This is a genomic window from Syntrophorhabdaceae bacterium, from assembly GCA_036504895.1.
Classification (GTDB): Bacteria; Desulfobacterota; Syntrophorhabdia; order Syntrophorhabdales; family Syntrophorhabdaceae; genus PNOM01.
The window spans coordinates 1-51,982 of sequence record DASXUJ010000126.1; the positions used below are offsets into that span (position 1 = coordinate 1).

Here is a 51,982-nt window from a genome sequence, read left to right on the forward strand (position 1 = left end):
TGGACCCGGAGATCATGAAGTGTGTCCTCAACGACATGATGGAGGAGGCCGGCGTGACCTTGTTTCTCCATTCCTGGGGCACGGAGCCGCTGGTCGAAGGGAACGAAGTTCGCGGCGTGATTTTCGAGAGCAAGTCAGGGAGGCAAGCGATACTCTCCAAGGTCGTGATCGATACCACGGGTGACGGCGATCTCTTTGCATCGGCCGGCGCGCCCTTTGACGGGAATCTCGACCCGAAGGCCAGGATCTCGAGAATGGCCCTGGTTTTTCAGCTTGCAAACGTGGATACAAAGAAATTCAGCAGGTTCATGACCGAGGAGAAAGAGCGCTATGGCGAGCTCATGTACGAACTCGAGGGTCTTGGAGGTTATTCGCTCATATTGCGCAGCCAGCGCAAAGACGTGGTCTGGGTCAATAACTATTTCCCCAAATGGGTACCCAATTACATGAAAAGCTTCGTAAAGGAGGCAGCCGGAGTCTCCTCGGGAAAGGGTATTCTCAGCGCCCTCAGTTTTGAAGACCTCACCTGGGTGGAAGTCAATGCCAGGAAAGGCATGCTTATTACCTACAATTTCCTGAAAAAGCACGTGCCCGGTTACGAAAAGAGCTTCATCATGAACGTCGCTCCCCAGATAGGGACCCGTGGGAGCAGGCGGTTGCTCGGAGAATATATGGTTACCGAAAAGGATGTACACACCGGCGTGGTCCATGACGATACCATTGCATTGTGTCCTTCCATCGACGGAAACGTCTCGCAGGCTCACCCGCATATGTGCATCCCTTACCGCTCGTTAGTGCCGCAGAAGATAGAGAACCTGCTCGTTGCCGGGCGCTCTTTTTCCTCGGATCTGGTCGCAAATGACGTGCTCAACATCATCCCCTTCTGCGTACAGATGGGGCAAGCGGTCGGTACCGCGGCGGCCATGGCGGCAAAAGCGGGCGTAAGCCCCAGGGATATCGACATAAAAACGCTCCAGCGTCGACTGATCGACCAGGATGTGGTGCTTCCCCGGCAGATCGAGGACCGCGCGACAAACAGATGAAGGACCGGGTCGCGCTGGAAGTGAAGACGGAGATGTGCCTGGGGTGCGGGGCGTGCGCCGGCGTTTGTCCCCGCAGAGCCATCTGGTTTATGTGGGGACGGGCCAACATAAACCGGGCCCGCTGCGATCTCTGCTACCGCTGTCTGCCGGAATGCCCGGAAGCGGCGATCCGGGAGAAGATTCCTCCGGCGGCCGGGCAGGTCCCCAGCATGAAAGAAAAGAAGGGGGGCGGAGGAGGGTAGGCATGTGCGACGTCTGAGTCCCCTTGAGCTTTTCGGACAAACAAAATCTACGAAGGAGTCTTTTATGAAAAAAAATATCGGATTATCATGGATCGTTTTCGGCGTTCTCTTTTTGTCCTTTGCGTACCTGACCCCGGCTTACGGACAGGAAAAAGTGGTAAAGCTCAGGTATTCCAATTTCTTTCCGCCCATGCACCCCATCAGCAAGCTCGCGGAAGACTGGTGCAAAGAGGTGGAAAAGAGAACCAACGGGCGCGTGAAGGTCTCCTATTTTGCAGGAGCCACCCTGACCCCGCCCATGCAGACTTATGACAGCACGGTGAAAGGAATAGCCGACATCGGGCAGGCCCTTCTGGCATATGTGCCCGGCAGGCTGCCGCTTAGCGAAGTGCTGCAGCTTCCGCTGGGCGAAAAGAATGGGTATCAGGCAACAATGATGGCGAATGCGTATTATAAGAAGTTCCACCCGAAGGAGTTCGATGATGTAAAGGTGATGTACCTCCACGGTGCCGCCCCCGCCCTTTTCTATACAAAAAAGGTCATTTCGTCGATTGACGGGATAAAGGGCTTGAGAATAAAGGCGAGCGCGGACAGTGCACACATAGTATCCGCGGTGGGAGGGGCCCCAGTGACCCAGCCCATCACCGAGACCTACGACTCCCTGCAGAAGGGTCTCGTCGACGGCGTGGTGGGCCCCATAGAGACGCTCAAGGGCTGGAGGTTCGCGGAGGTCACAAAGGGGTCTCTCGAGAACTATGCTATTTCCTACATGACTTCCATGTTTGTGGTCATGAACAAAGGCAGGTGGAACTCGCTTTCAAAAGCCGACCAGGCGGCCATAGAAAAGATCAACGAAGAATGGATTGAAAAACAGGCAAAACTTTGGGTTGTCCTTGACGAGGAGGCGAAGGAGTATTCAATAAAGAAAGGTATGACATGGGTCAAAGTGACAAAGGAAGAAGAAGCGAGGACGGCCGAGAAGATGCAGTCCGTAAGGGATAGATACGTCCGGGAGATGAAGGCGAAAGGACTGCCGGGCGACGAAGCGGTGAAGTTCTGTTTGGACTATATAAAGACGCACCCGTAAGCGTCAACGGACAGAAGGGCCGGGCGCCGATGAGGAGGCCGGCCCTTCCTCCTCTCCTCTTTCTGCATAATTGTCGACGGGACCACCCTCAGATATTCCATCACGATAATCTTGCTACGGGAGACAGGTATGGATAGACCGCATATAAGAAAACGTCAGAAATAAGGAGAAAATATGTCGAGCGATAGAGCGGTACGATCCATATGCGGATTTTGCCATTCAAATTGCGGGATCAAGGTCTATGTGAGAGACGGAAAAGTTCTTCGCGTGGAGGGCGATCCGGACCATCCCGTCAACAAAGGCTATCTCTGTCCCAAGGCTCGGGCGATAAAGCCGATGCTGGAATCGGAGCAGCGGCTGAAATTTCCCCTTAGAAGAACAAAGGGAGGATTCGCCAGAATATCCTGGGATGAGGCGCTCGATTTCGCAGCGGAAAAGCTTTCGACGGTTAAGGGAAAATATGGCCCCCAAGCCCTCGTCCATATGGGAGGAGCGCCTGTCAGCTACGGAGGAAGGGATGGTTTTGTGCAGTTCATGGGCGTCTACGGCTCTCCCAACCTCTCGGGAGCCGCCAATCTCTGCGCCATTCCCAGACAGGTGGCTTTCGTTCAGGCTTTCGGCGGAAGACCTGAACCGGACTATGAACATACGCGATTGGCTGTGTTCTGGGCTTCAAACCCGGTCAATACCACTCGTTTCAGCAACTATGCGGCCTACGATGGTTTGCACGAAATCGTGCCCCGATTGAAGAAGAGAGGGGTAAAGATTATTGTCGTGGATCCGGTCCGGTCTGAAACCGCCTCTTTGGCGGACGAATGGATCCGTCCCAATATAGGAACCGATCCCGCTTTGGGGCTCTCCATGGTTCATGCCATAATCGAAGAAGACATCTGGGATGAAGAATTCGTGAAAAAATGGGTCTCCGGCTTTGATGCGATCAGAAAACATGTAGAGACCATGTCGCCGGAATGGGCGGAAGGAATTACATCCGTCCCCGCGGAGCGCATCCGCGAATTCGCCCGTCTTTATGCGAAGACCGATGGGGCGCTCATTTGTGAGGGAAACGGGCTGGACATGCACACGAACGGCGTGGATGCGGTGAGGGTCATTTGCATGCTGATAGCCCTCACCGGTAATTTCGACGCGCCCGGTGGCAATGTCCTCTACTCGATTGTCCCCCAAAGCGTCCTGCCTACCGTGAAATCGGGCAAAGAGATGTTGGGCCGGCAGGAGTTCCCCCTCTTCCCCGTGAGTACATTCCCTGCCGTCAAGGAGGCGCTACTCGGTGAAGGGACCGACCGTCCAAGGGCCATGATCGTCCACCACGCCAACCCGGTGTTGGTGCAGGCCAATCAAAACCGTACAGTGGATGCCTTCAGGAAATTGGATTTCCTGATGGTCCTGGATATATTTCCCACGGCCACCACCGAAATGGCCGACCTTATTCTGCCGGCAGCGGCAGACTTGGAGGCGGTCGATTACAGGGCCTATTCCAGCAGTAAAGGAGGGTTCGTCGCCCTTCGGGAGAAGGTTTCCGAACCTCTCGGGGAATCGCGGTCCATCTTCGAGATCGAGTACGATCTGGCAAAAAAAATGGGTATCGAGGCCGACTATCCCTTTCATAACGCAGAGGAATGGATAGATTTTGAGCTCAAGCCCGCGAATGTGACACTCCGTGATCTGAGGGCAAATCAAATCATCTACGTCTCGCCACCTGTAGTGTATAGGAAGTACGAAAAGGGAGGCTTCAAGACGCCCTCGGGCCTCGTTGAATGCTGCTCCTCCAGGTTCGAAGATGGGCACTATGGCGCCCTTCCGGGTTACGAATACCCGAAGGAGTCTCACATTACGAACCCTGAATTATGGGCCAAATACCCCCTTTCGGGGACGACCAGGAGGCCCGCCGAGTTCGTTCACACAAAGCTGGTGAACCTCCTTGCCCCGAAGAAAGGCTACGCCGAGCCCGTTCTCATGCTCCATCCTTCGGATGCGGAGGCCAGGGGAATAGGGGACGGAGAACGAACAGAGGTCGAATCTCCCCGGGGAAAGATTAACGCAAGGGCCCTTCTCACTGAAAACCTGGGGCCCGGTCTCATTTCCATCGACTTCGGGTGGGGAAATCCGACAGACAAGGGCGCCGGCGTGAATCAGCTTACCCGTGACGACGTGTGGGACCCTGTCTCCGGCGGATACCCCAATAGGCTTTTCCTCTGTGAAATAAGGAAGGTTCCGCTGTAGAGTTTTGGATCGGCCCGGCCTTGCCCGAAGACTTCCCGCACTGCTTCTTTGGCCGCGGAGGTTACCGAATATAAAGGTGCCTTCTATAATAGAAAGAAACAGCCGTGATGTATATCCCCTGCGCATACGGAAAAAAGTGTGCCCGTGAGATTGGGGCGTGATATATTGGTAACTATTAGGCCATCAGGGGTCAGCCTCGAACCGATGGCCTGTCCGCGATGCAGGAGTCGTTGTGAGTTGTAAAAGAAGCATCGCGGAAAAAGGAGAGCAAATGAAGAAGGGCAGTGAGGCCGAGTGCGCCAGTTGTGCGGTAATTGAAGGGGAGCGGGCCTGCATGGTCCCCGGGGGCAAGGCGGGAAAAGGATGTCCTACCGTGGGCAGGAAGAAGCTTCTTAAAAAGGCGCTCGAAGAGTACAAAACCGATGATCTGAAGGAGTTTGCCCGCCTGGCATCGGTGCAGGAGGGAGAGTGTTACTCCGGGCGGGACAGGCAGCCCTTTGTGATGCATCCGGTTAAACCGAGAATTGTGGAAACCATGGAATTCGCGAAAAAGATGGGATACGTGAGACTGGGCCTCGTATTTTGCGGCGGACTGGCGAATGAAGCGGCGGCGGTGGCCCGGATCTTTGAAAACCATGGCTTCACGGTAGTATCGGTGGTGTGCAAGGCAGGCGCAGTCCCGAAGGAAGAAATAGGGTTGAAGGACAAGGAGAAGGTGCACTGGGGCGAGCACGAGTCCATGTGCAATCCCATATTCCAGGCAATGGTTCTCAACGAGGGGAAAACGGATTTTAATGTGCTCTTAGGGCTTTGCGTGGGACACGACTCCATGTATTTCAAGTTTGCCGAGGCGCCAACGACGGTACTTGCCGTGAAGGACCGCGTTACCGGCCACAATCCCTTATCGGCCATTTACCTTTCGGACAAATATTACTCATGGGTAATGGAGCCATAAACCGGTTCAAGGTCGAATCGGATCAACATCTGCCCTGAGCCATGGCCACTTCGATCACGGGGGTCCAATGGTTACCCTTTGCCTTCTCCGCTGCCATTATGGCAAAAAATTGTTGTCTATTTGACATCAACGTGCTAACTTCTAGTAATGGAGTGAGCGCGCGACCGAATGGAGAATACACAGACATTTGACTTACGGAGCCTCCTTTCCTTTAATCCCGAAGGAGGTATTATCAAGTTCATGGGGCATCGTGTGCTTCTCTTCGACGCCGTTGCCATGGGCCTTTTGCGCCGCGAGCTTTTCGACAGACTCGGCGTATCGGCCGCACGGAACGTCCTCACCCGCCTGGGATACGCCCACGGCTGGCTGGCCGCCGACCATCTGAGCGCGGAGTGGCCGGACCTGTTGGGAGACCCGCGGTTCGGACCGGCCCTTCACATGCTGCAGGGATTGGTCAGTATTAGTGAATTCAATTTTAACGTGGGCAATGAGCTCCATCACACGACGTGTACATGGCATGACTCCTATGAGGCGGAGCAGCACGTGCTTCAATTCGGTATATCGACTGAGCCCGTGTGCTGGACACTGACCGGGTTCATAAGTGGCTACACCAGCCGGGCGCTGGGCCGGGAGTTGTATTGCATCGAGCACAAGTGCGTCGGAAAAGGCGATGCCTATTGTTCCGTTGAAGCCAGACTTATTGAAGACTGGGGTCCGGAGATTCACGATCATCTGCCTTTTTTCCGGGAAAAAACTATTGATGGCATCCTCGAGGATGTGACGGCAAAGCTTCGCAAGGCCGAGCGACGCCTGATTCAGTTGAAGAAGACTCTCGACACCGACATCTATTCATCGGGCATAATCGCAAACAGCTCGGTGATGCGGGATACCCTGAGCCTTGCGAAGCGTGCGGCAAAGGTGGACTCGTTTGTGATGCTGACCGGGGAAACCGGAAGCGGGAAGGAATTGATCGCCCGTCTCATCCACGACGAATCTGCCCGATCGTCACGACCTTTCGTCTCGGCGAGCTGCAGTGCGGTCTCGCCTTCTCTTTTAGAGAGCGAGTTTTTCGGGCATGCCAGGGGGGCCTTCCCCGGTGCGGATCGCGACCGGGCAGGCCTGTTCGAAGGCCCAAGGGGAGGAACGGTCTTCATCGAAAAAATTGAGGAGATGCCCTTCGAGATGCAGGCGAAACTCCTCAGGGTGATTCAGGAGGGGAGCGTGTGCCGGGTCGGGGAAGCCATTTCGCGGCCGGTCGATTTCAGGATCATTGCCGCGTCAAACCGCGATCTGGAGGAGGACGTCAAGTCCGGGCGTTTCCGTTCGGACCTGTATTACCGGCTTTGCGTGATCGGGCTGACGATGCCGCCGCTACGTCAGCGTGTGGAAGACATATTGCCCCTCGCGCGTTTTTTTCTTGCCATGATGAATAAGGGATCGGGGCGCGGGGTCAAAGGGTTTTCGCCTGCCGCGGTGGAGTGTCTGCTCCGCCATGACTGGCCGGGCAACGTGCGGGAGCTTCAGAATGTCGTCGAAAGGGCGGTTGCCCTCTGCGCCGGCACGCGTGTCGAACTGGAGGACCTTCCCCATGGTCTAAGAAAGCCTTCTTTCAGACCCGTGGTGCACGATGACATCAGGCCGCTCCGTGAGATTGAGCGCAAGTATGTCCTGGCAGTCTTCGAACTGGCCAAGGGCGACAAGAAGTTGGCGGCGACTAAGCTGGACATAGGGTTGAGAACCCTTTATCGCAAGCTCGAGGAATACGGAGTGCGATAAACGCGTACCAGCCTGGATTTGGTTGGATCTAAATATCTGGAGGGATTTCATGAAGAATGAGGAGAAGAAAGGACGTCGGGATTTTCTGAAAGGTTCATTGGCTGCAGGGGCCGCGGGGCTGCTGGCGGGTATCGGCGCGGTTGCCCCGGGGATCGGGGAGGCTGCCGCTCCAAAAGGGGGGAAAGGGACAGCACCGGGTGCGTCCGCGGGACGATGCAAGACCTATTCTTTCGAGACCCCGCCGAAGCCCATCCGTGCGAGTGAGATCAAGACGAAGAAAACGGCCGACGTGGTGGTCCTCGGCCTTGGCCTCTCGGGATTTTGCGCGGCCCTGGCGGCTGCCGAGAAGGGCGCGAAGGTCATAGTTCTGGAAAAGAGGAATACCTTCACCACTCACGGAGGATGGAACGCATCGATAGGCGACCGCCAGCATAAGGCCCAGAAGATAGAGGTCCCGAAAGACCAGGTCATGGCGGACATCATGCGTTTTGGTGGCTATCATGCCAACGCGAGGCTCATCAAGCTCTGGATCGACGAGAGCGGGCGGGTCATGGATAAACTCCTCGACATGGCGGATAAGGACGGCGTCAAATACCGGGTCGATACGGACGGAAAAGAATACTGGCCCTACAAGGATTTTCCTCTTCCCGTCAATTTTCTGCCCGGTATGCAGCGTTCCCTCGGCCGTGTGCTCGAAAAGAACGTCAAGGCGGCAGGCGTAGAGGTCCTCTATGAAACTCCGGCAGTACAGCTGATCCGGAAGGACGGCAAAAGCAAGGTGACCGGTGTAATCGCGAAGGGAAAAGACGGATATGTCCAGGTGGACGCGGCCAAAGGTGTTGTCATCTGCACGGGAGGCTACACCAACAATAAAGAGATGCAGGAGAAGTACTCGCCCCGGGCCTTGAAGACGATCAACACTTCCTACGAGGAAGGCAGCGACACGGGCGACGGCATCATTATGGGTATGTGGGTCGGCGGCGTGAAACAGGAGACCGACTGCCCCATGCTATGGGACGGACATACTCCCGGAGATCCCATGCACATGACGCTTGCGCGCCAGCCCTTCCTCTACGTCAACACCCTGGGCGAGCGCTACGCCAACGAAGACGCGCCTTTCGGCTATACGGCAAACCAGGACATCGAGCAGCCCGGCAGCATCAAATGGACCATCTGGGATGCGAACTGGAACACGGACAAAGAGAAGATGCACGGCGTAATCTGCGAGAACATGCATATCCCCGTCTTCTGGAACGACAAGAGCTACGAGAAGTGGAAGAGGAAAGGCGTCATCGTGGAAGCGAACTCGATTGAAGAGCTGGCAGCCAAGATGAATGTCCCCAGGGACGCCTTCGCGGCCACGGTGAAGCGCTACAATGAGCTGGTCAAGAAGGGCGTTGACGAGGACTTCGGCAAGGACCCGAAAAAACTGACCTATATCGTGAAGCCTCCTTTCGGTGCGGCCAAAGTCGGCACGGGTCTGCTCGTAACCCTGGACGGCCTGCGCATCAATACGGACCTCCAGGTTCTGGATAGGGAAGGTAAGCCCATCCCCGGTCTCTATGCCGCGGGCAATGCATCGGGTGACTTTTTCTGCAATGACTATCCCATCACCGCGTCCGGCGTGAGCCACGGGAGGGCATATGCCTTCGGGTGGCTGGCCGGGGAGAAGGCGGCCGCATCGAAAGGCTGAGAGCGAAGGACGGCCCGCCCGTTCACACGTAAGGAGCGGGCGGCAGTAAATTAAAGTAAGCGAGGAGGAAGAAGAATGGCCGTAAGGAGCTCGTCCCGAAAACGCATATGGACAGGGGTATTCTGTTCGATAGGCGCCCTCTTCTTTCTCCTCGCCGTCTCGAACGGAGCATGGTCGCAGAAGGCCGGAAAAGACCCGCTTCTCGGCGAAAAGCACACGTCGGCCGGGATAAAATGCGCCCAGTGCCACAAGGAAAAGCCCTCATCCCCGGTCACCACCGGAACCTGCACGGGCTGTCATGCAGACGTGGCCAAGCCCTCGGCCGTGCAATCGAAAAAACGGAACCCCCATGACGCCCACATGCCCTTTCCGGACTGCGCGAGCTGTCACCACGCACACAAAACTTCGGAGAACCAGTGTGACGTCTGCCACGATTTCGGCGTGAGGACTCCCTGAGCTCGCGGTTCTGTGTCTTGCCTTCTCATCCCGAGGCGTGCCTGTCTGGTCCCCGGGGAGAGCTTGCTCGATATCTCTTCGTGCCGTCCTTGGGGCGGTCTTATTTTGTGCCCCTCCACAGGTTCTCAAATCATTCGATCCAAAGTCAAGATAGGGGTTTGGGACGCAGGTAAGGCCCCTGCGTAATTTACTTGACTCGATATAATTAGATATATTATGGTTAACGGCAATGTGTTTGTATGATAGAGAGGGCTGCTTTTTTCCGGAAAAGTGTGCCTGTTGAATATTGATTTAAACAGGAGAAGTTCCTTTTTTTTGATAGAATGCTGAATGCGAATCCTTCTAGTTAATCCTCCGAATTGTGGGCGCAGTATCCCTGAGGAGCAATATGGTATCGACTCCTTAAAGCTTATTCTGCGCGGAGAACCGCTGTGCCTTGAAGTTCTTGCCGGCAACCTCGATGACCATGAGGTGAAGATAGTCGATCTCAAGGCGGAGCCCGCTGTTTACACGGAAACCCTTGTAAATTTTAAGCCTCATGTTGTCGGGATTACCGGTGTGACATGCGAGGCGAACACTATGGTGAGCCTGGCTTTTGAGGCAAAGGAGACGGTAAAGGCGACGGTGGTCGTCGGAGGTGTTCATGCGAGCAACGATCCGCAATTTTTTAACAAGCCGCATATAGATTATATCGTAGTGGGACTCGGGAAGCTGAGCTTCGGAGAATTGATCGCCGCCCTGGAAGCCGGGGGACCGACAGATGAGATCCCGGGCGTTGCAAAGACCGATCCTCGCAATGTTCTTTCCTATCTTCCGCGGACCTATTCCCCTTCCGATCTGGTAGAGGAAAAACCTCCCCGATATGATCTGGTAAGCAGCTACCGGGAGCATTACATATTGCCCTCTCTCGGTTTCAGGCTGGGGGCTGTATCTGCCGCTTCCGGCTGCCCTCATCGCTGCTCGTTCTGTTCCATCGAGAAGATGACGGGTGGCCGCTATCTGACCCATAGCCCGGAGGCGGTTCTCAGGGATATAGGGTTACTTGGGGACATTCCGGTCATACGTCTCGTAGACGCCAATACCTTCGGGAACGTAGACCAGTCGCGCGAATTGTGTCGAAAAATAGAGGGGGCCGGAATACGAAAGAATTACGTGGCCGATGTGCGATCCGACACGGTGGTGCGTCATCCGGACCTTTTTGTTGAATGGAAGAAGGCAGGGCTTCGTTCCGTTATCGTCGGTTTCGAGGAGATAGACGACGGGAGACTCAAGGAGATGGAGAAGGCAAATACGTCCTCCATGAACACCGAGGCGATAGGGATACTCCACGATACAGGCATCACTATCGTGGGGGATTTCATAATCTCTCCCGATTGGGATGAGGTGCGGTTTCAGGAGATGAGAGCATATTTGGAGAAAAATCCGGTGGATCTGCCTATGTTCTCGGTCCTTACGCCGCTGCCGGGGACCCCTCTTTATGAATCGTTGAAATCCAAAATCACTCTCCATGACCTCGATTTCTACACCCTCACAAATGCCGTAATCCCTACCAAAATGAATGAAAAAGCGTTTTATGAAAATTATGCCGATCTCATGAAGTCGGGGCATATTGGGGCAAAGCTATGAGGGGGTGCGCGCTCTGATGGATGTATATATCACCGACATCTCGGCCTTCCTTCCCAATGCGCCCGTCTCGAACGAGGAGATCGACCGGGTATTGGGCGCGGTCAATCGTATGCCGCCCCGGATCAAGAATATCATCCTGAAAAGCAACAATATCCGGACAAGATATTACGCAATTGACCCCCTCACGGGCGAACCCACCCATACGAACGTTCAGCTTACCGCCGAAGCGATACGGCGCCTCATGCCTTATGAAGGATTCCATCTCGACGATATAGAGTGTCTCTGCTGCGGGACGTCGACTCCGGACCAGTTGATGCCGGGCCACGGGTTGATGGTTCATGGCGAGCTGAAAAGCGCACCCTGCGAAGTAGTCAGCACCTCAGGCATTTGCCTGTCAGGGATGACTGCCCTGAAATTCGGCTACATGAATGTGGCCCTCGGCCTCACCAAGAATGCCGTGGCATCAGGGTCGGATCGTGCGTCATCGTTCACGAGGGCCTCCTTCTTCGAGGGCGTAAAACAGAAAAAAGAGGCTTTTCTCAGGAAGGATAAGCTTGTGCCCTTTGACACAGCTTTCCTCAGATGGATGCTCTCTGACGGCGCCGGCGCGGTATTTGTGACAAGTGACCCTGTTCCCGGCAAGCCCGCCTTGAGAATAGACTGGATCGAGCAGATCTCTTATGCCGGGGACTTTGAAACCTGCATGTACGCCGGAGCAAAGAAAAACGCCAACGGCGCGATGACCGGCTGGCGTGATTTTCCCTCTCTGCAAAATGCCCTCGAGGAAGGGGCCTTTCTCATAAAACAGGATGTGAAGCTCTTAAACCGTGAAGTGCTGCAGGTCGCAGTGGAAAAGACCCTGCCCCGGGTCGTAAAAAAACATGACGTTTCGGCCTCCCGGGTCGATTGGTTCCTGCCCCATTATTCCTCTGAATATTTTAAAATGAAGTTCTATGAAGATATGAAAAATGCGAACTTCGAAATCCCCCTCGACAGGTGGTTTTCGAACCTCACCTATAAAGGAAATACAGGGGCAGCCTCAATTTATATCATTATGGAAGAACTGTTCCATTCAGGCAAGATACAGAGAGGGGAGAAGATCCTCTGCTTTATTCCCGAAAGCGGCAGGTTCTCCATGTGTTATATGATGCTCACGGCCGTGTAATTCCATTTCTAATTCAAAGCGCTCTCTTCGTTGCCTTCGTCATCCGCTCCTCGATGTACTGAAAGTACACCTCCGTCGCGTCTTCCTCGTCGCCTCGATATCATCTTTGACTTAGAGATGGAATAAGGGCTGTCTGTTTTCTCACATAGTTTGCCAGTGTTTTCAGAGATCTGAATATCTTGCGCGTAGTCTCCTGTGAGCCGATGCGAATATTGTATTTCTTCTCCACCGCTACCACGATCTCCACCGCGTCAAGGGAATCGAGTCCGAAAGCCGATTCGGGACCAATGAGCGGATCACCTGGAGACAGATCCTCCGGTATGGGGTCGGTTATGTTGCACACCTGAATAATCATTTCAAGCAACTCTCTTTCAAGACCGTCTTTTTCAACCGATTTCATGCGATTTCACCTTGCCGTTAATGAATGTGGAGTCTTCCTCGCTTGAACATATAAAACCATGCGACGAGAATTGTGAGCACAAAAAAGAGAAACATCGACATAAGCTCGGGGAGTATCGACCCTATGCCTCCACCGCGGACAAAAACAGTCAAAAATGCAGTGAGGCCCCAGGAAAGAGGGGAAAAGAGGCCAATGGTTTGCATTATTTTCGGCATCACATAGACCGGCACCATGACACCCCCAAGGGCTGCGGCGATTACCACGGAGACGGCGCCGAAGGTCGAGGCCTGCTCGTATGTCCTTGCCACCGTGCCCAGGAGGATGCCATATCCGGACGCGGCCAGCGAAGCGCACAGGGCAATGAGGATGAGCGCGGCATAGGAGGATCCCACCTCCAGGGCAGGGGCCCCAAGAATTGGGAGCAACACCTTTCCGACTCCCATGATGAAGAAAAACTGCACCATACAGATAATGACGTATGCGAAGACCTTGCCGGATATAATAGTCAGGTACGATATGGGCATGGTGAGAAGGCGGGCCAGCATCCCGTCCTGCCGCTCCCTTATTAAGGCAGCCCCGAGGGGGACCACTATAAAGAACATGCCGAAAAGTGTCCATGCCGGTACGTTTTGTTGCACGGTAGTAGGGATCTTCGCGGTGCCGCCATAACCTGCAATCTCCTCTTTAATCGCGACAATCGGCCTGTTGTCCCAATTGAAATGGACCTGAGGGATCGCGTTCCTGTACTCTTCCGACCACATGGCGCCCATGGCTTTTCGGGTCGCCGTCTCCATCTCTTTCGGGAGGAGCTCGGATAAAACCTTCAGTTTTTCGCCGGCTTCCATACCCAGGATTACCTTCTCCAGGGTACTCTTGACCCCCATCCTGAAAGTCTCCTTTAGAGTCGGATCGAAATAAACGAAGAGGAGAGGGGTCTCCCCCGGCGCCCCGGCTACCGATTTAGTTTTGTCATCCCCCACAGAGAAGGAATCTTTTCCGCTCTCTCTTATCCTTTTCCTGAAAGCGGCGGTCGTCCCTTCGGGGATCACGATGCAAAGCGGGAAATCTCCCTTCCCAACCGCTTTTTTTGCGGTCTCCACGCTCAATGCTTTACCCTGGATCTCCGATACAATTTTCACCGCCCCGGACCGGAGTAACGCTTCTTCTATGCCCCGGCCCACAAATTGCCCGTCCATGTTTATGAAAAGAACCTCCGTCTTTGTCACCATGGATTTAAGCACGTTCTCCTGGACAAGGGTCACCACGATGACGAGCACGACGGGCATGACAAAGAGCACGAGAAGCCCGGCAAAATCGCGCCCCAGGAGGGTAAGCTCCTTTGCTACGGAAGAGAGTAGTTTCAACATTGAAGTAATCAATCCCTCAGTTGTTTTCCCGTGAGGCTTATGAACAGGGTCTCCAGGTTCGAGCACCCGGCAACCCGGCGAACAAGCTCTCCCGGAGGTCCTTCCGCAATGATAGAGCCTGCATCCATTATCGCCACATAAGTGCAGAGCTGCTCCGCTTCCTCCATGTAGTGCGTGGTATAGACCATTGTGATTTTGTCTTTCAGAAAGGTAAGCCTCTCGAGAATCAAATTGCGCGATTGAGGGTCGATCCCGACGGTCGGTTCGTCAAGAAAAAGAAGCTTCGGTTTTTGGAGAACGCCCGCCGCGAGGTTGGCCCGGCGCTTCATTCCGCCCGAATAAGTGAAGACGCGCTGATCGGCGGTCTCTTCGAGACCGACCAGCTCCAGAGCATCGCATACCCTCGTTTCAAGGTCCTTGCCCCGTAATCCGTACATGCGGCCAAAAAACCGGAGATTTTCGCGGGCGGTGAGGTTCTGATAAAGGGCAACCTCCTGGGGAACGTAACCGATGAGCTTTCTCACCTGTGTGGGATACCTGACTATGTCTATTCCGCAGACGGTGACAGTCCCGCCGGTCGGTTGGAGCAAGGTGGTCATAATGGAGATGGCGGTTGTTTTACCTGCCCCGTTCGGACCGAGGAGGCCGAAGACCGTGCCTTCCCTGATCGAGATATCGACCCCGTTCAAAGCCGGCCGGGACGCGCCCCGGTAAGTCTTGGCAAGGGAGCGCGCTTCGAGGATTATTCCTCCGGAAGTCACCCCTTCCGTCAACGGAGCACTTCCTGCAAGTCTTTGAAGAGGGTCTGCTCCCTGTTCCCGCAATCGTGGAGAATATCGGCCAGGCGATCGAAATTGTCTCCGTCCGTCGACCTCTCCTTGCAGATTCGTGCCCCGAAGAGGGCGAATTCCCTCCATTTATCCCCCGCATCCGTCATTCTGCGGGAAATGTCCAAGAGGCCTTTATTGTCCATGATGCCTGCAGCTTCCTGAAGGAAAGCGGCATACATGAGGCGAAATCCACCTCCGCCTGTGCCGATTTCCTCCTGCATCCTGATCGCGTGGCCCAGATGGAGCACGGCCTTCCGCCTTCCATATTTTACCGGCCACCCTCTTACTTTTTTGGCGAAAAGCCTGATCCCTCTCACGCCGATGAGAGGGAATGGTGTTTTGACCATCATCCGGCAGGTTTCCTTGATCCCTTCCCTCACGGCCCGGGGCAAGTCGATCTCTCCGGGAATTCCCGAGAGATAATACATTTTGCCTTTTGGGGCAAGCGCGCCTTCGGAAAATCGGGCCTTCATGAGGTCGTCCCTGGAACAGACGACCGGCTCGTCAAATACAGGATCGCTGATGAGGTAGTCATTCCCTTTCCTGCCGTATGCGATGAGGGTGTGGGCATTGAAATGAAACCTTAAGGCATCGGGAAAGTAGGGAAGCCAATAGATGCCCGCCTGGAGACCCACGGGAATACCCTTGCCGAGGATCGCGTCGAGGGAATCCATTGCCTTCTCAGGATCCTTGAATTTGGAGCACTGGAAGCGGACCTTCAGCCGTCTCGCGGTATTCTTGATAATCCTTCCAGGCGCGTTCCGGAACGTAATGAGCGGGAGACCATGAACTTTAATGAAAGGAAAGTACCCGAAGAACAGGCCGGCGCCGATGCCGAAGGCAAGTGCTTCAGAGATGTTCACGCCATGATTCGAGAAGAGGTTGGACGTGGAGCCGCTTTCGCAGTGGGCCGACTGGCGGTGAATAAATGCTGTTCCTGATGGGTTCGACATCTAGGGCACCTCCATGAGTTGATCTGCGGTCATTTTGAAGATCTTCGCGTAGCGCTCAAGAAGGGTCCGATTAAGACGCTTGAATACGAGGGGCTTGCAATGCCGTTTCACTCTCCAGCATGCAAGACCGGTATAGCGGGAAAGCATTTTTACGTCCATGAGGCTGCGTGCCATGTGATATGCGAGGGGACTTCGTCTGCCTTTTCTCACTTCCTCGAGGACTTCTGCAAGTTCCTGGTCCAGCAGGTCCCATGCCTGCCGGTTGGCCCAATTCGCCGGCTCCCATCCGGAGCTCGGAGTGAGCACGTAGTTCCCCTCCTCGTCAACCGCATAATTGATGCCATGCCACCGGCCGTATATACCTTTATCCTGGGGCACATCTTTCTCTTTCATTAACCCTTACCCCATATCATGGCGATATTCTCTCAACGATTCTCCGGATTCCGTCTCCGCGCCCGTTTGGACGGCGGTGAGCCCCATGTGCTTTCCATCTCCTATGTTTTTCCGTGTCCCAAATTCAGCCTGTTGGCGGTATCCCAGCAGGTAGGAAATGGGGACAGGCGAGTGGGGGGCCTTTATTGCCCCTGTTTCCCAGATGTACTCCTTATGAAGGTCTTTCGTCAATTCCTGAAGTTCCGAGGGGGAGTAGGTGCGGAGACAGGATATAAGCGAATCGTAGAACTGGACCACGGGCGCAACGGGAATCACATAGGTCCACATTAACCTCGACCAGCGGAAAGGCCGAAAAAAGGGTATACAAAAAGGCATAATCAGGGAAACTCCTATAAAAATAAGAATCGTTCGGAATGTCCGTTCTGTGATCTCAAAAATCGCGATCCCCTGTTGTGAATTTGCGGCGTCCCGGAGGATGGCGCGGGCCTCGGGAGGCCGAAAATGGTGAAAGGCCGCACACAGGGTCCTGAAACCGTTCAGGGCCCTCGGCACTTTTGCGGCGTCGACAGGTTCCGGAGAAAAACCGAGATTGCCGGCGGAATGATCGCACACGTATTGAAGGGCGGGAATGTTCGGATACTTGTCCGTGAGACAGACCGTAACCGGCGGATGGGTGTCTTCAAAAAACTTGATCATCCCGAGCCACGGCCCACCACTTCCCGAGCAAAGGTCGACCACGTGATGGACCCCGAGACGGTCGAGGGCTTGCCGTAAAAGGGAAGCCATGGCAATATCCGATTTCCACATGGTTACACCGAACTGTATGTAGTCGGTCACAGTCCCGCGAAGCGAGTGGGGGCACCATTCTTTATCGGCAATCTCAAATAAGTGTAATCTACGCATCGCTATGGGCCCTAAGAGAAAGAATAGGCTCTCCTGTGAGTGCCCGTACGCACCCGCTCTCGCCGGTCAAAAACCTTCTGTTCAAAAAAACCGGCCCAGTGTCAGCGTGACGGAGTTGATCCCCCTGTTGTCGTGGTTGAGCCCACCGTTGGAGATATGGTGGAGTCTGAGAGAAGCCAGACAGGTCGTCTCCGGTCCGGCCGCGAACTCTACTCCCACGCCGACCTGGGGGTTGAAATTGAAGCGGAGCCCCTGGCCCTCGACCTGAAAGTCCGTATAGATTATGCCGATTCCCCCCTCGAGATAGGGGCGAAAGGTTTTGAACGCAAGGCTTTTGAGATAATAGAGGGCGAACATATTCGCCGAGGTCATAAGTTTCTTGTCGGGTCGCGTAGTCGTCCCGAGACTGGTCTCCACTTTGAACCGAAGCCCGTCCGGGGCCTTGTGACCCCAGACCTTCTCATGGTCGAAGAGGGCAAAACCCGACAATAACACAAAAGATATATCGTTTTGAGGGGTATAGGAATTCCCTCCGGTGATGGCCATGCCGTAGCGGTCGGCGACATCCCTGACCCCTTCCTCGGCGCGGCCCTTATCCGGACAAAACGCCGCCTGAGAGAAGAGCAGGAGGGCGATCAAATAAAAGGTGAGCGTCCTTTTCTTCAAGACCGTCATCACTTTATCGCACGTCCCGCGAGGCCAGAGTGATAATCCCTGCCTCTCCTGCCGCGCCCAGCTTGAGGCAGCATATGGGCTCCACGCCAAGGTCACGGGGAAGAGGCGAAATATTCATGGAGGACGGAAGAGCGATCCCGGCCGAAGGGGCAAATATCTTCCTTTCTTTTATGGACGCACACGCCGCCGCCATGTCGAACGCCATATTTGTGGGAAAACTCCCGTAGAGAGGCGCATAAGACGCTACGTTCATCTCCTTCGTGATTAATTGACGGTAACGTGAGCCTGATTCTTTATGGCCGTCGGCGCCGAGGATAAAAAGCCCCTCCTTCCCCTGGAGAAGGTGAGCGCTGTCCCGGTATTCCGTGAGCGCCCCTGTAATGCAGCCGTAACCGTTCTCCCTTTCTCTCTTGCCCGAAAGGAGAAAGAACGCGGCGCCTTCGCCTAACACCGCACTCTGTCGGTCAAAGAGGAAAGGTTCCGTCCCGGCGGAGGACCGCTCCACCCCGAAGAAACGACGCCAGCAATATCCCAGCACGTCACAATATTCGTCTACTGCGCCGAAGAGCACCCGCTCCACCCTTCCTTCCCTCAGCCAATGAAGGGCCGATATGAGGGCAGAGGGGACCGACATCTCGAACTGACTCACGGTGAGGCATGGGCCGGTGACCCCGAGGAATATGGATATATACGCCGCCGCGGCGTTATGGACTGAATTTGAAAAATGGGTGGGAGAGGAATAGGCGTCGGTGCCGGTCATAAAGGAATCGAGGAAGCCGAAAGTCCCGGCGCTGGCGCCATACCCGCTGGCCACAACGATGCCGAGGCTCGCGCGGTCAATATCGAGCATATGGGCGTCTTCCAGGGCGAGGTATGCCCCCAGAAGGGCCATCTTCGCATGGTGATCCACCCTTCTCAGCGCCTTCTTCGAGACAAATTTATCGAGGCCCGTCGTGTCCGCGAGAAAAGCGGGCATCTCTTTTGTCCCTTCCTCAGATGGAAAAGAAACAGACTGGACCGGACTCGTTCCGCGAGCGAGGGCGGAAGAGAATTCCTCGATATCCGAACCGAATCCCCCCACAATGCCGATGCCTTCAACAAAGGCTTCCATATTAATTCTCCCCCTTGCCTAACACCAGGACCCCGTTACATCCGCCAAACGCGAGAGATTGGCTGACGGCGGTACTCCCGGTGACGGCTGTCGTAGCGGCTGCCGGAGATGCGGTTACCTCGGGATCGAAAGTGGTGAAACCGATATTGCCGGGTATCATGCCTCGCTCAAGACAGGCCACGGTAAAGGCGGCCTCAATGGCCCCGGCAGCTCCCAGGGTATGCCCCGTGAAGCCCTTTGTGGAGAAGAAGGGGACGCCGGGGAGCGTTTCATGAAGGACCCTGCCTTCAACGCGATCGTTATCCGGTGTGGCGGTGCCGTGGGCATTTATAAAGGCGATATCCGATCCATTCCTGTGAGATAACCTGAGCGCTTCATAAAGGGCCCGCTTCAATCCCTCACCCTGGGGATGGGGCGCGGTAAGGTGATAGGCATCGCTCGAGGAGGCGTAGGCGAGAAAACGGGCCCGGGGGGATTTTTCTCTTTCCCGGCAGGAGTCTGCGGACTCCAGTATGAGCATGGCTGCGCCCTCTCCCAGGTTGAGCCCTTTTCTGTCCCGGTCAAAGGGCTTGCAAGGGGTCTCATCGGTGATCATGAGGGAGATAAAGCCGTTGTAAGTAATGTGACAGACTTCGTCGGCTCCGCCTGCAATGACTATATCGCAGAGCCCCGATTGAATCCACGATGCCCCTATGCCCACGGCATCGGTGCCGGAGGAGCACGCATTCACTACTGTCTGGCACGGTCCTGTAAGATCGAACTCCCTGGCGATCACCTCGGCGGGGTTGCTCGAAAGAAAGCGGGTAATAGGCGCCATCTCGGGACTGCCCCCTCTATGAAGCTCCCCGTAAAACACCTCGTTATTCAGCGCCACGCCCACCGTGGTGCCAATGCATACCCCCACCTTCTTGTTTCTGAGGGAGGCGCGGTCAAGCCCTGCGTCGCCTACGGCTTCATGGGCAGCGGCGAGGGCGAGCTTAGCGGTGAACGAGATGCGGGGAGAATCCATTATATTGCCGGGAATTGCGCTCTCAGGCACCTCGAATACGGGATAGGAGATGGCGTGGTTGCCGCAAAACCTTGTAGGGGGCGCGGGATTCCGCCTGCCCTCGAAGAGGGAATCCATACATTCCCCGAGTGTCCCTCCGGCGCCCGAGAGGCAGCCCACTCCGCTGATGCCGACAGGCATTGCCGTCTTCACCGGGGAATCCTTTCTTCGATGTACGCCGCAAGACTTTCAATGGTCTGAAAGGCGGCGCGCCCCTCATCGAGGTTCTTCACCTCCACCCCGAAATGTTTTTCCAGCAGGACGACCAATTCCACGGCGTCCAGCGAATCAAGACCGAGGCCCTCCCCAAAAAGTGGCGTATCGTCTTCGATCTCTTCGGGAGTCACATCCTCGAGATTGAGTTCTTCAACGAGGATCTTCTTCAGTCGTTCCTTGGTGGTCATCATGCTTCCCTCTCTTTTGATTAATTGTCTGCAAATCGTGACTCCACATGTCGTAAAAATTAAAGAACTGGTACGGATGTGCGGTGGTATAGGATTCAAGCGCCTCTGCGAATCGGCCGACATAGGGAAGAAAATCTCTATGGCTCCGCCCCGCGTCGTGAGGCACGCGGATTATTGCGGCTATCTCCAGGGTATAACCGGAGGAGCTCGATTTGTGGGAAAAGAAGACCACAATGGGCGCCCCTGTTGCCGCGGCGATCTTGAAGGCGCTGAAGGGGAAGAGGACCTTCCCTCCCATGAAATCAACGGTCGCCGCCCCCTTGGGGCTGCCTAAAAGCCGGTCGCCCATTACACAGAGGACCTCGCCCCTCTTGAGTAAGGCTATTATCTCTAAAACGCCGCCCATGTAGCCCCTCGGGTCGATTATCCCGTAGGGGCATGGAATCCCTGCATGTTCATAGTAGTGAAGATCGATGTCCCCTTCCTCGCGCTGCAAAAGGAGGTGCACAGGGGCGCCCAGAAATCGAAGGGTTGACATGGCGGTCTGCCAGCATCCCACGTGGGCCGTCATGAGGATCATACCTCGTCCTTCTTTGAGGATTGGGAGAATCGCCTCTTTTTCGCTGAATTCCCAGGTTATCTTCTCTTCACCCAGGATTCCGATCACCGCCCTGTCTATCAGGGCCTTTCCGAGGTTGAGATAGAGGAGGTAGCGATCCAGGAGCCTTTTGACGCGTCCTTTCTCCTTAAACCTGCGGGAGAGGTAATAGTCCGACTTCTTTCGCGTTGATGGAGCGAAGAAGACGTAGAAGGGCACGACAAAAGAGAGGACAAAGTATGCAAACTCGCGGCCCGCGTACTTAATGACGAGGTAGAAGAACCGGTGTCCGAAGGTCGAACCGATACTCCGGCTTGTCCATTGCGGAGCGCCGGGCCGGGTCGGAGTGGAGTCAGCTGTTTCCATGGTTTTCCCTCTTCAGGAGCAAGGCGGTCACATAAATGACCGCCCCGGTGAGGATCCCTAACAGGGGCCCGAGAATAAGGGAGCCGAGAAACCACTCGAAAATCCTCTCCAGGGCCTGATATCCGAGGGTTTCCAGTGAAACCTCAGTCAGGAATCTGCCGTGACGGATAAAATACCCTGCTTCTATACAGAGTGCGGGGACCAATGGAGGTATGCAGATCTGACCCGCCGCAAGGGCCATCAACTTGTTTAACCGAAAATAGTTGGCGGCAAAGAGGGTGGTGATACTCTGGCAGGCGATCAGCGGCAAGGCTCCCATGAATACGCCGAGCCCCCCGGCCACTGCAAGCCTTTCAGGCGAGTTGTTCCCCGTGAGGAGCAATCTCAGGGACCTGAGGGGTTTGAGGATGCTGACCTTCCCTGCCTTGGCGGTCGTGAACCTTCTGTGCGGGAAAGGAGTGATGGCCCTCAGGCTAAGTCTCGTATTGAGCAGGCTCAGGCGAATATTGTCCATAAAGAGGCGAAAGTGAGACACCCGCAGGGAGGGAGGGGGGTAGTATACGGAGATATCGACCTCTCGCAAAGTGATTCCGGCCCAGACCGACTTCACGAGAACCTCTATCTCGAAGTCGTAGTGCCGCACCCTCAGCGTCAGCCATCCAAGAAGGGGGAGAGGGTAGACACGAAAGCCGCTCTGAGTATCTTTCAACATGGAACCCGTCTGAACCCTGAGCCAGAAGTTGGAGAAGCCGCGGCCGAACCGGGAAAGAAGGGGGACAGAGGTTGAATCGAAGGTCCTGGTCCCCACGATGATAGCATCGGGATCTTCGTCGATCAAGGGGAGAAAACGCAGGTAATCAGCAGGATCGTGCTGCCCGTCCGCGTCAATGGTCACTATGTGGGTTGCCCCCCTCTTACGCGCTTCGTTGGCGGCAGTGATGATGGCCGCGCCTTTCCCTCTATTTTCGGGATGCCTTAACTCGATTATGGGAAGCTCCGCAAGGGTCTCCGGGCCGCCGTCCGTGCTCCCATCATCGACGACTATCACGTTATCGTTCACCGCGAGGGCCCTGAGCACCACGTCCCGGAGGGTTTTCCCATGGTTGTATACAGGGATAACAAGGAATACGTTCGATATGTCAGGACTCTCTTTTGCGGCTATCATTAACATTGGCAAGGTTTTTTAGGGCACAAGGAGAACTTTTTCGTCAAGGCCGCGACAGGAATTGAAGGGCCTTTTCATTCACCAGATCCGGCTGCTCGATGCTCAGGCCATGACCGGCACAGGGAATGATTTCCGTGTGTATTTGGGGCGCCACCTTGTCGAGGCGGAGAACGGCACTTCGGGCGGAGTAGATCTTTTCATTTTCACCGACCAGAATGAGGGTGGGCACTTTGATGCCCGCCAGTTCCCCATCCTTTAAGAGGGTGGGGCGCACGAGACGCTTGGGCTTGAAACATCGCGATGCGACACGCATATCACTTACCCCATCCTCCAAAATTGCCCGGCTCCTCCTGTCTTTGCACATGAGGTCGGTGAAGAGCCATTTCATGAAACTTTCAGCGAACAGACCGGGCGACAAGGAGACGAAAACCGCGCGCAGCATAAAGGAGAGGCTCACAGGCAATATCGTGCAAGCCGGGGCCAGAAGCACTATTTTCGCAAGGCGATTTGAAAAACGGAGCGCATAGAGGCATGATATCCAGCCTCCATAGGAGAGACCCATCAGGTTGAATGGGTTCCCGAGTTCAAGTCCGTCGACGAGCTCGTCAAGCCATCGTACTAAATCATCCGGGTCTTTGACTGCGCGGGTATACACACTGCGCCCGTAATCATAAATGTTATCGACCGCATAGGTCCTGAAGGGCCCGGATAAAGCCCGTATGTTCGGGATCCACATGAGCGACGTGCTCCGGGCCCCGGACAGCAGTACCAGGGGCGGCCCATCGGACGGCCCGCTTACGCGCACGAAGGTGGGGCCGTAATACGTATCGATCACTGCAGGCTCCGAAGGGACGGGCCACTGCCTTGCCCGCACATCATATAGGTCCAGGTACTGCGCTTGAGCGCGGGTCGATCGAAAAGGGTGATAGGAGGGCACGGGCCCTGCATCAGGCATGACGGTTATTGGTCCAGGCGAATTTCAGGAAAGCCGCAAGATGGGAGAAAAACCTTAGCCAACTGTCAGGGGAGCGCCATACCATGGTGAAATAGTGCCAGAGCCCCCTTGGCCTCAGGATATGTCTCATATAAAACCGGGTGAAGAGCTGTTCCAGCCTCTCCCGTGTCATACCCTTCGGTATGAACTGGAAATGCATACAGTCCATTTTCTCCCAGTCCTCATCGAAAGCCCCATAATCCCCTATATCTTTGTAGAGTGCCGATCCGGGAAAGGGGGTGAATTTTGACACATTGATGTAATCGATGGGGAGGGAAAAGACATACTCCATGCTCTTCTTCACGCTCGCTTGCGTCTCCCCGGGCAGTCCCATCATCATGAGCCCCTTGACCAGAATCCCCGCTTTCTTGATGAGCCGTATTTTTTCAGCCACAAGATCGAGGCCGGCGCTGCTGCGATGCTGCGAAAGGAGCTCTTCGTCTCCATTTTCAATGCCAAGACTGATCATCCAACACCCTGCCGCCTTCAGCCGTTCCAAAAGATCAACGTCGACATGTTCCGCCCTCACGGCGCAGTTAAAGGTCATTCCCAAGGGTCGGTCTACCATCATCCGGGTAAAAGCCTCCACCCTCTTCCGGTGAAAGGTGAACTGGTCGTCGTAAAGATTGACGTGCCGCACGCCGAAGCGTTCCTTCAGGTACCGTAGATGCTGATAGAGATACTCCGCGGAGTTGTATCGGTAGCCCGTGGGAAAGACGGATCTGTCGCAATAAGTGCACCGATAAGGGCAGCCGCGGCTCGATGTGCAACTGGAATTCGGGGTATGGGGGTAATTAAAAATGGGGAGGCTGTATGTCTCAGGGTAGCCATCCAGTTTTTCATATGCAGGAAAGGGAAGCGTGTCAAGGTCGAGGAGGGGGGAGCGGTAGCCCGTAAAGCAGATACCATCCGAACCTTCCCTGTAAAGCAGGCCCTCGATCAGAGAAGCATTCTCTCCTTTGGCCTCCAGGAGCTCCGCCATCGTTTTTTCACCCTCTCCCACCACGGCGAAGTCGATGCCCGGGAACGACTCCAGGGCCTCCTTCTTCAAAGCCGACACGTGGTGGCCTCCGAATACGGTTCTTACGTCGGGCAGGACGCTTTTTGCCCTTTCCGCGATGCGAAGACCGTCGCGGAAGTTTGCGGTGGAACAGCTGAAGCCGATGAACGCGGGTCTTGCGTCTCTCAGGTATTCTTCGATAAGGTTGCCCGAGCGGGGCTTCGCGTAGCAGTCGATGATTTTCACTTCAATCCCGCTTTTCTCCAAATAGGCAGCGATGCTCGCAAGCCCCAGAGGGGGCATGATGTTGGCCATCCTTGAAATGTCGCGGCCCGCGGAGTCGGCGCGATAGCCGAGGGGATGGATAAGGAGCACTTTTCTGAAATCAAGAGGGCTCATGATTTAGAGCCCAGCCTGCGGTTTTTGATAAGAAATGAGTTTCTGCCACGGAAAACCTTGATGACCGAAGCGGTACATGACCTCGAGCTTTGATTGAAACGCCGAGGGAGGGAAAATCCGGTCCCTCCGGCCCCCGAAGGCGTTCTCGAGGGCTTCGTTCATTTGGGCCGCATCCACTTCGGGGGAAAAATAGAATACAGGTTTCAAGAGGGAGTCTTCTTCCTCTATCACCCCTTCCTCTATGGACAACGTGCGCAGCGCAGCGCCCGGATAGATGCGTACTCCGGAGAATGCGAGGACCAGGCAGTTTTTCAGAGACGCAATATTGTTCAGTCCCTCTCCCAGGGTATTCCGTGTTTCCCCCGGTCCTCCGAACATCACGTAGTGGACACAGGGGATATTCTCCCCGACACAGGCATCGTTGAAATGGACCACATCATCGAAGCCGAAGGGCTTGTTGAGCCCCTGAAGGGCGGTGTCGCTTGCCCCATCTGTTCCCGCCTCCACGGCACAGAGGCCCGAGCGCTTTAACAATCGCAGGTCTTTGCCATGGAGCCCGCGGGGCTGAAAAAATGCGGACCACTCGATTGTTATTTCCCGGCGCAGGATCTCCTCGATAATCCCGAGATAATGATCTTCACCATCATTGAATATCGAATCAGTGAAAAATACGCTGTGAGCATGGTGGTCTTTTTGCAGTTGCAAAATATCTTCTATCACCGACCCCGGTTCTCTGCACCTGCAGCTCGTCCCTTCCACCGCCGGATAGGTGCAATAAATGCAATTATACGGGCAGCCGCGCTTGGTGTGAAGACCGACCACCCCACTCTTCTTTGTGTAGTATTTGATTAATTTCCTGTCCCATAGCGGCCGGAAAACCATGTCCCCCTGGTGAGCCGTTTCCGTCTCCCCCTTTCTCAAGATGGCCCCGGTCGATTCTCCCCGCTCTAACCGCCCGATCAGACTGTTGAAGAGAACTCCCCCTTCTCCGACAATCCCGTAATCTCCTCCGACATAGGCGAGGATTTCCTCGGGCATGATTGAAAAAGCCGGGCCGCCTAAGACCACGGGAGCCCCCGTGAATTTCCTGACGGTTTCTCCCAATGCCCTGACCGAGTCGAGGGTCCAGACTTCCTCCGCCGTAAAAGAGTCGACGTTATCGATATTGCGGAGCGATACCCCGACAATATCGGGTTTGAACGCCCGGACGGCCTCGCCGAGCCCTTCGTGAGATCCTTTTTCAACGAGGAGATCGAACTGCTTCACTCTATGCCCCCGGGAGGACAGGGCAGAGGCAACCACTGCCATCCCCAGGGGGTATACGGGATAAGGCTCGGTCATCGTGTTGGTGGAAATGAGGAATACCCTGCTCACCCGCCCGTCCCCTGAACCTTGAAAGAGCGCTTCTTCTTTGTGTCGTATCTCCGGTATGTCCCGTTGTCCATTTCCCGGCGGATGATTTTTTTGAAGAGCTCACCCATCTTGAGCTGGTAACCGCCCCCCGCATAAAAAGTGTCCCATGCGTACCTATACATTTCAAGGAGCTTTTCCGGAGACATCAGCTTCGGTTGGAAAACCACCTTATCCGCCGTATAATCGATCCAGTTGTTGCTCAGGATCCTCCCGTCTTTTTCGAAGCGCTCCCGTATGGGGGAATGGGGGAATGGGGTGAGGATGGTGAACTCTGCCATATCGAGCCCGATCTCGAGAAGAAACTCTACCAGCCTTTTTATGTAATCTTCGTCCTGGTCGTCTGTTCCCAGGATAATAGTACCCTCGACGCCGATGCCATGGTCTTTCAACCTTTTTATCCTGGTCCGGATCACCTCGGACGTATCGAAGATAGCCTGGTACACATACCAGCTTCCTGCCTTCGCCGCGAGGTCAAGCACCTTGTCGTCATCCAGAATAGGGTGGGAGACCCAGTTCTTCTTGAGGGGGATCATGGCGGTAAAAAGGTCTATGACCCATTCCCGGTCCTGGGCGAGAGAGTTGTCGACCAGGAAGAGCCGGTTGTTGGGGATGGACTCCATCTCTTCGATCACTGCGTCAATCGGGCGGGGACGGAACTGCCTCCCCCCGAGGAAGCCCGTGCAACAGGGGAAACAGTTGAATCTGCATCCTCGTGACGCGTGGACGAGATCGAACATCTGGACGCCCCGGTAATTATAGAGGGAACGGTTGAGGATGTCCCGTCTCGCGGTTCCCACGAGGTGAATATCGGGATAGTCCGTCATGTAGTCGTATACTTTTTTGAGCTTTCCCTGGGTGAAGTCCCGAAGCACGACCTCGAATCTTCCCTCTGCTTCACCGATGAACACGCTGTCCCCATGAAGGACCACCTCTTCTCTGTGGAGCATTACCGCGATCCCGCCGAATATGACGGGAACCCCTCTCTGCCTGTATGCGCGGGATATCTCGAAGGCTCTCGGGAGCTGACTTGTGAGCATCACTGAAAGGGCCACGAGGTCAGGGTCGTCGTCAAAAGGTATGGACTGAACGTTTTCGTCAATAAAGGTAATGTCGACCTCGGGAGGAACTGTTGCGGCGAAGACCGCGGGCCCATGGGGCGGCAGATGAAACTCCCGTTGTCCTTCGAGCTTCGGCCAGGCCGGGTAAATAAGGGTCATCTTCATTTGTCTCTCCTGTCCCCCCTTGGTTAGGTGATGGATGCGGTGCAGATGCTCGCGAGAGTGTTCAGGTCTTCCACCTCTTTCCCGTCGTAAAAGAGGGTCCCCGACCCATTTTGTGTCAGTGTGCCGTACGAGGGCCGCCGGGAGGAGTTTTCGTTCTGGAGCACGAAGAAGAGGGCTCCGGGAACCGAACGTCCTATCCCGGCGAGGGCCGGAGGGGCCCCTGCGTCGCACACGCCTGCAAGGGCCGAATCGTATTCCCCCTTCCCAATACCCCTCATGGCCATGCTCACACCCGGAAGACCAGAAAGGACCGATTCGGAAAGGGCAAAGCTCGGACCGCTAAGTCCGAAATGGATTGCCGCTTCTCCGAGAAAAGTACTAGTAAGGGCATATACGAAAAGATGGGGGCTCGCCAGGCGGCCCCCTTCAGGTATGACCGTATCACAGTAATCTTCATCCGTCTTGAGGCATCCATAGACCGTGGAGGCGATTATAGCGATTTCTCTCGGGTCCGTCCATTCGTCGAGCCCCGCGTCTTTCAGGGCCAGGGATATGGCGGATACGCCAAGCCGGGAATAGCTGTCCATCCTGCCGAACCGGGGGAAAGAGCCGGGGGAGACATCTTTTCTCGAGAGCTTCGGCAACGGTCCGTCGCCGCCTGCACGGAAAGGGCCTTGCCTCCCCCATCCTGCGCCCGCGGTATTCACCCAGCCCACACCTGTGAGATTCGCTTTCAATATGATCCCGGCCGCTTGAGGATGATTGCGGCATTGATTCCGCCAAATCCGGAGTTTGTGGTGAGGAGGTAGTCGCCGGCCATGGAAACGGGTTTCGACCCGACAAGGCCTTCCGCGCCTCTCTCGGGATTGACGAAACCCACGGTGGGAGGAATGGTCTGCTCCAGGAGGGTCTTTGTCCCCAGAGCCACCTCGATACCCCCCGCGGCTCCGAAGGTATGCCCTATACACCCTTTCACGGAGTAGAGGGGAGGGCAATCTCCGTCGAAAAGGGTGTGAAACGCGGTCAGCTCCATGAGGTCGTTCTGGATGGTTCCTGTTCCGTGGGCGCTTATCCCCGCAATATCACCCTTTTCTATCCCCGCTAGGGCAATCGCATTGGAGGCCGCCCGGAGCAGGCCCAGACCTTTCGGGTCGGGAGCCGTGACATGAAACGCATCATCGGCTATGCCGAAGCCTTTCACGATGCATAGGGGCATATGACCCTTTTGCCGAGCACGGGTTGAGCTCATGAGCAGAAGAAATGCCCCTCCCTCGCCGGGGGAGAGACCCGACCGATCTTTGTCGAAGGGCTTGCAGGCAACGCCCGACAGGGCCTGGAGTGCCGAAAAACCGGAAAATAAGAATTCGGTCATTGCATCCGCACAGCAGATGAGTACCGATTCTACGCTTCCCGACGAGATCATGGCCGCACCCTGGGCCACTGCAATCGTGGAAGAGGCGCAGGCGGCGCCTATAGTCATTACGCCGCCCCTGAGACCCAATTTTGCCGCCACTTTTTCCCCGATTGAGGACGGCAGAATGTCTCCCGGGTCAAAGGCGAGACCCCGTCTCATTTTTTCCAGGTTGTCGATGCCGGCTTTTGTCGTAGCGGCGATGACCAGGGCATCGGTAGGAGCCCCGTTAAGCTGACCCAGGAGCCGGTCTAATATGGTTGAAACCAGGGAGCCGGGCCCTACGGCTTCCAATCCGCGAATTGTTGCGGCTACCGTGCTCCGGTACGCCTGTGTGGGAAAGCGGTCTATTTCGCCTATTGCCGTCGTGCCTGATATAACCTTCTGCCATGTGGCTTCCAGGCTATCTCCTGCCGCGGTTATCGCGCACGCATCCGTGATCCAGACTTCCCTCAATGGAACTGCCCCGCTTTCCACTTTTCGCAAAATTCTCTGTAAAAAGGCGGCGGAATAAGGAGGAGATTGCCTTTTGCATCCAGCATTATCTGAACCGTATATCCTGTGGTCGCAAGGAGGCCTTCCTTGTCGCGTATCAGATATTCTATATCGATGCGGGCCGCTTCGGTCCAGTGGAGAATGCTCTGGATGGTGAAATCGTCGTGGTACCTCAGTGGCCGATGATAGTCCGAGTGCATGATTCTTATGGGCGCAATGATGCCGTTCCTCTGCAGGTCCAGGTAGCCGAGGCCGTACTTCTCTCCGGCCGCACAGCGTGCGTCTTCGAAATAGCTTGCATACCGGCCGTGCCAGACAATACCGAGGGGATCCGTCTCTTCGAACCGCACCCGCCTTTCTACGGTGATTATGAGGGGCGGTGGATTATCTTTTCGGAAGGGAAAGTATGGTTTACGCATGATCTTCATTACCCCTTTGAAAGTTGTATAAATGCTCAGACAGACCCATGGCCCCTTTCGGAAAAAGTGAGGAGCAGGGAGGCGGCGAGGCCTTCGCCGATAGTCAGCGTTGCCTCAAAGCCGGTCTCTCCTTTCATGATACGCTCGCGGTACTGCACCGTTACCTCGCTGCCGGGATGTATTTCCATACGGAATTTGGCCTTGATGATGGAAATGAGCGCGAGAGGGCGGCGCTGTATCTCCTCTGCCATTGTGAGGACCGTCAGTACCTGCATGAAGGCGGGAAGGACCGGATAGCCGGGGAAGTGGCCGGAAAACCCCACGAAGTCGGGTGTAAAAGTATAAGACTGTGTGAATACTCCGGTTTCCGTCTCCCTTGCGGGGCCGGATGCCGATAGGTGTATGGCAGTTTTTAATAGATCCATCCGGTCACCCCATCTTCCGCGAACGATAGAAGGCGGGTACGACAAAGAGAGCGGACGGTATGGCCCCGCACATGCCGAGAAGCACCGATATGCCGATAGAGTAGAGGGCGGGGTGGCGGGCAAGCGTCAGGGCGCCCATCCCCACGAGGCTTGTGAGTCCGCCGAGAAGGACGGCCATGTTCGTATTGTCGTCATTTCCTTGAGAGATGCGGCTCACCATGAAAATACCGAGGTCTACGCTCAAACCGATGACAAGGATGGTGGCTATGATGTTGAAAAGGTTAAACTCGATGCCCCTCCATCCCATGGCGCCGAACATAAAAATGAGGCCTGCGGCCACGGGAACCGCAGCGTAGAGAACTTTGCTCCACGAGCGGAAGACCAGAGAGAGAAAAACAAGGATAACGATCGAAGCTGCAATAATGTAGCTCACGAAGTTCTTGACCATGGCCTTGCTGATCGTCTCATTGAAGCGGGAGTTTGACACAAACCGGTGGACAAAAGGGGTATTTGCCCGATTCTCGAAGAGGGCGGCCACTTCCGGGGTGTCGGGAACCAGAGTGAGGACCCGCCAGTTGGGGCCTTCACGCACAATCATGGAGTCTATCACATCGGCAAACCCGGCCTTTCTGAGACCTTCCGGAGTAACCTCAACCGGCGTGGCCTTCAGCGTCTCCAGAAAGGGCTCGAAAGCCTGAGGGGTAAAGCCTGTCTTCACGCTTTCCTGCTCAAGAAGTCTCTTTACCATGTTTCGGTTGGCGCCCGACCATTGCGCTTCCCAGCGGCGCCGGTTCGCCTCCTGCGTTCCCGCCGAAGGCAGCAGCGGTGCGAGACTGATGATCCCCTCGTCAGGAACTTTCCCCTTGAGGTAGGAGAACAACCGGTCGTTATTTTTAAGGGCCGATTCAAGGTCCGCGCCTTCTGCAAAGACCATTGCAAGTCCGCGGAAGTCTCCCCAGGTCTGTTTCAGTTGCTCTTCCATTACGCTTAATGACTTGGGGATCATGCTCACCGCGCGCATATCGCCGTTGAACTTGAGCCGGCTTCCCTGCCACAGGCAAAGGACCATGAGGAGGAGCCATCCCGCGATTATGATGCCCCTGCCGAATGCCTTCGTGGCGGGAACGGGGATGGCTGAAGAGCGCCTTCGCGGCGGCAGACCCCGGATGAAATGGGGGAGAATGACAAGGGAAAAGATAAGGGATGCGATAATGCCGATAATGGAAAAAAATGCGATTTGACGCTGCCCGGGAAGCTCGGAAAAGAAGAGGGCGCTGAAAGTTGCCATGGTGGTTACGCCGCTCAACAGCACGGGGCGTGAAATGCGGGCAACCGCTTCCCCCTTGTAGTCTCCCATGTCCCGGAGCGAGAAGTAAGTAAATATGGGATAATCATCGGCAATCCCCATGAGTACGGAACCAAAAGCAATAGTCACCGCAGAGATGGTGTGGTAGACGCACAAGACCCCCGCAGTGGCGATGCAGACCACCGAGGTGGGTACGAGAAAAACAAAGATCGCCCTCCAGTTCCGCATGAAAAGAAAGAGGAGCAGGAGAATGGTAAGGGATGCACAGGTGAGTATGACAAAGAGGTCTTCCTTTATGGTCTCCGCATTCGCACTGGTGTAGGAGTGGCCGCTCAAGAAGGAAACGGCGATGCCGGGCGTGCGGTGGGCGTCGATAACCCCCCTCGTGTAATCGATCAGATGCTTTGCCCCCAGGGCATCGGTAATCTTTATAGGGGTTTCGGCGATGAGAAGTCCATTTTTGTCGTCAGCGCTTATGAAATGGTTCTCCTTGAGGACCATCCCCTTAAACATATTCATGTGTCGGAGCTTCTCGAGGATAAGCAGGTGAAACTGGAGCGGATCTGCCTGGAATAAGGGTTTCATGACCCAGCCCTCAGGAGAATTGAGGGTGACCCTGATCTCTCTGAGCCTGGAGTCGACGTTTTCAGGAGTAAGGAGTCCCCTGGTCCTCTCCACATCCTTATCAGTCATAAGGGAAGGACCGCTCTTAAGGACCCAGGAGAGGAATTCATCGGGCGCCGGCATCTCCGGACCTGCGATCACGCGGCGGTAATAGGGCATTTTCAACGCCCCCGCGAGCGTGTCCTGAGCTTCCATAAGGGCCTTCCGGTCAACTCCGGGACCCGCCTTGAGATTGATGACCACCTTCTGCATAAAAGGAGCCTGCTGGAGAAGGCGGAAATCTATTGCGGCGTCCGAGGCGCCGTCGGGAAGTAAAGGGCTGACGTCTTCACTCAGTTTTATGCTCTTGAGAGCAAAGGCGCTCAAGGCCATAACCAGGGCGATTATGGCGTACAGAAATATCCGGCGATGCTGGAAGAACTCAAAGACCCGTGAAAATATGGTGTAAAAAGATCCCATCAGGGCGTGAACAGATTACCCGGCAGTGGTTCGTCAAGAAGAGTGTGAAAAAATCTAATGCGTACATAATCCCCGCCTTTTTCAGATATATCCACCGAACTGACGTGGGACCAATCCCTGGAAAAGGTAATAATGAGGTGTGAGATATATTTCTTTTCCTGCGAGGAGAGAGGGGTGAGTCTGAGGGCCGTGGGCCTGTCTTCCGTCACGGTGATCCTGTACCGTTTCTCGAGCCATGCAAAGTCGGCTCGCGACCATGCAAAGACCTGCTCCACAATCGCCCTTGCCACGGGCTCCTTCCGTACATCGAAGGTCTCTGTCTTACGGGCATCACCCTCCCACCGTCTTGCCTTGACACCCGTCACCACAAATCCCGCCGGAGAGGGTTTAACGATCTCCCAGTAGAGACGGTCCGGCTTTTCGTAGACAAAGCGTCCGCTGGATAGGAGAGGGTCTTTCAGCATGGACGAGTGTTTTTCCTGAACAAAATCGCTCGAGATAGTCCGGAAGGACGCTGCGGCGGCGGCAATACGGGAAAAGGCCTCCGACCTCAGGTCCTGTCTCTCCTCTTCGGCTTGTGTTTCCGTCATCGATCCGAAGGCCAGGCAAAGGACCAGAAGAGTAATAAGAGAAGAGAGATAACGATACGGCCTTGTGATCATAAGGCCTCCTCCTTCGGAACCCATACCATCACTTTTCCGCAGGCGATGGCCTCCGTTTCGCGCATGACGGTGCCCTCTGCCAGGGCAAAGTCGTCGGTCTCTCCTACTTTCTTAATAACGATCGACAATTTGTCTCCGATCTGCGCGGCTCCGAGAACTTCAAATCCTTTCACCTCCACGAGAAAACCTTTCGCTACGCGATTTCCCTCCATCATATCTTCGTACCCCTTCACCGTCGCAAAAGCCTGCGCAATGAGCTCGACAAACACGGTGGGCTCGACTGAACCATCCTTCGTGACGAAAATACCGTCAGGGGCTATGGTCGACTCCACCACTCCGCCGCCGCTGTGAAACTCAGTCAGATAGTCGACCGCCAACAGGGGCGGCCTCTGGGGCAGGAGCATCCCGGCCGCGACAGGAAGATCGAGGGAGCGGTTCCTCACAGCCCTCTCATGGCGGCCACCTTTTCCGTCATCATGGCCTTTGTATGTTTTTTAAGTTCCATATGGGCAGAAGGCCCGTCGAAATCCCCGGGGTCAACAGGGGGCAGCGCGGTGAGACGGACTTTCGCAGGCAGCATCCACCATCGCCCGGGCGGCAGGAGCACGTCCGTACCCGTGAGACACAGGGGCAGGATTTTGGCGCCCGTTTCCTCGGAGAGTTTAAAGGCCCCGGAAAAGAAGCGCTGGATTTTCCCATCCTTGCTTCTGTGTCCCTCAGGGAAGAACAGGACCGATCCGCCCCCTGAGAGTATTTTGGCGCCAATCCGGAGATACCCGGCGGCGCCGAGAGATTCCACGTCGAGATAACCGGCAAGCCGCATGAATGGCGCGTACCACGGCATTTTGAAAGGCCACGAGCGCACGGCTGCGGCGATGTTCCCGAGGGGGAAGGGGAGCAGGCCCATACAGTAGAAATCGAAGAAGGACAAATGGTTTATCACCATCACGTAGGGTCGTCCTGTCGCCACTTTGTCGAAACCTTCTCTGCTGAATTTTACAAAGGGCGATGTTATGGCTACCCATCCTCTTCCGTAAAACCAGATTAAGAGCCTCATGATGCGGCCATTGTCCCACCTCGTGAAGATTTTGCAGAGGCCGAAGAGAAAAGGCAGGGCGAAGATCCCGAGAAGAGTCCAGAGCGCGATCATGGGATAGACAAGGAGGTTCATAGGGATAGACCAGAGGAGAGAGACGACTCCCGGTTTTTTCACCCCCCAATCCACGGAACTTCAGCCCTGGGGTTGGGCGCTCTGGGTTACTCCGAGGTCCCTTATTTTGTTGATCACGAACCGGTGAATGTCGCCGAGAGTTATGATCTCGCGGACCGCACCTTCGTCCCGTATCTTGAATTTGAACGCATGTTCCAGTACGATCACGGTATCCACCCGGTCCAGGCTGTCAAGTCCAAGGTCGTCATAGAGGATCGCCTCGGGGACCATTTTCTCCGAATCGAGCTCAAACTCCTCGGCGAGCGAGGTGTTTATAATCTCTATTATTTTCTCGTCAGTCATGTCTATACCTCCTCAACACGGTACACGTGTTCACGCCGCCCAAGGCGAAATTATTCTTGATCGCTATCTCTATGCGGGAATCCTCAATCTTGAAGACATGGGCAAGATTTGCGCACAGGGGGTCGACATTGTCCAGATTGAGGGTGGGGATCAGACGGTCGCGGTTCATCATCCCGATTGTTGCGATAGCCTCCAATGCCCCCGATGCCGCCATAGTGTGCCCAAGGTGTCCCTTCAGACTGCTTACCCGCGCTCCCTTGCCGAAAACTCGACCTATTGCTTCGCCCTCCGAAACATCTCCAAGGACTGTGCCCGTGGCATGGGCATTGACATAGTCCACGTTCTCAGGCTCAATGTCCGCATCCAGAAGGGCCAGCCGGATACACGACTCTATCGAATCCGCATGAGGATCGGCTATATTGGCAGGGTCTGATACGGTAGCAAAACCAATCACTTCGGCGAGGATGGGAACTCCGCGCCGCAAAGCCGACTCCAGGGCTTCCAGGAGGATAATGCCGGAGCCTTCCGCGCAGACTACGCCGTCACGATTGAGGTCAAAAGGGCGCGGCGTCATGTGGGGCCGGTCATTATACTTTACCGACCCGGCATTAATGATGTCGAAGGTGGCCGCGGAAAGGGGATGAAACTCATCGGCCCCTCCGCAAAGCATGAGGTCCTGTTTTCCGAAGGCGATCATCTCATACCCGTACCCTATTGCCTGATTCCCGGTGGAGCAGGCCGACGACGGAGCGAACATCCTGCCTGTTATCCCCAGGACCTGAGCTACATTGGAGGCGCACGAGTGATTCATGATTTGGAAAAAAAAGGTGGCCCTGGTCTCTTCAATAGAATTGCTCGGGATGAATTCTTTATAAAAATCGTGGGTAGCAATCGGGCTTCCCACCGTAGAGCCTATGGAAAGTCCCATCCTGCCGCCCGATCGGTCGGAAAGGGTGATGCGGCCCGCGGCGCACGCCTCCTGGCCGGCCAAAGTCGCATAGACGGACATATTTGACATGGAACGTCTGAATTTTCTCGGTATTTCCCGGGGGTCGACATCGGCCGCCAGCGCGGCTACCCCTGACCTCATGCCCCCAATGCGGGCGAGCTCGGGGACGGCCACGACCGCGCTCTTGCCTGCCATTAGTCCTTCCATGAGGCGATCAACACCTATTCCAAAAGGCGATACGGAACCCATTCCCGTCACCACAACCCTTCTTATGCCCATTTTCTTAGCTCCTCGATGAGTCTTTCGTGCCCGATTGCGCTCCCGCACGCGAGGAATCCGGAGACCACGGCGCCCATGATGCCAGGGGCAGTGATTGCCTGACCCGCAAGAAAGAGATTCTTTATCTTTGTCAGGGGCATGGGGTTATACTGCTCAACCTTGTGTTTTACCCCGTAAATACTTCCCACGGGGCTATGAGTATACTTTTTGAGGGTCAGCGGTGTCGCACACTCCACGTGGCTTATCCTGCCCCTGAATTCCGGTACCGCGGTCTCGAGGTATGCGGTGATCCTCCTGCTCATGCTTTCTTTATAGGACCGATACGCGTGAGATCGATCGGCGACCGGGGCAGACCAGTATTCTGTTCCCATATTCGGCTCCGGGCAGACCACGATATACCCTTCCTTGGGAGTGGCGCTCCTGTCCTGCCGCGCATGGGTTATGAAAAGCGGTTTTTCCTCCACCGGGCCATTACCATCGGGATAATTGAAACGGGGGGAGGGGAAGAGGAGGATGTTCGCCCTGTCGAGGTCCCCTGGCGGAAGGTCGGATTCCACGTAGAGTATGATCGCCGAGCAGGTATCTTCCAGGGTTTCGAGCCGTTTCCTGTAGACAGGGCGGAATACCTGGTCGGGCACAAGGGTGAGCAGCTGGCGGGGGTGTATGGTGGAGACGCATCTTTCGCAGTTGATTATCTTATCGTCTCCAAAACGAAGACCGGATACTGAGCGGTCGGCGGAAAGGAGGATTTCCTTTACCTCCGCTCCGCAAAAGACTTCGACGCCCAACTCGCGAAGTCGGACATCGAAGGCCTCGGAGAGGCTCGAGCCCCCACCCTTTATGCCGCTGGCCGATTCGTAATAAGATCCCGCAACGCAGGCATGACTCAGAAATGAAACCTCTTCCGGATATACCCCATGGAGCAGGCAATGCATGGAAAGGATGCACTTAAGTATCTCATTATCCGTTATCCCGTCCAGAAATCCGCTCAGGCTTTGACCCTCGCCCGGCAGGGACCTTTGCATATTCCCGCCGGCACCGAGGTCTATATAGGGCTGGGAACGGTAGACATGCCTCACTGCATCGAGATATATGTCGATGGCCCGGGCATCTTGCGGGAATGTGTCTTGAAGCTGCTTACGGATACGGTCATACCCGTAAGGGAAGGTGAATTCAAAGCGAGGCTCGAGGCACCGGAAGGTATCGAATCCATCTTCAGGAAAAGAATATTTTTCTATTTTCCCGGACAGCCCAAGGTATCTGAAGAAGATGTCGAGGGGTTCCCCTTCATTCAGGCCTCCGGTATAGTGAAAGCCCGTGTCGAAGAAAAGGCCTCTTCGCGTAAATCCCCTGATAGTGGGGGCAGTCTTGCCCGATGACTCCAGGAGGGCGGTACGGTACCCCTGCCTTGCCATGATAATAGCGGTGGTCATTCCGGAGACACCGCCGCCGATGACCGCACATCCGTAGCTCATGCGTTCAATTTCAGGATCAGACAGGAATTGGTGCCGCCGAACCCCGCGGAATTGCATAGCACTACACGGGGCGGCCGGAAAATGGTCTCTCTCACGATATTTAACTTTTCCGATCTTCTATCGGGCTTTTCAAAATTGATGTTAGGGGCGATAAAGCCATGGCGGGCCATGATAACAGAATATACTACCTGCGAGGCCCCGGACATCCACAACTCGTGACCCGTCATCGATTTGGTGGAGGAGACGGGGGGTGTAGGGTCGCCGAAAACGGAAGAGATGCAGGCCGCCTCAGCGGCATCTCCCACGGGAGTCGAGGTGGCATGGGCGCAGATATAATCTATCCCGGAAGGTTCCAGGCCGGCGCTACTGAGTCCCTTTCGCATGCCGGCGGCAATACCCTCCTCGCTCGGGACAGAGAGATTGTATCCATCCGAAGAAAAGGCATAGGAGAGGATTTCTCCAAGGATTCGTGCCCCCCTTTGTTGCGCGAGGTCATAGCGCTCAAGTATGACCGCGGCGGCCCCTCCGCTTGGGACAAGGCCATCACGACCTTCGTCGAAGGGTCTGCTTGCCCCTTGAGGATTATCGATTCTTGTCGAAAAGGCGTTGATTCCATCGAAACTGCACATGGATTCCCAGTTGATCTCCTGGGCGCCCCCGCATATCACCCGTTCCTGGCGGCCCAGGGAAATCAAATCTGCCGCTTGCCCGATCGCATGACCGCCGCTCGAACAGGCGGAGCTGATGGACCAGCAGGCGCCCTTGGTTTTGAGAAGGGTATTGAGATTCATGGTTACCGTAGACGTCATGGACCTGAAGATGAGACCGCTGCCGATGCCCTTTGTGTCGCCCTGGTCGATCACCAGTTTTGCCTGCTCGATGGCCGCTACACAACTCGAGTCACACCCGAAAATCAGACCCGTTTCTCCATTTTGGATCTCTTCCGGGGTCAGCCCGGACAGGGCCAGGGCGTCCATGGCGGCGGTGTAGGCCTGAACCGCGAAATCGGGCATGGTTTTAAGTTGTTTCCTTGACAGGCTGCTATGGGGCACAAAATCTTTAATCGCCCCCGTAAGGGGGCTGCGAAACCCCAGTTCTATTCGCTTCTCATCGACTACGATGCCTGATTTTCCCTGGCGAAGCGACGCGGCTACGGTCTCTGAATCATTGCCCAGACAGGAGATAATACCGATACCGGTTATGGCTACTCTAAACATTCGATCTTTTCAGCCTTTCCTATGAATATTGCATATGACGGTCATTATGGCAGCCCTGGGGAGAATCGTGTGACAGGTCACGCGGGGAAGCCGTTCCCGGAAGCATACCGGTAGAGGCTCGATGCGTCATTCATAGAGGGGAGGTAGGCGCGGTAGGCAGTCTTCAGGGGGGCAAACCTGAACTGCTCAGCGAGGTGTGACAGGTGGTGCCTGTATATACCGAAATAGATCCCGTAGAAAGCTGCCCAGACCGAGCCGTATTTCCACGGGTGTTTGTTGGCCCCTTGAGGATGGATTTCAAAAGGATGACAATAATAATTGAAGGGAACCCCTTTCCGGTTTAACCGCCGGTAATGCCGGATTTGGGCACTTATGGGCACATAGGCGCAGAAGAGTCCCCCATTAAGAGGAAAATCGCGCCCGAACAACCGGCAGGAAGTTACCGGAATAACAGTCAAAGAATCCTTGTAGGTGAAAGGCTCCATATCGTCGGGGAGCCGTCCCAGGGACTTCAACAGGGCCGGCTGGGCAGTATGATCGACACGGTAACCCACCGAGATGAGCTCATCATAGGCCCACGGGGTGCAAGGGGTGATACTCCATTCAGGGGCCTTGTAGGTGCTGACCTCCGCCGACAGGAGATCCTCCAGCATGCTCTTACTCATTGAGGCGTCCTCCCGGAAGCCCTTTCTCCCTAATCGTTCGGCGGTCATATGGGTATATCCGTGAGAGGCGACTTCATGACCGGCCCGGCCGATCTCCCTCACAACGCCGGGGTAACGTCGGGCCACATATCCGGGGACGAACATGGTGGCCCTGATATCCATCTTTACCAATGATTCCAGGAGCACATATGTTTCTTTCTCCACGAGGCCGCCGTATGGCAGATGCGTGCCGTTCCTCATATTGAGGCCGTATGCCAGGTCATCGATATCGAAGCATAGGGCGTTAACTATGCCGGGGGCAACATTCACTCTCACCGGTAGACGCCGCCGTTCACCGAGATGACCTGACCCGTAATGTACGAGGCTTTCTCCGAGCAAAGGAAACTCACCACGCCGGCTACCTCCATGGGTGTTCCATAACGACCCATGGGGATCATGGGGAGGACCTTGTCTTTCGGGAGGTCTTTCACCATTTCGGTATCGATAAAACCGGGTGAGACTGCATTGACGAGGACGTTCCGCCGTGCCACTTCCACGGCCAGGGCCTTCGTGGCCCCCATGAGACCCGCCTTTGCGGCGGCATAATTTGTCTGACCTGCAATCCCGCTTTGTCCGGAGGTGGATACTATGTTGATAATACGCCCCTCTCTTTTTCTGAGCATGTTGTTCACTACAGGTTTCGTTACGAGAAAGAAGCCTCCGAGGTTAACGGAGAGGACTTCGTCCCATTCCTCGTGCGTCATCCAGGCCAGGATTACATCCTTTTTAAAACCCGCATTATTAATCAGGGCATAAGGTGTTTCATTTTCCAGCAGGGGCATAAGGTGTGACTCGACGCCTGCCGGATCGGACACGTTAAAGGGGAGCAAAATACACTTCCGCCCGGCCTGCTCGACCGACTTTGCCACATTCGATGCTGCCTCATGGTCGCTCCTGTAATTCAGCCAGATGTCAAAACCGTCGGCCGCAAGGGCCAAAGCCACAGCCGCTCCGATCCCTCTGCTGCCGCCCGTTATTAATGCGATCCTGTTAGTTCCCATATCCTTATCGAGTACCGCCGGTCTACTTGATGACCGTGCTTACCTTTCCCGTATTATCGAATTGAACCGCAAAGGACTTCCATCTGTTTGTCCAGTAATACCAGGTATTGCTGTTAAGGGAAGGCGTCTTGTGCACTGCGGGATAGCCGAGGGCGATCCTTACTCCCTCTTTTGTCATGCCCGTGTAAACCTTTCCTTCATTAATCCCCTTGCGGTCGACAGCGGAGAGATGATTAAGGTTTGTAGGCTGAGGTGACGCGATGATATTGATATATTGGGCGTTGGTCATACCCATTTTCCCCTCGTCAAATTCAAAATAGATCGTTTTGTTGGTATCGCGGGTTACAATGGACAGATCCCTTCTCACAGTGTCTACGATGACAGGTGTATTTACCGGTATTATTACATGTCCTGCGCCGGGATTGGTCCAGTTTGCATAGCTGGCCTTCATCTCCTTCTCCTGCTGCTGTGCGTGGATATTGCTCGTAAGGTATCTTGGTGCGTTGTCGCCAACGCGGACCGAACCGCCGCAACCTGCAAGACCGATAAGGAATGAACAGCAAAGGATAAAGCCGATAATTGTTTTGTGTGTGTCCATAGTTCCTCCTATATATTTGATAATACTATAAGAGAGCGGGAGCCGGGGGTCACGGTGAGCCGCGGGTGAAGGCAGGCTACCGCCATCGGAGCAGACCGCAGTGCGTTCCGGATACGCAAATGAAACTCAAAGGTTCAATATTGTTGGATATTCCCGGAAGTAGCATCACGCAGTAGAAGAATAAGGATATGTGACAGGAGACGACCCCCCCGCGAATACAAGGTTATTTGAGGAAGTTTAGTAAAAATGACGGGTAAATGCAACAGATATTTAGGAAGGCCTCGGGTCCGTCAGCGAACCGGCTCGATAAAACGGCTTACGCGGCCGCTCCCCGGCCACACCGTGAAGAATGCCAAGAAAGTGCTTGTTGTGTCTCTCCCGGTAGGTGTAGAATTCCGGAAAGGCACGTGAGTGAATTAAATACTTGCATGCGGGGAACGAACTGCGATGGATAAATCTGGATTCGATGTTCTGTTTGGCCCTGAACCGCGGGCACATCAGGAGATGGCATGCTCGACGCTGATACGATCGTCATAGGGTCCGGCGCGGGAGGCCTTACTGCGGCCCTGGCCCTGGCCCAGGCGGGCGAACGGGTGCTCGTGGTCGAACAACATACCCAACCGGGAGGCTTGTGCCACAGCTTTCGACGCGGAGGCTTTCGCTTCAGCCCCGGTGTCCATTACATCGGACAACTCGGACCCGGCGGATGGCTGCGCAGAATTTACGAAGGGCTCGGCGTCGCCGACGACCTGACTTTTTGTGAGATGAATCCCGGGGCTTTTGAGCATATCCGTATCGGAGATGAGGTTTTCGACCTTCCCAAGGGCGAGAAGGCCATGATCGAGCGCTTCAAAATGAGATTTCCGCGCCAGGCCGGGGGAATCGACGACTATTTTTCTCTTCTCCATACGGTGTGCGAGGAGATGGCATGCATCCCGGAAACAAAAAGTTTTGTCGATTTCCTGACCGTCCCCTTTCGGACCTGGAATATGGGTCGTTACGGGCTCTACAGCCTCGACCGCATCCTTCGCGACAGGATATCCGATCCATTGCTGCGCTCCTTCCTCTCCATCCAATGCGGCGACCACGGACTGCCCCCTTCCAGGGTGCCGTTTGCCATGCATGCTCCGGTGGCGGGACACTATATCGATGGAGGTTATTACCCCCTCGGGGGTGCGAGCGCCATCCCCGGAGCCCTGATCCAGGGCCTTTACAAAGAAGGCGGCGAGGTCCGGCTTTCCACTCCGGTGGAAAAAATACTTATCGAAAAAAGAGGGAGCAGGCGCCGCGCCATCGGGGTTCGCCTTGAGGGAGGCGCTGAACTTCGCGCGGGCCGGATAGTCTCCAATGCCAGTCCTCACATCACCTATAATCAACTCGTGGGCCGGGAGCACGTGAGTTCCCGCCTTAGACGAAAGCTCGACCGCACAAGCTACTCGATCGCAGCCCTGACCCTTTTTCTGGCGACGGACCTGGACCTCGAATCGATGGGCATGGATTCCGGAAACTACTGGTACGCGTCCGGGGGTGATTTTGAGTCCGTCTACACCCGTGCGCAAGACCCCGATGCGGTGGGCGACCGACTCCCGAGCATCTTTTTCGGGATTACAAGCATGAAGGACCCGAGCAACTTCACTCGCGGGCATCACACCATCGAGGTCGTGCGTTTGATAACCTATTCGGCCTTCGGCGCGTACGCTGATTCAACATCCGGTAACCGTCCCGGAGGCTACCTGGACCTGAAAGAGAGACTCACCGGAGCCATGCTGAAATCGCTCGACAGGATTATTCCGGGAATCGGCGATCATATACTCTTTTGCGAACTGGGAACCCCGCTTACTAATGAACACTATGTGCGCTCGACCCGGGGGGCCTGTTACGGGACTGCAAAAATTTTGAGCCAGATAGGTCCCTTCAGCTTTAAGCAGACTTCGGAGATAGATAATCTTTGTCTGTGCGGAGCGAGTATTCTGCATGGGGTATCGGGAGCCACGACGTCGGGGCTCACACTGGCGGCAACAGTCCTGAAGTGCCGTCCGAGCGAATTGCTTAAGAAGACGGGTCAGAACCTGCGGGTAATCGCCCCGGACAGCCCGCACCCCCCGACACTACCCATCCTCATTCAGGTTCCACATGACCGCGGGAAGGGCGGGTTGTCTTAAGCTTCGGAGAAGAAAGGGGAACCATTCCGATTATGAGAGAGGAGGAAATAAAATGAGGTTACGTGGATTTCCAATTACGACACTAGTCTCGATACTCTGTGCCGGCGCGGTCATGATCGGCTGGTCGGCGTTGCGAAGTACCGTGTGGGCGGGCGAGACGACCCAGGGGGTCGTACCGATGGCCCAGGAAAGAGAAGGGGTGACAGGGCCCGGTTCCACCCCATCCCAAGAATCCGGGGAAGGGCAGAATCAAAGTTTGAAAAAGGATGCGAAAAAGGCGCTCCGGGACCTCAATGAACAGATAGCGGCTCTCGGCACGCAGTTTAAGGGACACGGATCGAAGGTGGAAGCGGGCGCAAAAGAGAGTTGGAATGACCTGAAAGAAAAGCAACGGGATGCAAAGATGAAGCTCAAGGAACTTTCGTCAGCCGGTGGAGAGGTGCGGGAAAAGGCAAAGTCGGACTTCAAAGCAGCCCTTGACGATCTCCGCAAGTCTTATCATAAAGCCGTATCTTACTTCAAATAAGAAGAGACGCCTGCATCAGCCACCCTCTTCTTCCGGTCTTTTATCGATCGCGTGACACGCATCATGGTCCGCACAGCGCTTCTCCCCGGCTTCTTCGTTATCCATCAAAAGTAGCCTCGGCAAATACTGAAAGGCTGAAAAAACCTCCTTGACGCTGCCTCTATGTGAGGCCATTCCACGAAGAAGCGGGTAATGGGTCGGCTCCATTACCCGCTTTTCGACATCGATACCATTCAGTATTACCGCAGGCAGGACAGCTTTCGACAAAGTCTCGCGGCAGACATTGACGCTCCGGGTGAAGATGATTAGGTATCAGTCATGAACTATCCCTGGAGGTGAAAAATGATTCAGAATAAAGTATTCCTGAGTCTTTCGTCCCACCGGCTGAGGGCGGCAATACTGCCCATGATAAGCCTGATTATAATCACCTTTATTTGTACTATTTTTCCCGCGGCCCCTGCATCTTCGGCGAGGGTAGCCCCCAAGGGCCTTCCGCCCTTTACCCTCCCTGCCCCCGCAACCGAGCAGGAGAGGAATTATCTGGGACTCAAGAGCCCGGGCCCTTTCGAGGTAGGGCAGATCAGGCCGGGGGTTGTGATCATCGAGTTCTTTGATTTAGAGTGCCCCTATTGCCGCTCCGCCACCTCGGACGTGGACGAGGTATTTCGGAAAATAGAGGGGAGACCCGACTTGAAAGGCAGGGTTACCCTTATCGGTATCGGCATGAGTAACGACGAAAATAAGGTCAAGACTTATAAGGAAAGGTATCGCGTCCCCTTTCCCGTCTTTCCCGATTCCGACATGGTCATAAGCCGACTCCTCAACGTGAAAACCACTCCCACCTATATAGCTGTGAATGTGGACGGCAAAGGGTCGGCACAAGTCTTCTATCTCCAGGAAGGGGTTTTCAGCAGCCCTGCAGCATTTCTTGGGGACGTGATCTCCGCTTCGGGACTTCCGGGCGCCCGCCCGTAAGGCGGACGGGCAGAGCGCTTCGACAATCTGTCGCGTGGTCCACCAAGAATGACCATCAGGCCTTACGTACGCGTACGTCGACATGTGCTGCAGACGGGCCTGCGGAATAATAAAGGTGGCGAATCCGGCCTTAAAGGGATATAATAGAGTACACACCAACCCGTTCCCACTTCAGGAAATGTTTCGGTAGTAACCGGAGAAGTGGGAGTCCAAAAATAGCATCCATATTCACAATCCGGTTGATTCGATCTTGGTTCGAGATAAGGAGAGGTCTATTTTGACGTTTCTCAGCACATCCCTCATCAGGGGGCCGGCCTATTTATGGGCCCGCTTCCATCAAAAAAAATTAGAGCAAAGAATCATCATTGACGAGCCGCCGCTCCGGTCGGAGCTGTTCAGCGCTTCCCAGATGGAGCATCACGGCAAGGGCCTGGCGGGTGCCCATGTAGTGAGCGCGAGCCCATCGGCCGAACAGCTGCTCGCGCGCCTTGGGGATAATGAAGAGGTCCTCCTCGGCGTGCGGGAGCTCCTGACGGAGGCGGTAAAAGATAACCGGAGGATTACGCCTGCGGGTGAATGGCTCCTCGACAACTTCTATCTTATGGAAGAACAGATTCGCACCGCGAAGCGGCACTTGCCGAAGGGCTACGGCAAAGGACTGCCAAGGCTGAAAAACGGTCCTTCAAAGGGTCTCCCCCGCGTCTACGACATTGCCCTGGAGACGATCTCTCACGGCGACGGCCGGGTGGACCGTGAGGCCCTGAGCGGTTTCGTCGCAGCCTACCAGACGGTCACCGTGCTGGACCTCGGGGAATTATGGGCGATCCCCATCATGCTCCGCCTGGCGCTGATCGAAAACCTGAGGCGTGTTGCGACGCGGATCGCTGCTGACAGGATTAACAGGAACCATGCCGACCACTGGTCGGACCGGATTACCGAAACCGCCGAGTCGAACCCCAAAGATCTGATCCTGACTATTGCCGACATGGCGCGCGCGAAGCCGCCCATGGTGAGCTCTTTTGTCGCCGAGCTTGCGCGCCGGCTCAAAGGCAGGGGCCCCGCCCTCGCATTGCCCCTTGCCTGGATCGAGCAGCAGCTTTCCGGCGCGAGCCTCACTATCGAACAACTGGTGCAGTCGGAAAACCAGCAGCAGGCGGCAGACCAGCTCTCCATCAGCAACAGTATCGGCAGCCTTCGTTTCCTCGGAGCCGCTGACTGGCGGAAATTTGTCGAAACCATGAGCGTGGTTGAGCAGACCCTGTGTGGAGATCCTGCCGGCGTCTACGCTGCAATGGATTTTGCGACCCGCGATCAGTATCGCCACGTGATAGAGAAACTCTCGAAAGGCGGTCTCTTGTCCGAAAACGAAGTGGCCCGTGTCGCAATCCGTCTTGCCGGGGAATCTGAGGCAGGGACGGACGGCGACGGCCGGAAGGGACATGTAGGCTTTTTCCTCATGGATAAGGGGCACGCCCGGCTCAAGGGACTTACGGGCGCGCGCAGGTCTTTGGCTCACGCGATTCAGGGCATGGTCCGCCGGTTTCCTTTATTTTTCTACCTTGGCGCGTTCACGGTAATCACCGCGGTCCTCACGGGGGCTCTATATTCAGTGGGGTATACCCATGGATTACAGGGTCCTCTGGCATGGTTTACGGGTCTGCTCTGCCTTCTGTCGGTGGGTCAGTTATCGATGGCCCTGGTGAACTGGCTTACGACCCGGTTCGTGAGGGCCCGGCCCCTTCCGCGAATGGACTTCTCCAAGGGAATTCCCCTGGAATCAGCGGGTCTCGTCGTGGTGCCCACGATGCTCACCGGTGACCGCAATATTGAGCATCTGATGGACGCCCTGGAGGTCAGATTCCTCGCAAACAGGGACGACAACCTGCGGTTCGCCCTTCTCACCGATTTTCGGGATGCCGCCCAGGAAACCCTGCCTGAGGATGAACGGCTCTTATTGTCGGCCACGCAAAGGATCGAAGAGCTGAACGAGAAATACAGGTCTTCGGAAAAGGATAGTTTTTTTTTATTTCATCGTCCCCGTCGTTTTAATACTCAGGCCAATATCTGGATGGGTTACGAGCGCAAGCGGGGAAAGCTCGCGGAACTGAATTCCTTTCTCCGCGGCGGCTCCCGGGACTGTTTCTCGCTTATCGTCGGCAATACGGATGCAATAAGCGAGGTCAAATACATCATCACCCTTGACACGGACACGCAGCTTCCCCGTGACGCGGCGCGACAGTTTGTCGGGGCCATGGCTCACCCGCTCAACCGTCCGCATTACGATGAAGAAAAACAGCGCATCTCGGCAGGGTACGGCATTCTTCAGCCCCGGGTGGCGGTGAGCCTCCCTAATACGAACCGGTCCCGGTATGCACGCATGTGGGGAAGCGATGCGGGCATCGATCCCTATACCCGGGTGGTTTCCGACGTCTACCAGGACCTTTTCGGGGAAGGCTCCTTTATCGGCAAAGGCATCTATGAGATCGACGCCTTCGAGCGGGCAGTCAAAGGGCGCTTTCCTGAAAATCTTATTTTGAGCCACGACCTGATCGAAGGATGTTATGCCCGGGCAGGCCTTTTAAGCGACGTGCAGTTGTACGAGGAATACCCTTCCCGCTACAGTGCTGACGTGAACCGAAGGCACCGCTGGATTCGCGGCGACTGGCAGATCCTCCGATGGGTGCTGCCCGGGGTGCCCTGCCGGAATGCGCGCTTTTGCGAAAATCCCCTCTCCATGCTTTCCCGATGGAAGATTTTCGATAATCTGCGCCGCAGCCTTTCCCCTCTGGCATTGACACTTCTTCTGCTCCTGGGCTGGATGGTCCTGCCCATGCCCTGGTTCTGGACGTCGTCGGTGATAGCTATCCTGATAATCCCTTCCTTGATCGCTTTTGGTTTGGAATTATTCAAGAAGCCGGCTGATGTGGTTCTCGGTCAGCATATCTTCTCTTCTCTGAGGGAAGGCGGCAGAAGCCTGGGCCAGACCGCATTCACCTTTTCGTGCCTGCCCTATGAAGCGTTTTTCAGCATTGACGCGGTAGTGCGCACCATCTGGCGAATGGCGGCTGCACGCAAGCGGCTTCTGGAATGGAACCCTTCGGGTGATTCCGATCGGGCGAGCCGGATGGGCTTTGCCGGGGCCTGCCGCACCATGTGGATATCTCCGGCCATCTCCGTTGCAACGGCGATATATCTCGCTTTTTCGAGGCCCGAGGTCTTGTTTGCTGCCCTGCCTGTCCTTATCCTCTGGTTTATCTCACCCCTCGTAACCTGGTGGATCAGCGAGCCCCTGGATCGCCGTGAAGCAAAGCTCAGCGCGGGCCAGACAACCTTCCTGAGAAAGATTTCCCGAAAGACATGGGGTTTCTTCGAGACCTTCGTCGGCCCCGAAGACCATTGGCTTCCGCCCGATAATTATCAGGAGCATCCCCTTGCCAAAGTTGCGCACCGCACGTCGCCTACCAACATGGGGCTTTCGCTCCTCGCCAATTTATCGGCATGGGACTTCGGTTATATTTCTGCGGGACAGCTCATGGACCGTACGTCTCAGGCACTCGAGACCATGGAATCCCTGGAGCGCTACAAGGGGCATTTCTACAACTGGTATGACACGGAGTCGCTGAAACCGCTGCTGCCGATCTACATCTCCACCGTAGACAGCGGTAACCTCGCGGCCCACCTGTTGACGCTGCGAGCGGGGCTCGCGGTTCTCCCTGATGCGAAGATAGTGGGGTCCAAGGTATTTGACGGTCTGGGCGATACAATTGATATTCTCTTTGACGAGGCCGGAAAGAACATCCCCCTTCCCCTCTCTCAGGCGAGAGAAGAGCGGGAATACGGTGAAGTCATACGGCTGGATACGCTCCATGGCGTATGGGAGGGGCTTCAGAGGCTCGTCGCCTTTGCCCCGGGAGTGGTCCGTGGCTTTGATGCCGATTCGGAAAGCGTGGCCTCATGGTGGGCGAAGGCGTACGCCGCTCAATGCCGGGCTGCCCTCGACGACCTGACTTTCCTCGTCCCCTGGATGGCATTGTCCCTCCCTTCAGGGGTCCTCAGCGACTTTCCCGCCCTTGGAGAGATTCCGACATTGCGGGCATTGTCCGGTCTTGACCGGAAACTGGTGCCGGCAATTATTGCTCAATCCAATGGGACGGCCGAGGAGCACAGGCGGATTGAAGAGCTCGCGGATGCCGTCAGGGAAGGAAGCGCCAGGGCCAGGGCGAGAATAGGGGCCATGGAGAAGCTTTCCTTCCGATCGGGCGAGCTTGCCCGCATCGATTATGAGTTTCTTTATGACGAATCCCGCCACCTCCTGGCGATCGGCTACAACCTCATCGATAAGCGCCGGGATGGGAGCTGCTATGATATGCTGGCCTCGGAAGCGAGGCTCTCGAGCTTCGTCGCCATTGCCCAGGGACAATTACCTCAGGAGACCTGGTTTGCCCTGGGGCGTCTGCTCACGACCGCCGCGGGAGGGCCGATTCTCCTCTCCTGGAGCGGCTCCATGTTCGAATACCTGATGCCTCTCCTTATAATGCCCACCTATGAACAGACGATCCTTGACGACACCTGCAAGGCGGTTGTGGCAAGGCAGATTGAGTACGGCAACACCCGTGGAGTGCCCTGGGGAGTTTCCGAATCGGGATATAACAGAATAGACGGTCATCTCAATTACCAGTACAGCGCCTTCGGCATACCCGGATTGGGGCTTAAGCGCGGCCTCGCGGGTGATCTGGTCATCGCTCCCTACGCGTCGGCCCTGGCGCTCATGGTGGCGCCCGAAGAGGCGTGTCTCAACCTCGAGACCCTTTCCGCCCATGGCTTTGAGGGAAGATACGGTTTCTATGAAGCCATCGATTACACCCCGAACCACCTGCCACGCGGGCAGTCGCGCGCGGTGGTAAGGTCCTTCATGGCCCATCACCAGGGCATGAGCCTCCTTTCTCTGGCCTCCCTTCTCCTGGATCGTCCCATGCAGAGACGCTTCGAGTCGGACCCTTCATTTCAGGCGGTTCTGCTCCTCCTGCAGGAACGGGTACCGAAGGCAACGGCGTTCTATTCCCATACCACCGAGCTTTCCGAGGCCCATACCGCCTCCCACGACGTGGAAGAAATGCCGATACGGGTCTACACAAGCCCCGACACGGCCGTACCGGAAGTGCAGTTGCTATCGAACGGAAGATACCATGTAATGATCACCAACGCGGGCGGCGGCTACAGCCGCTGGAAGGATCTTGCGGTAACGCGATGGCGCGAGGACAGCACCTGTGATAACTGGGGGACCTTCTGTTACATTCGGGACCTTGCGAGCGGCATGTTCTGGTCGACCGCACATCAACCTGCCCTGAAGACTTCGAAGCAGTATGAGGCGATATTCTCGGAAGGGCGAGCGGAATTTCGGCGCAGAGACCAGGAGATCGATACCCATACGGAGATTGCCGTTTCGCCCGAAGACGACATCGAGCTGCGCCGGATTACCCTCACGAACCGGACGCGGACCCGAAGAACAATAGAGATCACAAGCTACGCCGAAGTTGTCCTCGCAACACCCGCCCAGGACGCGCTGCACCCGGCATTCAGTAACCTTTTCGTCCAGACCGAGATCATCCGCGAGCGCAGCGCCATACTAGCCACGCGCCGGCCCCGCTCTGTTGAAGAAAAATCGCCCTGGATGTTCCATCTTATGGCAGTGCACGGGGCCGAGGCCGGTGAAGTCACCTTTGAGACCGACCGCGCGCGCTTTATAGGCCGTGGGAATACCGTTGCCTACCCGGAAGCGATGAAAGGAGCATACGGGCTTTCGGGCAGCGAAGGCTCGGTGCTCGACCCGATTGTCGCGGTCCGCCGCCGCATAACCCTTGATCCGGAAAAGTCGGCGACCATCAATATCGTGACAGGTATTGGTGAAACCCGTGATGCCTGTCTGGATCTGGCGGGAAAATATCAGGACCGGCGTCTCGCCGACCGGGTCTTTGACCTCGCATGGACCCATTCTCAGGTACTCCTGCGGCAGATCAATACGACGGAAGCCGACGCCCAGCTCTATGGACGGCTTGCCGCCTCGATTGTATATGCGAACCGGTCATTACGCGCCGGTCCGGGAACCCTGGCCGAGAACCGCCGTGGTCAATCCGGCCTCTGGGGCTACTCCATTTCCGGCGATCTTCCCATCGTGCTCCTCCAGATCGAAGATCCTGCCAATATCGGCCTCGTACGACAACTTGTCCGGGCCCACGCGTACTGGCGTCTTAAAGGGCTGGCGGTAGACCTCGTAATCTGGAACGAAGACCATGCCGGGTACCGGCAACTCCTTCATGAGCAGATCATGGGCCTCATCGCCCAGGATACGGAAGGTAACGTGACGGACAGGCCGGGCGGCATTTTTGTGAGGCCCTCCGACCAGATATCGGTGGAAGACCGCACCCTGTTCCAGGCCGTCGCCCGGGTTATCATCACTGACCGCAAGGGGACGCTCGTCGACCAGCTGAAGAGCCGGACGTACAGGGAAGGTATCTTGCCGGCCCCGTTGCCGGTCCGGAAGACAGGGAACGATGGACCGGCAACAGCGGCAAAACCCCGGGAGGACCTGATGTTCGGGAACGGACTGGGAGGCTTCACTCCGGACGGCAGGGAATACGTCATTTCTACTGCCCGGAATCAGGTAACGCCGGCGCCGTGGGTGAATGTGCTGGCGAATCCCTTTTTTGGAACGGTGGTGTCAGAGAGCGGCCCGGGCTATACGTGGGGTGAAAACGCGCACGAGTTTCGCCTCACCCCCTGGCACAACGACCCAGTCAGCGATCCGAGCGGAGAAGCCTTTTATATCCGTGATGAAGAATCCGGCCTTTTCTGGTCTCCCATGCCGTTGCCGAGCCGCGGGGCCACCCCTTACGTGACCCGCCATGGATTCGGCTACACCGTCTTCGAGCACACCGAGCGCGGCATCACCACGGAGGCGTGGGTCTACGTGGCCCTGGACGCTGCGGTCAAGTTTACGGTGCTGAAGGTGCGCAACCAGTCCGGTGCATCGCGGCGGCTTTCCGCCTTCGGATATGTGGAATGGGTACTGGGCGATTTGAGACCGAAATCGGCAATGCACGTGCTTACGGCCATCAATCCTGTAAGCGGCGCCCTCCTCGCGCACAACCCGTACAGTACGGAATTCGGCAACAGGACCGCCTTTTTCAATGCAGATGATGCAGCCAGAACCGTGACCGGCGACCGGACGGAATTCCTCGGCCGTAACGGAACGACCGCAA

General features: G+C 55.7%; 45 protein-coding genes. 14 read left to right on the forward strand and 31 right to left on the reverse strand.

Features of this window, described 5'->3' with window-relative positions; genetic code table 11:
- The 10 genes from VGJ94_17735 to VGJ94_17780 form a co-directional block, all read left to right on the forward strand.
- On the forward strand, window positions 1-1,043 hold a 1,043-nt coding region (locus VGJ94_17735; GenBank protein ID HEY3278462.1), incomplete at its 5' end, for an FAD-dependent oxidoreductase.
- Window positions 1,040-1,285: a 4Fe-4S binding protein gene (locus tag VGJ94_17740; protein HEY3278463.1), complete on the forward strand. Its 246-nt coding sequence runs from the start codon at window positions 1,040-1,042 to the stop codon at window positions 1,283-1,285. The genes VGJ94_17735 and VGJ94_17740, both read left to right, overlap by 4 nt.
- A gap of 64 nt (window positions 1,286-1,349) precedes the next feature.
- Window positions 1,350-2,372, forward strand: coding sequence for a TRAP transporter substrate-binding protein (locus VGJ94_17745; protein ID HEY3278464.1), 1,023 nt, complete (start codon window positions 1,350-1,352; stop codon window positions 2,370-2,372).
- Window positions 2,373-2,546: 174 nt separating this feature from the next.
- Window positions 2,547-4,610, forward strand: coding sequence for a molybdopterin-dependent oxidoreductase (locus tag VGJ94_17750; GenBank protein ID HEY3278465.1), 2,064 nt, complete (start codon window positions 2,547-2,549; stop codon window positions 4,608-4,610).
- Between the two features lie 271 nt (window positions 4,611-4,881).
- Window positions 4,882-5,565, forward strand: coding sequence for a DUF1847 domain-containing protein (locus VGJ94_17755; protein HEY3278466.1), 684 nt, complete (start codon window positions 4,882-4,884; stop codon window positions 5,563-5,565).
- A 168-nt stretch (window positions 5,566-5,733) separates the two neighbouring features.
- Window positions 5,734-7,341: a sigma-54-dependent Fis family transcriptional regulator gene (locus tag VGJ94_17760; GenBank protein HEY3278467.1), complete on the forward strand. Its 1,608-nt coding sequence runs from the start codon at window positions 5,734-5,736 to the stop codon at window positions 7,339-7,341.
- Between the two features lie 49 nt (window positions 7,342-7,390).
- The gene (locus VGJ94_17765; GenBank protein HEY3278468.1) at window positions 7,391-9,034 is read left to right on the forward strand and encodes an FAD-dependent oxidoreductase; all 1,644 of its coding nucleotides are present in this window, start codon (window positions 7,391-7,393) and stop codon (window positions 9,032-9,034) included.
- A 75-nt stretch (window positions 9,035-9,109) separates the two neighbouring features.
- A complete protein-coding gene (locus VGJ94_17770) occupies window positions 9,110-9,490 on the forward strand; it encodes a cytochrome c3 family protein (GenBank protein HEY3278469.1) in 381 nt (126 codons plus the stop codon).
- Window positions 9,491-9,820: 330 nt separating this feature from the next.
- Window positions 9,821-11,116 carry a cobalamin-dependent protein gene (locus VGJ94_17775; GenBank protein ID HEY3278470.1) on the forward strand — a complete coding sequence of 432 codons (1,296 nt, stop codon included), beginning with the start codon at window positions 9,821-9,823 and terminating at the stop codon, window positions 11,114-11,116.
- 16 nt (window positions 11,117-11,132) lie between these two features.
- Window positions 11,133-12,281, forward strand: a complete 1,149-nt coding sequence (locus VGJ94_17780; GenBank protein ID HEY3278471.1) for a beta-ketoacyl-ACP synthase III — start codon at window positions 11,133-11,135, stop codon at window positions 12,279-12,281.
- 100 nt (window positions 12,282-12,381) lie between these two features.
- Here the strand turns inward: VGJ94_17780 and VGJ94_17785 are convergent, their stop codons facing one another.
- The 31 genes from VGJ94_17785 to bamE all read right to left on the reverse strand — a co-directional run bounded on the left by VGJ94_17785 (window position 12,382) and on the right by bamE (window position 41,060).
- A complete protein-coding gene (locus VGJ94_17785) occupies window positions 12,382-12,681 on the reverse strand; it encodes a phosphopantetheine-binding protein (GenBank protein HEY3278472.1) in 300 nt (99 codons plus the stop codon).
- 17 nt (window positions 12,682-12,698) lie between these two features.
- The gene (locus tag VGJ94_17790; protein ID HEY3278473.1) at window positions 12,699-14,048 is read right to left on the reverse strand and encodes an ABC transporter permease; all 1,350 of its coding nucleotides are present in this window, start codon (window positions 14,046-14,048) and stop codon (window positions 12,699-12,701) included.
- An 8-nt stretch (window positions 14,049-14,056) separates the two neighbouring features.
- A complete protein-coding gene (locus VGJ94_17795) occupies window positions 14,057-14,821 on the reverse strand; it encodes an ABC transporter ATP-binding protein (protein ID HEY3278474.1) in 765 nt (254 codons plus the stop codon).
- Entirely contained in the window at window positions 14,818-15,831 is a 1,014-nt protein-coding gene (locus tag VGJ94_17800) for a BtrH N-terminal domain-containing protein (GenBank protein ID HEY3278475.1), read from the reverse strand. The genes VGJ94_17795 and VGJ94_17800 overlap by 4 nt, the downstream gene beginning before the upstream one ends.
- Window positions 15,832-16,224 carry a hypothetical protein gene (locus VGJ94_17805; GenBank protein ID HEY3278476.1) on the reverse strand — a complete coding sequence of 131 codons (393 nt, stop codon included), beginning with the start codon at window positions 16,222-16,224 and terminating at the stop codon, window positions 15,832-15,834.
- A 6-nt stretch (window positions 16,225-16,230) separates the two neighbouring features.
- Window positions 16,231-17,061 carry a hypothetical protein gene (locus tag VGJ94_17810; protein ID HEY3278477.1) on the reverse strand — a complete coding sequence of 277 codons (831 nt, stop codon included), beginning with the start codon at window positions 17,059-17,061 and terminating at the stop codon, window positions 16,231-16,233.
- A 147-nt stretch (window positions 17,062-17,208) separates the two neighbouring features.
- Window positions 17,209-17,793: an acyloxyacyl hydrolase gene (locus VGJ94_17815; GenBank protein ID HEY3278478.1), complete on the reverse strand. Its 585-nt coding sequence runs from the start codon at window positions 17,791-17,793 to the stop codon at window positions 17,209-17,211.
- 13 nt (window positions 17,794-17,806) lie between these two features.
- A complete protein-coding gene (locus tag VGJ94_17820; GenBank protein ID HEY3278479.1) occupies window positions 17,807-18,913 on the reverse strand; it encodes a beta-ketoacyl synthase N-terminal-like domain-containing protein in 1,107 nt (368 codons plus the stop codon).
- 1 nt (window position 18,914) lies between these two features.
- Complete coding sequence (locus VGJ94_17825; GenBank protein ID HEY3278480.1) at window positions 18,915-20,114, reverse strand: beta-ketoacyl-[acyl-carrier-protein] synthase family protein; 1,200 nt, start codon at window positions 20,112-20,114, stop codon at window positions 18,915-18,917.
- Window positions 20,111-20,368, reverse strand: a complete 258-nt coding sequence (locus VGJ94_17830) for a phosphopantetheine-binding protein (GenBank protein HEY3278481.1) — start codon at window positions 20,366-20,368, stop codon at window positions 20,111-20,113. The genes VGJ94_17825 and VGJ94_17830 overlap by 4 nt, the downstream gene beginning before the upstream one ends.
- A complete protein-coding gene (locus tag VGJ94_17835; protein ID HEY3278482.1) occupies window positions 20,328-21,329 on the reverse strand; it encodes a lysophospholipid acyltransferase family protein in 1,002 nt (333 codons plus the stop codon). Before VGJ94_17835 ends, VGJ94_17830 begins: the two co-directional genes overlap by 41 nt.
- Window positions 21,316-22,500 (reverse strand): DUF2062 domain-containing protein, encoded by a 1,185-nt coding sequence (locus VGJ94_17840; GenBank protein ID HEY3278483.1) that lies wholly within the window; start codon window positions 22,498-22,500, stop codon window positions 21,316-21,318. Before VGJ94_17840 ends, VGJ94_17835 begins: the two co-directional genes overlap by 14 nt.
- A gap of 37 nt (window positions 22,501-22,537) precedes the next feature.
- Window positions 22,538-23,329: an alpha/beta hydrolase gene (locus VGJ94_17845; protein ID HEY3278484.1), complete on the reverse strand. Its 792-nt coding sequence runs from the start codon at window positions 23,327-23,329 to the stop codon at window positions 22,538-22,540.
- Window positions 23,330-23,441: 112 nt separating this feature from the next.
- Complete coding sequence (locus VGJ94_17850) at window positions 23,442-24,887, reverse strand: radical SAM protein (protein ID HEY3278485.1); 1,446 nt, start codon at window positions 24,885-24,887, stop codon at window positions 23,442-23,444.
- Window positions 24,888-24,890: 3 nt separating this feature from the next.
- On the reverse strand, window positions 24,891-26,261 hold the full coding sequence (locus VGJ94_17855) for a lipid biosynthesis B12-binding/radical SAM protein (protein ID HEY3278486.1): 1,371 nt from the start codon (window positions 26,259-26,261) through the stop codon (window positions 24,891-24,893).
- A complete protein-coding gene (locus tag VGJ94_17860; GenBank protein ID HEY3278487.1) occupies window positions 26,258-27,523 on the reverse strand; it encodes a cobalamin-dependent protein in 1,266 nt (421 codons plus the stop codon). The genes VGJ94_17855 and VGJ94_17860 overlap by 4 nt, the downstream gene beginning before the upstream one ends.
- Before the next feature lie 23 nt (window positions 27,524-27,546).
- Window positions 27,547-28,260: a beta-ketoacyl synthase N-terminal-like domain-containing protein gene (locus VGJ94_17865; protein ID HEY3278488.1), complete on the reverse strand. Its 714-nt coding sequence runs from the start codon at window positions 28,258-28,260 to the stop codon at window positions 27,547-27,549.
- Window positions 28,257-29,411, reverse strand: coding sequence for a beta-ketoacyl-[acyl-carrier-protein] synthase family protein (locus VGJ94_17870; GenBank protein ID HEY3278489.1), 1,155 nt, complete (start codon window positions 29,409-29,411; stop codon window positions 28,257-28,259). The genes VGJ94_17865 and VGJ94_17870 overlap by 4 nt, the downstream gene beginning before the upstream one ends.
- Window positions 29,387-29,848, reverse strand: a complete 462-nt coding sequence (locus tag VGJ94_17875) for an acyl-CoA thioesterase (GenBank protein HEY3278490.1) — start codon at window positions 29,846-29,848, stop codon at window positions 29,387-29,389. Before VGJ94_17875 ends, VGJ94_17870 begins: the two co-directional genes overlap by 25 nt.
- A gap of 35 nt (window positions 29,849-29,883) precedes the next feature.
- Window positions 29,884-30,273: a hypothetical protein gene (locus tag VGJ94_17880; protein HEY3278491.1), complete on the reverse strand. Its 390-nt coding sequence runs from the start codon at window positions 30,271-30,273 to the stop codon at window positions 29,884-29,886.
- A 4-nt stretch (window positions 30,274-30,277) separates the two neighbouring features.
- A complete protein-coding gene (locus tag VGJ94_17885; GenBank protein ID HEY3278492.1) occupies window positions 30,278-32,662 on the reverse strand; it encodes an MMPL family transporter in 2,385 nt (794 codons plus the stop codon).
- Entirely contained in the window at window positions 32,662-33,324 is a 663-nt protein-coding gene (locus VGJ94_17890; GenBank protein HEY3278493.1) for an outer membrane lipoprotein carrier protein LolA, read from the reverse strand. Before VGJ94_17890 ends, VGJ94_17885 begins: the two co-directional genes overlap by 1 nt.
- Window positions 33,321-33,767: a hypothetical protein gene (locus VGJ94_17895; protein HEY3278494.1), complete on the reverse strand. Its 447-nt coding sequence runs from the start codon at window positions 33,765-33,767 to the stop codon at window positions 33,321-33,323. Before VGJ94_17895 ends, VGJ94_17890 begins: the two co-directional genes overlap by 4 nt.
- Window positions 33,764-34,537, reverse strand: coding sequence for a lysophospholipid acyltransferase family protein (locus tag VGJ94_17900; protein HEY3278495.1), 774 nt, complete (start codon window positions 34,535-34,537; stop codon window positions 33,764-33,766). Before VGJ94_17900 ends, VGJ94_17895 begins: the two co-directional genes overlap by 4 nt.
- 18 nt (window positions 34,538-34,555) lie before the next feature.
- Complete coding sequence (locus VGJ94_17905; protein ID HEY3278496.1) at window positions 34,556-34,837, reverse strand: phosphopantetheine-binding protein; 282 nt, start codon at window positions 34,835-34,837, stop codon at window positions 34,556-34,558.
- Complete coding sequence (locus tag VGJ94_17910; GenBank protein HEY3278497.1) at window positions 34,830-36,065, reverse strand: beta-ketoacyl synthase N-terminal-like domain-containing protein; 1,236 nt, start codon at window positions 36,063-36,065, stop codon at window positions 34,830-34,832. The genes VGJ94_17905 and VGJ94_17910 overlap by 8 nt, the downstream gene beginning before the upstream one ends.
- A complete protein-coding gene (locus tag VGJ94_17915) occupies window positions 36,056-37,540 on the reverse strand; it encodes an NAD(P)/FAD-dependent oxidoreductase (protein ID HEY3278498.1) in 1,485 nt (494 codons plus the stop codon). Before VGJ94_17915 ends, VGJ94_17910 begins: the two co-directional genes overlap by 10 nt.
- Complete coding sequence (locus VGJ94_17920; GenBank protein ID HEY3278499.1) at window positions 37,537-38,757, reverse strand: beta-ketoacyl-[acyl-carrier-protein] synthase family protein; 1,221 nt, start codon at window positions 38,755-38,757, stop codon at window positions 37,537-37,539. The genes VGJ94_17915 and VGJ94_17920 overlap by 4 nt, the downstream gene beginning before the upstream one ends.
- A gap of 77 nt (window positions 38,758-38,834) precedes the next feature.
- Window positions 38,835-39,737, reverse strand: coding sequence for a polysaccharide deacetylase family protein (locus VGJ94_17925; GenBank protein ID HEY3278500.1), 903 nt, complete (start codon window positions 39,735-39,737; stop codon window positions 38,835-38,837).
- On the reverse strand, window positions 39,734-40,462 hold the full coding sequence (fabG, locus tag VGJ94_17930) for a 3-oxoacyl-ACP reductase FabG (protein ID HEY3278501.1): 729 nt from the start codon (window positions 40,460-40,462) through the stop codon (window positions 39,734-39,736). The genes VGJ94_17925 and fabG overlap by 4 nt, the downstream gene beginning before the upstream one ends.
- Before the next feature lie 22 nt (window positions 40,463-40,484).
- Entirely contained in the window at window positions 40,485-41,060 is a 576-nt protein-coding gene (bamE, locus tag VGJ94_17935) for an outer membrane protein assembly factor BamE (GenBank protein HEY3278502.1), read from the reverse strand.
- A 509-nt stretch (window positions 41,061-41,569) separates the two neighbouring features.
- On the opposite strand from bamE, the gene VGJ94_17940 reads away from it, so the two are divergent.
- From VGJ94_17940 to VGJ94_17955, 4 genes are all read left to right on the forward strand, one after another.
- Window positions 41,570-43,222 (forward strand): NAD(P)/FAD-dependent oxidoreductase, encoded by a 1,653-nt coding sequence (locus VGJ94_17940; GenBank protein ID HEY3278503.1) that lies wholly within the window; start codon window positions 41,570-41,572, stop codon window positions 43,220-43,222.
- A 52-nt stretch (window positions 43,223-43,274) separates the two neighbouring features.
- Window positions 43,275-43,748, forward strand: a complete 474-nt coding sequence (locus VGJ94_17945; GenBank protein HEY3278504.1) for a hypothetical protein — start codon at window positions 43,275-43,277, stop codon at window positions 43,746-43,748.
- A 342-nt stretch (window positions 43,749-44,090) separates the two neighbouring features.
- Complete coding sequence (locus tag VGJ94_17950) at window positions 44,091-44,723, forward strand: TlpA disulfide reductase family protein (GenBank protein ID HEY3278505.1); 633 nt, start codon at window positions 44,091-44,093, stop codon at window positions 44,721-44,723.
- A gap of 277 nt (window positions 44,724-45,000) precedes the next feature.
- A partial coding sequence (locus VGJ94_17955) for a glucoamylase family protein (GenBank protein HEY3278506.1) occupies window positions 45,001-51,982 on the forward strand: 6,982 nt, incomplete at its 3' end.

What these genes read in the sequence shown, in the direction of transcription:
- VGJ94_17740 (HEY3278463.1), top strand. Translation starts at nt 1,040, where the DNA reads ATGAAGGACCGGGTCGCGCTGGAAGTGAAGACGGAGATGTGCCTGGGG.
- VGJ94_17745 (HEY3278464.1), top strand. Translation starts at nt 1,350, where the DNA reads ATGAAAAAAAATATCGGATTATCATGGATCGTTTTCGGCGTTCTCTTT.
- VGJ94_17750 (HEY3278465.1), top strand. Translation starts at nt 2,547, where the DNA reads ATGTCGAGCGATAGAGCGGTACGATCCATATGCGGATTTTGCCATTCA.
- VGJ94_17755 (HEY3278466.1), top strand. Translation starts at nt 4,882, where the DNA reads ATGAAGAAGGGCAGTGAGGCCGAGTGCGCCAGTTGTGCGGTAATTGAA.
- VGJ94_17760 (HEY3278467.1), top strand. Translation starts at nt 5,734, where the DNA reads ATGGAGAATACACAGACATTTGACTTACGGAGCCTCCTTTCCTTTAAT.
- VGJ94_17765 (HEY3278468.1), top strand. Translation starts at nt 7,391, where the DNA reads ATGAAGAATGAGGAGAAGAAAGGACGTCGGGATTTTCTGAAAGGTTCA.
- VGJ94_17770 (HEY3278469.1), top strand. Translation starts at nt 9,110, where the DNA reads ATGGCCGTAAGGAGCTCGTCCCGAAAACGCATATGGACAGGGGTATTC.
- VGJ94_17775 (HEY3278470.1), top strand. Translation starts at nt 9,821, where the DNA reads ATGCGAATCCTTCTAGTTAATCCTCCGAATTGTGGGCGCAGTATCCCT.
- VGJ94_17780 (HEY3278471.1), top strand. Translation starts at nt 11,133, where the DNA reads ATGGATGTATATATCACCGACATCTCGGCCTTCCTTCCCAATGCGCCC.
- VGJ94_17785 (HEY3278472.1), bottom strand. Translation starts at nt 12,681, where the DNA reads ATGAAATCGGTTGAAAAAGACGGTCTTGAAAGAGAGTTGCTTGAAATG.
- VGJ94_17790 (HEY3278473.1), bottom strand. Translation starts at nt 14,048, where the DNA reads ATGTTGAAACTACTCTCTTCCGTAGCAAAGGAGCTTACCCTCCTGGGG.
- VGJ94_17800 (HEY3278475.1), bottom strand. Translation starts at nt 15,831, where the DNA reads ATGTCGAACCCATCAGGAACAGCATTTATTCACCGCCAGTCGGCCCAC.
- VGJ94_17805 (HEY3278476.1), bottom strand. Translation starts at nt 16,224, where the DNA reads ATGAAAGAGAAAGATGTGCCCCAGGATAAAGGTATATACGGCCGGTGG.
- VGJ94_17820 (HEY3278479.1), bottom strand. Translation starts at nt 18,913, where the DNA reads ATGGAAGCCTTTGTTGAAGGCATCGGCATTGTGGGGGGATTCGGTTCG.
- VGJ94_17830 (HEY3278481.1), bottom strand. Translation starts at nt 20,368, where the DNA reads ATGATGACCACCAAGGAACGACTGAAGAAGATCCTCGTTGAAGAACTC.
- VGJ94_17835 (HEY3278482.1), bottom strand. Translation starts at nt 21,329, where the DNA reads ATGGAAACAGCTGACTCCACTCCGACCCGGCCCGGCGCTCCGCAATGG.
- VGJ94_17840 (HEY3278483.1), bottom strand. Translation starts at nt 22,500, where the DNA reads ATGTTAATGATAGCCGCAAAAGAGAGTCCTGACATATCGAACGTATTC.
- VGJ94_17850 (HEY3278485.1), bottom strand. Translation starts at nt 24,887, where the DNA reads ATGAGCCCTCTTGATTTCAGAAAAGTGCTCCTTATCCATCCCCTCGGC.
- VGJ94_17860 (HEY3278487.1), bottom strand. Translation starts at nt 27,523, where the DNA reads ATGAAGATGACCCTTATTTACCCGGCCTGGCCGAAGCTCGAAGGACAA.
- VGJ94_17875 (HEY3278490.1), bottom strand. Translation starts at nt 29,848, where the DNA reads ATGCGTAAACCATACTTTCCCTTCCGAAAAGATAATCCACCGCCCCTC.
- VGJ94_17880 (HEY3278491.1), bottom strand. Translation starts at nt 30,273, where the DNA reads ATGGATCTATTAAAAACTGCCATACACCTATCGGCATCCGGCCCCGCA.
- VGJ94_17885 (HEY3278492.1), bottom strand. Translation starts at nt 32,662, where the DNA reads ATGGGATCTTTTTACACCATATTTTCACGGGTCTTTGAGTTCTTCCAG.
- VGJ94_17890 (HEY3278493.1), bottom strand. Translation starts at nt 33,324, where the DNA reads ATGATCACAAGGCCGTATCGTTATCTCTCTTCTCTTATTACTCTTCTG.
- VGJ94_17905 (HEY3278496.1), bottom strand. Translation starts at nt 34,837, where the DNA reads ATGACTGACGAGAAAATAATAGAGATTATAAACACCTCGCTCGCCGAG.
- VGJ94_17910 (HEY3278497.1), bottom strand. Translation starts at nt 36,065, where the DNA reads ATGGGCATAAGAAGGGTTGTGGTGACGGGAATGGGTTCCGTATCGCCT.
- VGJ94_17915 (HEY3278498.1), bottom strand. Translation starts at nt 37,540, where the DNA reads ATGAGCTACGGATGTGCGGTCATCGGCGGCGGTGTCTCCGGAATGACC.
- VGJ94_17920 (HEY3278499.1), bottom strand. Translation starts at nt 38,757, where the DNA reads ATGTTTAGAGTAGCCATAACCGGTATCGGTATTATCTCCTGTCTGGGC.
- fabG (HEY3278501.1), bottom strand. Translation starts at nt 40,462, where the DNA reads ATGGGAACTAACAGGATCGCATTAATAACGGGCGGCAGCAGAGGGATC.
- bamE (HEY3278502.1), bottom strand. Translation starts at nt 41,060, where the DNA reads ATGGACACACACAAAACAATTATCGGCTTTATCCTTTGCTGTTCATTC.
- VGJ94_17940 (HEY3278503.1), top strand. Translation starts at nt 41,570, where the DNA reads ATGCTCGACGCTGATACGATCGTCATAGGGTCCGGCGCGGGAGGCCTT.
- VGJ94_17945 (HEY3278504.1), top strand. Translation starts at nt 43,275, where the DNA reads ATGAGGTTACGTGGATTTCCAATTACGACACTAGTCTCGATACTCTGT.
- VGJ94_17950 (HEY3278505.1), top strand. Translation starts at nt 44,091, where the DNA reads ATGATTCAGAATAAAGTATTCCTGAGTCTTTCGTCCCACCGGCTGAGG.